This window comes from Agarivorans sp. 1_MG-2023 (genome assembly GCF_030548385.1).
In the GTDB taxonomy this organism is placed as follows: Bacteria; Pseudomonadota; Gammaproteobacteria; order Enterobacterales; family Celerinatantimonadaceae; genus Agarivorans.
In genome coordinates this window covers 1-57,671 of record NZ_JAUOSJ010000012.1, presented here as the reverse complement: position 1 = coordinate 57,671, position 57,671 = coordinate 1, and the positions used below count along the sequence as shown (strand labels likewise).

The following is a 57,671-nucleotide window of genomic DNA, read 5'->3' as shown; positions in this document are numbered from 1 at the left end:
TCTGAAATTGTGGAAGAGCTGGTTAAGACCTTAAGGGATCTGGAGAATTTTTCATATATTGAGTTAGATTATCGTAGCCAGATAGAAATCTGATGAATGCTAGCAAGCGATTCAATCCGGACAAAAGCAGTTAGTTTCTACTTATTCGCAGCTGATTTTGGCTAACAATTTTGTGTCTGTAGTTTAATTGTTTTACAGGGAGAGAGCGTTAATGAGTATTGAAGTTAACTTGGTCAACTCATTTACTGTTAATGGAAAAGGCGGAAATCCTGCTGGTGTTGTTCTTAATTCGGAACAGCTATCGAATGCTCAAAAACTAAACATTGCGCAAGCTGTTGGGTATTCTGAAACGGCTTTTGTTTCTAGCGATGATGAAGCGGATTACGAAGTCTCTTTCTTTACTACCGCTGGGGAAGTTGATTTTTGCGGCCACGCTACACTCGCTGCGTTTTTTACCATGTACCAAAACGGTATTCTTGCTGCAGGCTGTTATGTTCAGCGTACAAAAGCAGGATTGTTGTCTGTGACTATAGAACCAGATGGTAAGGTCGTTATGGAGCAGCAACTACCTAAAAAAATTGATAGTTTTACATACCAAGAAATCTCAAATGTTATAGGTATAGAAAGAGACATACTAGCAAGCACTAAGTTACCTATTGAGGTTATTTCAACAGGACTCGCTGATGTGATTATTCCTGTACCTAAAGGATGTTTAGATTCAATAGAACCTGATGATGCGCTTATCGCTGATTTTTGCGAACAGAATAAGCTGGTAGGCTTTCATGTTTTTGAGCTTTGTAAGTTGGAAAGTAAACTTACAGCAAGCTGTCGTAACTTTGCCCCATTGTTTGGTATCCCTGAAGAGTCTGCTACAGGCAGCGCTAGTGGCGCCTTAGCGTGCTATCTTTCAGAGCATTTAGCGCTGGGTAGTGATTATATTTTTGAACAAGGCAGGGCGATGGGAAGTGCGTCTATTATTACCGCATCTATTCAATCTGAACATTCAAGAGTAATTGATGTAAAGGTGGGTGGTTTTGCAACTAGCATTGGTACGCTAGTCATCTCCTTGTAACAGGCACTTAAAGAAGGATTGTGCCCATCCCCAATTTAGTCGCACGATTTCTTATCCTCAACCAGCAAAATCTTTTTAAGCTATCCAAACCCTTTCAGTTATGTCCTTAAGTATCTTTGCTGAGTGCATACGATTGCCCTTGGGTTTGAGCTCCAAAGCTTGGGCACTCAATAAAGCGGTCAAATTGTATTGCCTACCGAGCTAAACTAAATGCTAATCTTATTGGCCATGTAGTGTATTAGCCCGCATTAAACAAAGGATTGTTAAACGCATAATGAAAACCTTACCCATTTTGTACTCTCTGCAAAACTGCCCTTACGCAATGCGTGCGCGCTTGGCAATACTACTTGCTCAGCAAACAATACATTTACGCCCCATAGTGATGAAAAACAAACCCGCAGAGATGCTGGCGGTATCACCGAAAGCCACCGTACCAGTGCTAGTGATTGAGCCTTTAGTCGATGGGAAGCTGAGCGCTAAGCAGCATTCTAGCGAAGCACAAATTGTTGATGAGAGCTTAGACATTATGTTGTGGGCGTTGCAACGTAATGACCCCGAAGACTTACTGCGCGCATCTAATCCTGATGCGCTTGCTGAAATGCTTAATGTTATCGAACAAAATGATAAGCAGTTTAAGCCCGATCTCGAGCGCTACAAAGACGCTAAACGTTACCACCACGGTGATTTAGAAGCATGTAGATTAAAGTGCGAGCCCTTTGTTCAGGCGCTAGAGCGGCGCTTAAACCAGCATGCCTTTTTGATGGGGGATAAAGCCAGCTTATTGGATTACGCCTTATTACCTTTTGTTCGCCAGTTCTCAAAGGTGAATCGTCAGCTTTATTTGCAGGGACCATATACTCATTTGCAAGCTTGGTTAAATGCCCATTTGCAAAGCCGTTTGTTCTCAAAGGCAATGTTCAAATTTCCACTGTGGCTAGACACGCAGGAAGATATTTTATTCGGTGACTAGCTCGCTTTTCTACAAAAAATTGAGCAAAACGAAAAAGGACACCCATACTTCTTTTGTGGTTTGCCTAGCAAATACAAATTCATGTTGAAAATTTGCTATTGATCACGCGTTTTTGACCAAAAGTAAAGTACTAGGTTTTACACCTCGCGGTATTAATAATACAATAGTATTAATTATTTTTATTGAATCCCTCTCCACTTTTTATTGAATAAGAGAGCTAGTATGAGCAAGCAAAAATCCCTTGATGCCATTAGAAAAATGAAGTTAGAAAATGATACTTCAGCTGGCAACCTGGTAGATCTACTTCCTATCGAAGTACAAAAACGCGATTTTGATTTATCGTTTTTAGATAACTTGAGTGAAGCGCGACCGCGCCTTCTTGTTCAAGGTAAAGACCTTACTGAATTTCAAGCCAAGGTGAAAGCTGACCCATCATTTTGTATGTACGATGATTTCATCAGAAACTCGACCGTTAAGTTCTATGAAACAGCACCATTTGACGAGCCTCAAGCCTATCCTGAAGAAACAGTAGGTAAAGCCTCTCTTTGGCGACCTTACTGGCGCCAAATGTACGTTGACTGCCAAATGGCGCTTAATGCCACACGTAACCTCGCTATTGCGGGTATCGTAAGTGAAGACGAAGAGCTTATTGCTAAAGCCAAGGCTTGGACATTAAAGCTGGCCACCTACGATCCAGAAGGTGTTACGTCACGCGGTTACAACGATGAAGCTGCATTCCGTGTTGTGGCAGCCATGGCGTGGGGTTACGACTGGTTAAATGGCCACTTTACTGACCAAGAGCGTGAAACCGTAAAAGATGCCTTGATTGTTCGCTTAGACGAAATCATGCACCACCTTAAGGTAACGGTTGACCTGCTGAACAACCCACTAAACAGCCACGGTGTGCGTTCAATCTCTTCTGCGATTATTCCTACCTGTATCGCGCTTTATCACGATCACCCCAAAGCCGGTGAGTACATTGCCTATGCTCTAGAGTACTACGCAGTGCATTACCCACCATGGGGCGGTGTAGATGGTGGTTGGGCAGAGGGTCCAGATTACTGGAATACTCAAACAGCCTTCCTAGGCGAAGCATTTGATCTATTAAAAGCCTACTGTGGCGTAGACATGTTTAACAAAACATTTTACGAAAACACTGGCGATTTCCCACTGTACTGTATGCCTGTTCACTCTAAGCGAGCGAGCTTTTGTGACCAATCATCAATTGGTGATTACCCAGGCCTTAAACTGGCTTACAACATTAAGCATTACGCGGGTGTTAACCAAAAGCCAGAGTACGTGTGGTACTACAACCAACTTAAAAGCCGCGATACCGAAGCACATACTAAATTCTACAACTTTGGATGGTGGGACTTTGGTTATGACGATCTTCGCTTCAATATCCTTTGGGATGCACCAGAAGAAAAAGCGCCGTCTAACGACCCGCTACTTAAAGTATTCCCAATCACTGGTTGGGCAGCATTCCACAATAAAATGTGCGAGCGCGATGAGCACATTCATATGGTATTTAAGTGCTCTCCGTTTGGCTCTATCAGCCACTCACATGGCGACCAAAACGCGTTTACATTACATGCCTTTGGCGAAACGCTTGCTTCGGTAACCGGTTATTACGGTGGTTTTGGGGTCGACATGCACACTAAGTGGCGTCGTCATACCTTCTCTAAAAACTTGCCGCTGTTTGGTGGTAAAGGCCAATATGGTGAGAACAAGAACACCAAGTTTGAAGGGCACCAAGACCGATACTGTATCGAAGCGGGTGGTAACATCACAGATTACGATACAGAATCTGATGTGAAATTTGTTGAAGGCGACGCGACCGCTTCTTACAAGTTTTTTACGCCTGAAATTGAGTCTTACAAACGTAAGGTTTGGTTTGTTAAGGGCAAAGTGTTTGTCATGCAAGACAAAGCTACGCTAACCGAAGAGAAAGATCTTACGTGGTTAATGCATACTACTTATGCAACAGAGACCGCCGACAAATCTTTTGCTATTCAAGGTGAAAAAGCTAACTTAAACGTTCAATTCATTAATGAAAGTGCAGATAAGATTTTATCGGTGAAAAACGTTGAAGGTTTCGGTGAAGTAGACCCATACGAATTTAAAGATCTTGAAGTTCACCGCCATGTAGAAGTTGAGTTTAAAGCCGCGAAAGAACACAACATTCTTACGCTGTTAGTGCCTAACAAAAACAGCGACGAGAGCGTAAACGTTTCTCACAAGTTGGTGGGTAATACCTTAGAACTAAGCGTAGATGGTGAAGTAGTTACTATTGAATTGTAATTGCTTAATGAGTTTGCATTAAAAACTCAGCCACGAAGCGTTATCAAAAGCCATCCTTATTGAGGGTGGCTTTTTCGTTGTTGATGGGAGCCAATGTAATCAAATAGCTTACCTAAAGGTATTAAGTAAGTCCTACAAATAAGTGTTTTAACCAGCGGATATCTTCTGGTCCCAATTTAGCTGCATCGTGTACTTTCGGGTTATCAACAACTTCATGGTAAACATGGTAAACAGCCCTTTCTGTTAAGTTTCTCCAACTCTCGTTATCTAACTCAGGAATGCTACCTATTGATAAGTTGGGGTCAGTTAATGGGTCATGCTGGTCTTGATTTGTTCGAAGGGTCAACTCAAGTTCTTGTAATATAGGGTTTGTCACTTTAAGAGTGCTTGATTCCGAAAACTGCTTTAACACCGCTTTCTCAGCATTTTTGGCTTCTTTTTCAACTTGGTTGCGTGACAATCGTTCACCCAAAGGCCGAAGTGTATGTTTAGCTAACAAGCCTGAAATACTTGGCAATACTGCTTTAGCTGCAATGCCCACGCCAACTAAAGGGTTAAATATCGCAGCTACCCCTCCCACAATTATCATTCCATAAGTGAGTTTTGAGTCAAGCTGGTCAATATCGTTTGCTAGGGATTCGAGAGGATTCAATTTATCGGCATTGTTTTCGTAACACAAATCTTTAGCTGAGCTTAAAAGGTGCTCTCGCAGTGTTGCTTCATAATGCTCATTAGTAAAATGAAATATTCTTCGTTTAGGTAAGTCATTTATTTCGGGGACAGAGTTAGGCAAAGAGCGCATTGTATGAAGAGTGAACCCTGCTTCACATAAATGAAAAGGAATAACAAAATAATGTTTTTCATCATATTTTTGTTTAGCGGCTTCGGTTCGTTCTAGTGAAACAATTACCGGAAGGCCATTGACGACATCCCTGACTATCTTTATTCCAGAGTCAAATTCTTCTCGGATTTTATCTGTGGCTGTACTTAGTGCACTTTTACTTTTATCGAATATCTTATTCATAGAGTAGTGTTATCAACTAACGTATCGGATTGATTTGTTAGTTTTCCCTTTCAAATTCTTACCTGCCAACCAATGCGGCAATAAGGTTAAGTAGATTTCCTTATCAGTCATATAGGCGCTACCGACATAAGCCCTATATTCATGGCGAATACTCTAGCAGTTAACGCTTTAAACTTCAGCAAGCCAAAATACTAAATATGAATTTAGAGTGTTTATAATTTATTCAGCAACTTAGGTTTAGCGTACCGTTTCTATTGTGTTATGAGCCTAATACAGAGAGAGTTGATTTAAGTCATTTAATACAAAGTGTTATATGCATTTCTTTTGTTCTCAAGCTGTATGATGAAAAAAAGGGATAGTTAAGCGTAGTTGCTGAAATGATACGAAATCAGGGATGTAGGGTGGTGTTATGAGTGGATACATCTATCCATTTCTCACCATCTTGATTTGGTCGGGAAGTTATATTGTAAGCAAGCTGGCTGTAGGCAATATTGAGCCGGCTACTTTGGCTTTTTACCGCTGTTTTGTGGCACTTGTAGTGATGACGCCATTGGTGCTTCCTGCTGCGGTTCGTCAATGGCAGGCGATAAAAAGTAATCTTAGCTATTTGTTGATATTGGCCGCTACGGGAATGGTACTTAGCCAAACCATGACCTATTTCTCTGCTTACCATACCAGTGCCGCCAAAATGTCTTTGATAAACTCGATGATCCCCATTGTTAGCATCGTTTTTAGCGCTATCTTGTTACGAACGTCTGTTAGGGCTTATCAGTCGCTAGGCATTGCTATATCGCTTATCGGCGTTGGTTTTATTGTATCAAGCGGGGAGATACTGCAAGTTCTTAGCACGCCGCTCAACCGTGGTGACTTAATGATGGGCGTAGGCACGCTGTCTTATGGCTTTTATACCGTATTATTAAAAAAGTGGCCAGTTACGCTATCGGGTGCAGTGCTTATTTATGTTCAGTTGTTTCTCGGCTCCTTAATGTTGTTGCCGAATATGTTGGTGATGAGCGAGAGCGTTGTTCCATCACAACAGGCTATTCCGCTAATATTGTACGCATCATGTGCGCTCTCTATGGTGCCCCTTGGCTTTGGAAGCGCTCAATTGACCGAGTAGGGGTGATGAAAACCTCGCTGTCTATGAACTTAATGCCAGTGCTTGTATTTATGATTAGTTACTTGTTTTTGGATGAACGCTTTGAGCTTTACCATTTATGGGGAACACTGCTGATTTTATCGGGTTTGTTGATTGTTCAGTTCAGAAGCTTGATTAAGATGTATAGAGGCAAAAAAGGCTAAAGTAGCGTTCAAAGTTCTTTGGTAATTATCTATTTAGCTGAAACAAAAAAGCTCAAGCATTGGCTTGAGCTTTCTTAGTTTTTATCGGCAAACAAACTAGCCGTTAGCTACTTTTAACTGCTGTTCTTGGCTGGCCAAGTACTCTTCGTAAGTACCTTGGAAGTCCACCACCTGTTGGTCTTTAATTTCAACAATGCGGGTTGCTAGGGACGAAACAAACTCGCGGTCGTGGCTGACAAAAATAAGCGTGCCGTCGTACAGTTCTAACGCACTGTTTAGGGCTTCAATTGCTTCCATGTCTAAGTGGTTGGTCGGTTCGTCCATTACCAGCACGTTGCGGTTTTGCAGCATTAATTTGCCAAACAACAAGCGATTTTTTTCACCACCAGAACATACTTTGGCTTTTTTGTTAAAGTCGTCGGCAGTAAACAATAAACGGCCTAGTAAACCACGTACCATTAGGTCGTCGTGTTTGGCATTACGCCATTGCGACATCCAATCAAACAAAGTGAGGTCGTTATCAAAGTCACTGGTGCTGTCTTGCGGGCAGTAACCTACTTCAGCGTTTTCAGACCACTTAACAGTGCCGCTATTAGCCGGTAGTTGCTCAATTAAACAGCGTAAAAAGGTAGTTTTACCTGCGCCATTCTCACCAATTACCGCTAGCTTTGCACCCGCTTCTAAAATGATGTTGCCATTGCTAAATAGCTCGCCGTCTTTAAAGCCATGACCTAGATTCTCTGTTACTAGCGCTTGGCGGTGTAGTTTTTTCTCTTGGCTTAAGCTAATTGATGGGCTGCGGCGGCTAGAGGATTTTACTTCATCAAGTGTGATCTTTTCCATGCGTTTAGCGCGAGAAGTAGCTTGTTTCGCTTTAGAAGCGTTTGCCGAGAAACGGTTAACAAAGGCTTGTAGCTCGTCTATTTCAGCACTCTTTTTAGCATTTTCGGTATGTAGCTGTTCTCTAATTAGCGAAGACGCTTCAATGAACTTTTCGTAGTTACCTGGGTAAACACGCAGCTCACCGTAATCAATGTCGGCCATGTGAGTACATACTGAGTTTAAAAAGTGACGATCGTGCGAAATGATAATCATGGTGCATTTACGCTGGTTAAGCACCGTGCCTAGCCATTCAATGGTATGAATGTCCAAGTTGTTGGTGGGCTCGTCGAGTAGCAGAATGTCTGGGTTGGCAAACAAGGCTTGAGCTAACAATACGCGTAGTTTCCAGCCGGGAGCCACTTGAGCCATTAAACCGTAATGAAACTCTTCGGCAATACCGGCTTCTAGCAAAATTTCGCCAGCGCGGCTTTCGGCGCTGTAGCCGTCCATTTCGGCGAACTCTGTTTCAAGGTTGGCTACTTTCATGCCGTCTTCTTCAGACATCTCTGACAGCGAGTAAATGCGGTCACGCTCTTGTTTTACTTTCCACAGTGCTGCATCACCCATAATTACCGTATCAACCACGGTGTATTCTTCAAAGGCGAATTGGTCTTGGCTTAGGGTACCTACTGTTTCTCCAGGCGTGATAGATACGTTGCCAGAGCTTGGCACTAATTCACCACTTAGAATCTTCATAAAGGTTGATTTACCGCAACCGTTAGCGCCAATTAAGCCATAACGATTACCGTTACCAAACTTAGCTGAGATGTTTTCGAACAAAGGCGTAGCGCCAAACTGCATGGTGATGTTTGCGGTAGAAATCAAAAGGTAATCCCGATTAGGTAAATAAGGCTGTTAAGCAAGCACGCAAAGGTAAGCGTATAAGGGGGCGCACTATAAAGAAAAGTGTGACCAATGTCGAGTTAAGTTGTATGAAGTTTAAGCAGTACTTACCAGCGGCGGCCTATTTGAATGGGTCCTTCATTTGGCTTTAAGCTACTAGCATTAGAAAGTGTGCGTAGACTTATAAGGTTGTGTCAATTGGCAAGCGAAAGAGCGGCTGGGGAGGGGGAGAGGCGACTTTCGCATCGCCTAGTCCTTAGCCACTATTTCACTTGGTACCTCAATAGCACGCTGTTATCGAGTACAACGTTTGTTGACCAAATAAAGCTAGCTCCAGCACCACTAAATTTCTCAATAAAGTTCATATAAGCTTTTTTGTTGTTCACGCCTATCTCATCTTCTGTGTATAGGCTTGCCTTGGGCCAAGATTGAGCGTCAAAGTCTTTATTCATCCAGTCTTGGGGAATTTGCCAATGAACTGCAAAGGCATCTTTTCCGTCATCGGTGCCTTGAGTGCTGCAGCTTTCTGACAAACGTCTACCATCTATTTCCTGTAGGCAAGTGAGATCATATATCGGTGAGGTATAGAATGTTTGCGCTTGCCAATCGTCATTGGTGACCGTTCCGTCGCTAAAGCTGGCAATAAAGCCTCCGTCGCCAGGGTGAAAAGCCTTACCGCGATTATCCTCTGAACCCAGCCCAAGGTTTTCTTCCCAATCAATGACTTTTACCGCAATGCTATAGGGCTTGCTGGCTTTAAATCTCACGATACTTGAATTGAAAGGAGTAAATGGCACGCTATCAACAGCTATCAGTACACCATTGATATACAGTTCGAAGTAGTTGTCGGCAAAAATATAGCCGGTTATTTCTTCTCCCTCAGGGTCGACAATTACAAGAGGGACAGATGCCTCATCAACATCAGCGATACTTTTATGGGTAATGCCTGCACACTCTTCATATAAATCGACAGCCTTAGGCCCAGAAGCAAAGTTGTTGTTTGCTGGCACCGTCCATACTTGGCCGTTGGAGTCGGTAATTTCTCCTATACCTACAACACGGCTGCGGCCGTTTTTACACTCAAAAATATTCGACTCAAGGGTTTTAGCAAGGCCTTGGGTAATGCTGCCAGAACCGCTGTAGTTGTTAATACCATTGGCTGACGTTACTGGCGACATAGCTAAAAAGGCACTGAACATGATGGCTGAAGAGGTGGTAATGGCTCGAGGTGATGTGATGTTCATTTAATGCCTATATTAATGATACTTGATTCTCATTAGCTTAGTTGCGAAGTGAAAATACACGCAAAAAGAATCGAGGTTATAGAGCCTGCGAGTAGGAAATACTTGGCTTTTAGTCCGGCAGATGAGTCCTTGTCACTTATAGCTACTTGTTAGGCTAGTGGCTAGAGCAGTGGTAAGAATCTCAATTACTTAACCTATCCTATTTATTGGATGCTTTTGATAGACGAGTCAATGATGTCATCCAAATAGTCGACTGACTTTGTCTTCCACTCCCCATTGATTTTCTCCTTAAGCGTTAGCCTGGTGGGAGGCATGTCGAATTGGTTTTGCATAAAGACTGTTGGGTATCCTTTACCACCCAACGTTTCGAATAATAAACTTTCGTCATCTCCGGCTTCAGGGGATATATTTACCTTAATTATACGCTTCAAAGCGGTTTTCCCTCTATATGTTGATAATAACTCCTTTTCTAACTGCCGACAGTAACCGCACCAACCTGCTTGAAAATATAAAAAAATAGGTACATTAATTCGTTCACTAAGCTCTATTGCTTCTATATAACCTGGGTAATTACGATACCATTTAGAGTCATTATAGAGACCTTTAACTTCCTCAGAAAAGTTACTGTTATTAGCCTTAAGCTTTACGATTTCTCCGTTGCATTCTTTATCCGTAAACACAACTTTTCCTTCTACATTACATTTATATATTTGGCTCGCATAACAATCGCCGATTAGACAAATAGTAAGTAGAAATAGTGCGATTTTCATATCGGCTAATCTCCAGTATTGATTTACCCTATATTTGATAAAAGCAAACTAACATTTTTTTGTATCTTTATCAGTCGCTTGGGCTAAATAATAACAAAAAAGTCAATATAAAGGGTGATCACCTACGGAAAGGAGGAATTACAGTCATTGGTAAAAAATCGCAGTACCTTTCCCACTAAAAGGTAGAAATATTTAAAGGAGGAAATCGCTTATCAGAAGAATTTCTGGGAGATTCTGTAATTGTTAAATAGTTAGAACACTAGCAACAAAAAGCGAGCCCGCTTGCGTGGCACTCGCTTTTGTCATCTTGTTGGTAGTCTCGCTTTAATCTCAATTCCCCCTGGTCACTAAAAGTGCTCCGGTGGATAAAGGAGAGAACTGGTTTGGACTTAAACTAGCGCATTCAAATAAACGCCTGTCTGCAGCGCGCTGAAATCAATTCGGAAAACACCACAATAGATTAAATAGCCGAGGGTATTGAGGCCATAAAGCATATCGTTCGCAGTGCAATTACTAAGGTGCTAGCCAATCAATCAGGGGCAATTACTGCCACCAATAACAAAGCCCTCTGGCGAGGGCTTTGCATTGCTTCACATTGGTAACTTTCTATATTGCTGAGTGTTATCAGATTTAATCAGAACTCACGCATTTAAAATGGCCAACAAGCGCATCCAAATCTAATGCCATTGATTTGAGTTGATCACTAGAGGTTTCGATATTCTGTGAGGCCAATAAGCTGCGTTGGCTGCTATCGTTGATATTGACAACATGAGTGTTTATTTCGTTAATCACGATTGATTGTTGTTCAGTCGCTGTTGCAATTTGGGTATTGAGATCAGAGATGTGCTTCACTCTGTCTACTACTTGGCTCAGTTGCGCACTGGTTTGGCTCGCGGCCTCTACGCTTAACTTTGCGTGTTCGCGGCTTCGATGAACAGAGCTAACAGCATCTTTAGCGCCGTTTTGTAAATCAATAATCATTTGATTTATTTCTACTGTAGATTGGTTGGTGCGTTGAGCAAGGTTACGAACCTCGTCAGCAACTACCGCAAACCCACGGCCTTGTTGTCCAGCTCTTGCGGCCTCAATGGCGGCATTTAATGCGAGCAAATTGGTTTGCTCTGATATTCCTTGTATCACCTCTACTACCTTAACAATAGCAATACTCTGCTTCTCTAGGTTGTCGATGCTAGCGTAAACCTGTTCCATTTCTTTAGACATTACGTCAATGGTTTCTGATGATTTATTCACCACTATTTGTGCGCCGGCCATTTTATCGGTGGCTTCATTAGTGGCTTGCGCAGCAACGCTAGCGTTTTGGGCAATATCGGTAATGGTTGAGCTCATTTCATTCATGGCCACCGAGACTTGATTAGCTTCTTTACGCTGTTTATCTAACGCTATCTTTGATTCTTTTGCGTCGTTGTTTACGTTTCCAGAAGCCGCTTTAACTTTGGTGGATGTTAAAGACACATCTTGTACAACCGTTTGCACATTTTTGACGAAGTTATTAAATCCAGAGGCTAAACTGGCGATTTCTCGTATGTTCCCTTCCTCGATTCGAGAGGTTAAATCTCCGTTATCTTCACCTAGCTCTTGAAACGTTTGCGACATCTTTTCTATTGGTTTAATTAAGCTATTGGCGAGAATGGTACAAACAGCAATGAAAGCGCCAATAATAATGATTAAAACGATAATAATGTGCGTTCTAGCTTCATTTAATCCAGCGTAAAGCTCATTCTTGGGCACTTCTGCAACAACGTACCAATCTAAGCTTTGTATATAACTAGATGCAATAATGTATTTGTCGGTATGAATAAATGAGAAGTCTCGTTTTGTAAATAGCGATTGAGTATCATAGCCCTTATAGAAATCGGCTACTTTTTGATTATCGTTAAATGCATATTGCTTATGCACTTTAGTGAAGCCTTCATGGTCAACCAGATAGACAAAGCCTGTTTTCTCAATGGTGTATTCGTTTAAGGTATTAATCATGGTATCAAAGGACTTAGATACTCCAGCAAGTCCTCGGCCATTAGGCTGTTGGTAATTGATGTATACATCGGTTTTTCCATTACTGCCTTTATAGACACTTGAGCCTACAGCCACACCGCTATTTTTTAATCGTTGAAACCAACCATCACGCGGTAAGTTCATTACTCGAAGAAACCCATCTTGGTTCCAAAATTTATCTGTTTTCTTATCTGCAAAAGACGTATTGCTAAATTGATTGTCTTTGGCAATGCCATTTAAATATTGAGTTAACAGTTGTTCGCCTTGTGCGCTTTCGCCCTGCTCAAGCCAACCAATAATCATTGGGTTATGGGAAATAGAGCGAGCGATCATTTCCATCGAAACTATTTCGCTGTCTATAGAGTTTCTTATTTTCTGAACAAGATTAGGTAAGTCTAGTTGTTCCAGGCGGGTTACCATAAGGTTTCTTGATGTTGATTGTCCAACGTAAGCGACAATAGCAGTGGAAGCAATAATGGCTAAAAGCATCGTTGTTATCATACGGTTCTTTATTGATAACGTAAGAAATCCTTTCATTTATATGTCCTTGTATATCTAAAACTTATTTCAATGTGTAGCCGTGATGATTTAAAACAATAGTGTATGAATATTTTTGTTTTTCGATCGTTTTTTAATCTACTCCCGCCTTTTATTATTTTAATGCTATTTTTTATTTAAATAAACGGTTTGATTTTGTCTATGGTGTTTATTTGATCTTAATCTTGTTTGTTTAAATTTATAATTTTTAGGCGGTTGGTGTAAATATGTTATTTAGTTGACTCCTTATCATAATCTAGGGGTTTTAGGTGAATACTTATTCGCCGGGGGATGGTTTGTTTATTTTTATTGTTCTTTGTGTTGTTGTTTGTTTTATATTTTAGCTTCTTAAGTTATTGATTCATTTAAGTTATTTAAATATATTCGCCGGGTGTTTAACTTCAATATTATTGAAGCGGTGATTTAACGAGCACTTGTTAATGATTTGTTTGTGGGAAGTTTATTTTAAGGAATCTTTTTACATCTTATCTTTTTATATTTAAAGGAATGAAAGGGATTTAAATGAAAAGGAATGCAATTGCATTTTCTATTGCAGCTTTATTAGGAATGGGTTTCACCACTTCTGTATCAGCCATTACTTTGTACGAAACGGCTGAGGGCGATTACGTAAAACTGAATGGCCGCATAGAAGTAGGCGGTTGGTTTGGCAAGTCTCACAATGACCTTGGAGAAGAGTGGACTTGGTATCAAGGCTACGCCGATGACACCTTTGCCGATATTAGTTTTGAAGGCAGAACTGGTGATGTGTACGGTGTTCTTGATATCGATTTTGAACGCATGACTTGGACTCAAGACAATGAATTTCAAACCGTTTTGGATAAGGTTTACGTTGGCTGGGAGTTTTTGCCAGAGCACTTTGTAGAATTTGGTAGAAACGATACCGCTTATGATGATGTTGACTCTCACGGTGATTTTTCTGTAGATAGCGCACGTGAAGTAAAAGAGGCTGGCGACCAAGATAATACGATTAAATATCAAGGAAGTTACAACAACGTACAGATGGGTATGTCTTACTCATTAAGAGGCTGGGACGAATACCTAACAGACTCTCGTGAAGGCGCGGTATTTAATGGTTATGTGGGTTACTTTGCTGACAACTGGTCATTACTATTTGGTGGTGAAACAGCAAAAGAATACGGCGAAATATATTCTCTACACGGTACTTATTTCCTCGGTGATTGGGGCTTTGGTGGTTTAGTTTCCGTTGAAGACCGACAAGAGGAGAATGGTTACTTATCTCAAGATAATATTATTGCTGTTTTATCCGCTTCTTACCAAATTACAAGTACTGTAGAAGCCGTTGTAACGTATTCTAATATTAGCTTTGACGAAGAATATAAGTATTACGAAGAAGAGCAGGTTAACGAAGATTGGTTCACCGTAGGTGTGAACTATCATTATCGCCCTAATGTACGTCTTGCAGCGGAAGTAACAAGCGGCGGCGAAGATGGAACATTCAGTTATGCCAAGCTTTATTACAGTTTCTAGTTGCTCACTAATCATGATGTTTTTTGAAATATAAGCTACTAACCACGAGTGCTTAGGCAATGTTTGGTATGTTTTTAAATCATTGCCTGATTTTTCTCCAGTGTATAGTTTATGTCCAAAAATGAAATGACATTACATCAAGGATTTTTTCTACTAGATCAAGAATGTTGTTTATATTAAACCAATATAATTTAACTTATATATTTATTACGCTTTCTTTTTATTTTCCTTATTTATATAAATAGTAAGAATGACTTAGTTAGCTTGTGTGATTTTTGGTTTGCCTGTAATGAATGCAGAAGATATAGACAACTACCCTGTGTTTACTATTGCCGCAGCTTAATAGAGGTGTCGTAAATACCAAACTATTAGCAATGGTAAGCACAGCTTGTAGCAATACTTATATTAAAGGTTACACATATGGATATTTATAAATACTCTGCTGTATCGTTAGCGCTGTTTGCACTAACAGCAAATGCAGAGGTGTTTAGCCCGCAGGCCGCTAATGCAGGGATTGAGTTATCACAAAAAACAACCGAAACAATGTTGTTTACTGCGCAAAGCCTAGCGGCAGAAGAGCCCGCTTTTGACCAAGAAGCCACCATTGCCACCTTGCAAGGAGAGGGGCCTCATTCGCCATTTACCGATCCAGATAACAATAAATTTTACTCAGACGAAGTGTTTAAAGTACAAGGTGTTATTACTTACCTTAAGGCCTCAAATGGGGTGATGACACGAGGTTTTTACATTCAAGATCCTCAAGTTGATGAAAGCAGTTGTGCATCTAGTGGAATATTTGTTTATCAAAATCCTTATGGATTAGATCTGAACGTAGGGGATGAGGTGTATGTTTATGCCAAGGTTCAGGAATACTATGGCTTGTCTCAACTAAGCAGTGTACAAGGTGTTGTAAAGACCGGCGTAACCAGCGTTATTGAGCCTACCCCGTTACTGGTTAAAGATTGTGTTGTTGATGGGGTATCAGAGCAAGATAACTTTGAGATTACGCTAGAGCGTTACGAGAACATGCTGGTGCGCTTTGATGAGCAATCACACATGAAAGTCGCGCGTACGTTTGGTTTTGACTACAGTGATTTTCGCAATAATATGACCGCCTCTCACGGTACTCTCAACTATCATCCTAATCAAAAAAATGTGCCAGGTTCAGACGAAGCAATTGCCGCTGCGCAGGCAAATGAAATGCGTAGGGTGATTATTGAGTCAGAAGATAAAGCGGCAAATGGTGTTTTACCATGGTATCCCAACTTTGGTAAAGATGACGGAACGGGAACTACTGCTGATTACATTCGTGTTGGCGCTACGATAGATGGCATGGAAGGGATTGTTAATTACTCATACGATGAGTATCGCTTGTTTGTAACAAATACCGCCGACGCCAGCTTTTTCAACCATAGCGGAATTGAACGAACGGCGCGTCCTGATGTGAAAGAAGCAGATGTTAAAATTGGTGCTTTTAACGTTTTAAACTTCTTCACGTCTCCTTTTGGTGGCGCTAATAACCCTTTAGAGCAAAATCGAGGAGCAGAGAAATTTGCCGACTTTGAAACTCAGGGAGCCAAGTTAGCAAGCGCCATGTTAGCCATTGACGCCGATATTTTTAGCTTTTTAGAAGTAGAAAATAACGGTTACGACGCCATGTCATCAATCGTTACCATTACTCAGTTACTGAACGCAGAACTGCCACGTGAGAAGCACTATGCGGTTATGCGCCACTCTGACTCAAAAATTGTGGGCAGTGACGCTATTAGTACCAAAATTATCTACCGTCCTTCGGTAGTGAGTCTTGAAAGCGTAAAGATTATTAACATGCCTGAGCAGCATGTTCATCCTCGCTATTGGCCAACAGGTGTTGAAGCTAGCTCTGCATTTCAGCGTGCTTCAATGACGGGTACCTTTACGGTCAATGGCAGTGGTGAGCGGCTAATTTTGTCTACCAATCATTTTAAATCGAAAGGATCAGAATGTTGGGAAGATTACGACCAAGAAACCGGTGAACTAACAGATATAGATGCGCAGGGTAATTGTGAGAACTTCCGCGTTTCTGCTGCTTATCATTTAGGCGAGACTTTAGCGGAGTTAGAGGGTCACAAGATCATTCTTGGTGATTTAAACTCTTATGCCAAAGAAGACGCGATAATGCTGTTAACCAATACTGCGCCTTTTGGTTATCCGCTTAAAGCAGCACGTAATACTTACGTAAATGGCAATGAGTTGCACGGTAATGGAGGCGCAGTGCTGAGTGATCGCTACAACTACGTTGACATTATTGGGCAACTGCATCCTGATGGTTTTAGTTACGCTTATGGCGATACCGTTGGTAATTTAGATTACACCTTAATTTCCCCAAGTCTTGTTCCGCATGTTGTAGATGCAACGGAATGGAATATTAATTCTCGTGAATCCACTTTGTTTGAATACTCAACGGCGTATACCGGGGAGTTTCCAAAATATACAGACCCTTACCGGTCGTCTGACCATGATCCTGCCATTTTAACCTTAGCGTTTTTAGACAAGCATGAGTTAGGGGAGTCTATCGACTTACCTACCACGCCTAAGGACATGCCAAGTGAAAATCATCCTAAGCAGGGAGACACCTTTACCGCTGTTGTGGATTTAACCCAGTTAGGTGAAGCAAGCCTGCAAATAGGGGAAACCATTCAAACGATTATTTCAGATAGAAATCAATATGATGTGTCTACTTACTCACGCAGTCAAACCCGCGTATTGAATAGCAGTGATATTCAGCGAGGGTGGGTTTCTATGCCGTTAATCAACGTTGGGTATGGAGAAAACCTTGTGTCTTACCTTCACAACGACAGCCTAATAAGTGAGCGTTCAATACTGGTGAACGAGCAAGATAAAACGCATGGCGGTAGCGCTGCGGGTTACTTAATGATGATGTTAGCAATGGTGGGCTTTATTCGCCGCCGTCAGGCTTAGGGTTAAAAGGAAAACCGATGAAATTTAAAAATACCTATGCTGCCATGGCGTTATGTTTACTTGCTGTAGGGTGTGCAAAGGAGCATGAATACGACAATACCATGTTGGTGATTGAAGTGATGACCGACAGAGCTGCTGGTGAGTTGTCTTGGGCTTTGTATGATGCCGACGCGAATAAAATTCGCCAAAGCCAGGACTATGACAACGAAACCTATTACGAAGAAGTGATTGCTCTACAACCGAATAGTTATCGTTTTGTGCTAACCGATACCGGTAATGATGGGATTTGTTGTACTCATGGTGCTGGGCGAGTGACGCTAAAGCTTGATGGAGAGGTAATTGCTAACGTCGAGGAGTTTGACGAAAACGGCGAACTGTTTGTTGACGAATACATTTCTCGTTTTGACGTTGCTAACTACACGGGTCACCTTGCCACAAACTTACGGCCTGAGTATCAAGCCGCCGAAGGTTTACGTGGTTACGAACTAAAAACAGCGCTACATCAGATAAGTTCTGCCAACCACACAATTCAAAGCACTAGTTTAATCAATGACTTTATTGCTGAAAATGACTTGGACGTATACTTCGATGATAAGCAAGGTGTGGACATTGTCGATATATTTTCAGAAAACCCTACTGGCCAGGACCCTTATAATTACCTGCCCATTGTTGACGTTTGTGAAAGTGGTTCATATCCCGATGAAGAAGGCGTTTGTTACAGCTATGCCCGCATGTTTCGTACAGAGTTGCTAGGTAGCAGCAATCGTTATCCGATGGATCGTGATATTCACCATATTTTGGGTGTAGACAGCAGTATTGGGTCGTTACACCGTACCGATAGTAATAATGCTAAACCCTTTGGTTTTGTTAGCCCTTACGATAGCCAATGGAAGGGGAAAAATGGTACCGAATATGGTTATGGGCACCCAGAACGAGGTAACCAAAATTACTTCGTGTTTGAGCCTATTAACGAGTTTAAAGGTGATATTGCTCGCGCGTTATTGTATTTGGCTATTCGTTATGAAGATAAGGTGTCTAATTGGATAGATGTATCCAACAGCAACGTATCGGTAAGCCGTATTCTTGATGGAAGTAACGATAAAGTGTTTAAAACTTGGCAGTTACGCACCTTAATGGAGTGGCACCTTAACGATCCTGTTAGTCAAAAAGAACGAGACCGTAACGACGCTGCACAACGTTACCAAGGTAATCGAAACCCTTTAATTGACCACCCCGAGTTGGTAAAACTTATTTGGCAAGTTGAAGGGACTACTGCATGGGAAGCCTTTGAATAAAAGGTACTAGCGCATGAGATGGTAATCACTAGGCTTAGTTAAGGGTAAGCCGCTGTTTAGTCAGCGTCTTACACTGGGTCGTGACTCCCTTTTTACATTTTTTGCATATAGCCTTGTCCTGGGTGTTCACCAACACAGGATAAGGCTTTTTTGATCGTGTTTATCTGCTTGATTGAAGCACTTTGAAAAGCTTAAACCTTGCTTGCTAAAGCAAACTGTCGGCTTTAGTTTTTGCATATAAGTAAGCAGGTAGCGCACAACTTAAGCCAATGGTGAGGTTCAGTACAATGAACAAGTAGGGCTTGGGAGAGTGAGCTTGTTGGTTTTTAAACATGAATAGCCAAAACACTAATGAGCTAATTAGCAAGTCGGCACTGAAGCCCGCTGCGGCGCCATTGGCAAATAAGGCACTAACAAATAGCGTTAAGTTTATTCCGTGTAGATTAAAAAACTCAAAGAAAAACAGGTAAGGAACTACCGCACCCACAATGGCTAACAATAAGTAGAGATGTTTCATATTCTGTCCTTATGTATACTTGGTTGACATAAGCCTAGTGAGAGGAAGTGACTATGTCAACAAGGTTGACAAGAAAGGGCGTAGCAATGGTAGACAGCCGCTCGCTGCAGTTGGTTATGACGGGTGCTAAGGTTCAAGATTTAGCGGGTCTTTACTTGTGTACTGCATTGATGGGCAAAGGTTATCGCTCAATCACGCCAAATACTCTGCACTTCTTAAGTGCCTTAGAGTGCGGTATTAACTACGGTTCTGAGATTGCTCGAAACTTAGGTGTTAGCCGACAAATGGTGGCTAAAACAGTGAAAGATTTATGCTTAAAGGGCTATTTAGAGCAAACCGATGGCGTGGGTAAGCAAAAGCAAATAGTGTTTACTACGCAAGGCGAGTTGTTGATGGCCGACGCTAGGTTACTGTTGGTTGAGCTAGACAATAAACTCACTACAGAAATAGGGAGTGAATGTTTAGCTAAAGTGCTTAAAGGTTTATCGGCTATTCAAGCGGTGTTAGCCAACACCGAGTAAACTTAAGGCTGAGCCAAGTAGTAATGCCATGCATAGTTACTTTGCTCAAACTGATAAATGCAAAACTCTTTTCGCTCTGCTTGGTAGTCTTTTTCTATTTCATCTAATAGCTGCTTATGGCGCTCGGGATCTGAACCATATACCAAGCAAAGGGTGGAAAAGTAACGTTGTAAATCAAAGCTATGCTCGGCGATGTATTCGCTCATTTCGTAATATCTGGGTTTTTCATCCGATTCAAAGGCAAACATATCAGCGGCACTTATCGCAATGTCATCGCCGTGCTCTACATAATTCAACAACATTAACGTTGCCAGGTTATCTGCTGCATCTTCTTCTTTGCCCAATATGGGAATCTGTTGGTCTGCAATGTAAGCGTGGGCGGCCTCGTGCAATAGAGTATGTAATAGCGTATCTAAGGCGGCCTTTTCAGCGGAAACGCCTTGCTGCTCGGCGTAGTCATTGTTGGTGAAAAACTGCAGAGATTCACTAACAAAAGAGTAGGGGATGAAAATGGTGTGTTGCTCGGGATCATACAGTGGCCCATCGCTGCTGCCGTATTGCAGCGTAACAGCATGTTCAAAGGGAAAATGTTGCTCTAACAAACGCTCGAATTGCTGATTAACTTCACTGTGTTTAATAAGCTCATAGCTTGCTTGCTCTTGGGCGGCCGGCTGATCTAAGACTATTGAAACAACCTTATCCGTTATTGGTGCAGGCGTTGCGCTTACACTTTGACTAAATGCTAAGCAAGCTAATACAAATAACAATCTAGAAAACGTCATAATAATTTTTACTCGCAGCGTTATTGTTCCTTAAAGCATACCGCAGTTTGATTAGTGACATGAAGAACATACAGAAGGCTCAAACAAAGTAACCAGAGCCTAATAAAGCCAAGCCCTTGCGTTAGCTAGCCGTGAGCGGGTAGCGTTTTTTCATACGCAACGCGATGTTCACTAATGCAATCAATACTGGCACTTCAATCAGCGGACCAATCACGCCAGCAAAAGCTTGGTCTGAATTAATACCAAATACAGCAATAGATACCGCGATGGCTAATTCGAAGTTATTACCAGTAGCGGTATAAGCAATAGAGGCGTTTTTGTCGTAAGGAATGCCCATTTTTTTGCCCACTATAAAGCTGGCGAAGAACATTAATACGAAGTAGATCGCCAGCGGTATCGCGATGCGTACAACATCCATCGGCAGCTCTACAATCATTTCGCCTTTAAGGCTGAACATCAGCACAATGGTGGCGAGCAAAGCGACTAAGGTAATTGGCGAAATACGAGGAATAAATACCTCGTTATACCACTGCTCACCTTTAGCTTTAACCAAAATTTCGCGACTCAAAAAGCCTGCTAGAAAAGGAATGCCCAAGTAAATCAATACGCTGCTAGCAATCTCTAACATTGAAATATCAACTGTCATGCCTTGATACCCAAACAACGGCGGTAATACGGTAATAAACAACCACGCCATAAAGCTGTAGGTAACAATTTGGAACAGGCTATTTAATGCCACTAAGGCTGCGCCGTATTCTTTATTACCGCCACCAATATCATTCCATACCAATACCATGGCGATACAACGGGCAAGGCCAATAAGAATAATGCCCACCATGTATCCTGGGTGGTCGCCTAAAAAGATCAGCGCCAAACTAAACATTAAAATAGGCCCAACAATCCAATTCATAATGAGCGAGAGTTTTATGGCTTGTTTGTCTTTAGCCACCTTGCCTAGCAAGCGGTAATTCACTTTCGCTAACGGTGGATACATCATCAAAATGAGGCCAATGGCTAAAGGAATATTGGTGCTGCCTACCGACATGGCTTCATTCAGTTCTACAACCTGTGGAAAGGCCACGCCAATTGTTACACCTACTGCCATGGCGACAAAAATCCATAGGGTGAGGTAGCGGTCTAAAAAGCTAAGGGTAGATTGGTCGGTGTCTGTATTCATGGTTAAACCTGTTGTGAGTTAAGTGGTTTACTCGCGCTTTCGTTATTCGTCGAATAGCGATTAATTTATTTGTAATAAAGAGCAAATTGGTCGAACTGATCTGCTTTTAACCGGTGAGAGTATTCAGTAATTCTTTATATGCTGTCAGTGTGCTGTGATTTACTCGATAGCACATTTTAGGCGGCATTGGCTCTGCGCTAACAAACTCAGCTTGCTTAAGAATGCGTAAATGCTCCGACACGGTAGATTGCGCCAAACCTAGCTGTGAGACTAAATCACTATTCAGGCAGCCACCTAATTTATCCAAGTTAATTAGAATAGATAATATTCTTACTCGCGCTGGATGTGCTAAAGCTTTTGACCAAGCAGCAAATTGCTGTTCTTGAGCTAATTGTTGTTCGCTTGTAGAAAACGCTTGGTTATTGGTTTTGTTACATGCTGTTGTCATAAATCACTCGGTGATGGCTTACATATAGTTAATCGTCGATTTGCGATTAATGTTACGCCTTTCATTTTTTTTCTCAAGGTTTTTTATTAAGCAATTTAAAGAGCAAGCTAAGCACATAGCGCTAAGGCTAACAGAGGTTAAATAATTGGCCGATGATTAATCGGCCAATTATGAGTCTGTTATGCGGGTACCGCGTAGGTGCTAATACTCATATTTACTGCTTCTTCTCGCAGGGGAATAAGGGCTTGGTAGTTGTCACTTTTATACCAATTTTGCAGGGCGTCCATAGTGGGGAACTTAATCACACCTACTGCATCATGTTCGGCTGTTCCTGCAAGCGCTTCTGAAAATTTACCTTTAATCACCAACTCTCCTTGAAACTCAGAAAGTGTGGAAGCCGCCTCTTGCCCGTAGCGGGCAAATTTTTGAGGATCTTTAATTTGGCTTGTTGCAATAAAAAACGCAGTCATAGTTCGGTAATCCTTTTGTTTAGCTATCACACCACGCAGTGATGAATTGCGTAGACATGTAAATTGTACATGTGTGTACACTATATTCATGATGTTTTATTTTGTCCACATGTGTACATAAATAATAACTATTTGTTGCTTGGAAGCGTTGATTAGCAAAGAAAGAGGGCGCAAAGAGAAATCCAATTAACGCCACGAGACAAATGCTCAGTACTATCTTGTTTAGTTTTAACTAGTGAATAAATTTGCATGAGTTTGCTTTGTTGGTCTTAACGTTTGTTTTAAGTTTTAGATTTCTTCACAGGATAAAAACAGGTGTTAATTTATAACCTATTGTTAATTATGGCTATATTTTGCTTTCTTGTGAATTATTATTGTTTTTGTCATATATTTCTCACATATGGCTCTTATGCTTTTGTTCTTTAATTTATGTCTTCAAGTGGTTTTTAATACTTGAGTAAGTGTATGAAACATACAAAGGATTGATTGTGTTAAATAAAAAACTCCTGGCTGTAGTTGTTGCTTCGTCAACGGCTTTATATGGCTGTAATTCTGATAACGATACCCAAGTTGCAGAAGTAACAGTGAACCTACGAATTATTGAAACCAGCGATTTACATACCAATATTATGGATTTCAATTACTACAATAATCAGCAAGATCCAACGATTGGTTTAGCACGAGCGGCTAGTTTAATTGCTGCTGCTCGCGACGAAGTAACGAACGCAGTGTTAGTTGATAACGGTGATTTGCTGCAAGGTAGCCCAATGGGAGATTACATTGCTAGTGTAGGCTTGAGTGATACCCACCCAGCCTATAAAGCCATGAATACCCTTGATTATGAAGTAGGGAATATTGGTAATCATGAGTTTAACTATGGGCTCGATTTTCTTGAAACCGCTATTGCTGGCGCAAACTTCCCTTACATTAGTGCAAACGTAATTTGTGCCAATAAAGAAGGGTGTTGGGGCACCGTTCAGTTTAACGAAAACATGTTCAAGCCCTACCTGATTAAAGAAACCTCGGTAGTTGATACTCAGGGCAATAGCCAAACGCTTAATATTGGATATATCGGCTTTGTTCCGCCGCAAATTTTGCAATGGGATAAAGCGCATTTAACCGGTGAAGTGGAAGTATTGGGCATTACCCAATCGGCTAAAAAGTTTGTACCAGAAATGAAAGCAGCCGGTGCCGACCTAATTGTTGCTATTCCGCACTCGGGCATTGGTTCTAGTGAAAACCCAGGGGACCCTTGGGCAGAAAATGCTACGTTTGCGTTAACCAGTGTAGCGGGTATCGACGCGATAATGTTTGGGCATAGTCATTCGGTATTTCCAGCAGCGCGGTATAGTGATTTACCCAATACCGATGTTGAGAAAGGTTTGCTTAATGGTATCCCTGCAGTAATGCCAGGCCGCTGGGGCGACAATATTGGTATTGTTGATTTACAACTAACCAAAAAAGGTAACGACTGGATAGTTGACCACTCTGCTGCGCAAACCGAAGCAAGGCCCGTTTACGACAATACTAACAAGGTAGAACTGGTGAGTGGCGAGCAGAGTATTCGTGATGCCGTCGCGTTAGAGCACCAAGGTACCGTTGAATTTGTTAGCCAGCCTATCGGTGTTGCGGCATCAGATATGTTTAGTTTTTTAACCTTGGTACAAGACGACCCATCTGTTCAAATTGTCTCGTTAGCGCAAATTGCCGGTGTAAAAGCAAAATTGCCTGACAACTTGAGCAGCTTACCCATTTTATCTGCCTCTGCGCCGTTTAAAGCTGGGGGGCGTTACCAAGAAGGTGACGCTAGCCAGTTTGTCATGGTGCCTGCGGGGCCGCTGTCTTACAGCAATGCCGCAGATTTATATTTGTATCCCAATACCATGGTGATACTTAAAGCCACAGGTGCCGAGTTAAAAGATTGGTTAGAATGTAGTGCTAATCAATTTAATCAAATTGATCCAAGTATTAGCACTCCACAAAATCTGATTAATCGCGAAGGACACCCAACGTATAACTTTGATGTTATCGACGGTTTGAATTACAAAATTGATGTCACTCAACCGTCTAAGTTTGATCGTAATTGTGAAGTGGTAAACGCTACCGCTAACCGTATTGTTGAGCTTAGTTATACCGACGAGATGGACAATGTTATTAGCGGAGAAGACTTGGCGGCGAAAGAGTTTTTAGTGGCATCGAATAACTATAGAGCTTTTGGCGGTGCTTTTGCTGGAACGGGCACCGACCACGTCGTTCTGGAGTTGCCTGATACTAACCGTGAAGCATTGGCTGCTTACATTAGCGAACAATCTCAACCAGATGGTTCTGGCGGTTATGCCAGCGAAGTTGACCCTACAGCAGATTACAACTGGGACTTCAAAACCATTGCTGCAACAGCCGCATTAGATGTGCGTTTTGAAACTCAAGACAGTGAATTGGCAGATATCTTTATTGCTAACAATCAGCAACGCACCATGGAAAAACTGACTGGTGTAGACGCCGTTGCGGGATTTGCAATTTACCGCATCGATTTAACTAGCGAACCTGCGCGCCCTTAAACTAAGCCAGTTTTAGCAAGGCTAGCCCATGTTATTTGCCAAGTAACATGGGCTTTTTTATTTTTATCCCATTTTAACCAAATCACTAATAAACAAAGCATGCTCTGCAAATATCAACAATTGTTATTGAGCGCTTAGCGAGCCGGTAACTCTTATGTTAATTTGTACATAAGTGAACAGTAATTAAGTAAAGTGCGCAGAGGCAAAAATGGGTAGATCAATAAAATTTGATAGGGCTGTTGCCGTAGAAGCATGCATGAACGAATTTTGGTTAAACGGTTATGAGGCCTGCTCAGTAAAAGCCTTATCTGAAAAGCTCGGCATTACCCGCTCAAGTTTTTACAATGCCTTTGGCTCTCGCCAAGATTTGTTCCTAGAAACCTTAGATTTATATGCGACCAAAACGCCTGACCAAGTATTAAACCATGCTGAATCTGCTCACTCTGTTCTAAGATTATTAAACGATTTTTTTGCCGATGTTTGCCGCTTTAGAGCCAGCGACCCGAAAGCTCGCGGTTGTTTGGTGATCAACTCAGTTTCTGAGCTAGCGGCGGTTGATGAGGAATTGGGTGAGAATCTACAAAGTATGGTGTTAGAAAACGTTTCACGTTTTGAGCGTTTACTCGATCTAGCTGTCGCTAAGGGCGAGTTACAGCATATTAATGTTCATGAGAAAGCGCTAGCCTTGCAAAGCCTGCTGATGGGGGTAAGCGTGTTATCAAAAGTGCTTACTAGCGAACAAGAACTATTAGCCATTGTTAGGCAAACGCTGACTGGCTTGTTTCCCTCCAATTAACCACCGCAAACACTATTTAACAGCACACACTCCATTTTACACTACCCAGGATCAACTCATCATGGCCAATCTATTCGCTAAACTTCCTACAGATGTAAGCCAAGAGCACTTTAACGATTTGCTAAAAAGTGAACATGTTCGAGTTGAGCGAATAGTATCTTATGGGCAAAGCTCCCCTGAACAAGGTTGGTATGACCAAGATGAAAATGAGTGGGTAATAGTACTAGAAGGCTCGGCCACCTTAGCTTTTGAAGGCGGTAAAAGCCTTGAATTGGACAAAGGCGACTATCTGAATATTCCCGCACACCAAAGACACAAAGTACTTACCACAGCTGCCAAGGGCGCAACCATTTGGTTAGCTATTTTCTACCGTTAAACCGCTGACAAAAAAGCCGCCGCAAGCGCTTAAAAATACGACCTAGCGCAATAATAGGGCTGCATTTTTGGCTTATGTTTAAGCAATAAGGTGCAGTTAACTGTGGGAGAATAACCATGTTTACCGTAACTAGAGTGGCAGATAACCGTTTAGACATTGAATTTGGTGGCAAGCTTGATAGCGAACAAATGAAGGCGGCCTTGGACGAGTTAAGCAGTAAAGCTGTAGATATTGAAAATGGCTTAATGCTTTATCGTATTGAAGACTTTGCTCTGCCGACCTTAAGTGCAATTGCCGTTGAGTTATCCCGTATCCCAGAATTGTTTAAGTTGATCCGCCGGTTTGAACGTGCTGCAGTGTTGTGCGACAAGCAATGGATACAAACCATTAGTGAGTTGGAAGGTAAGCTCATTCCTGGCTTGAGCATTAAAGCCTTTGATATGAACCAAGTGGACCAAGCTGAATGGTGGCTGGCTAACCCTTAAACCTCGCAGGGTTCTTACAAATCTTTGCTATTCAAGTTTTACCTTTGCTGCTAGGGTTTAGCTATCTCGCCCAGCAGCTAATAAGGTTTATTCATGCAAGGTCAATCTGTTTATTTGTCTCGCTTTATTCAAGCATGCTATGTAGCCGCCAGCTTGTTGGTACCGTCGGTTTTTGCTAATGATGTCACCATTGTCGCCGCAGAATTTACCAAAGACGGCCAACGCACTTGGAAAGTAGATGTCTCTTTGCTGCATGAAGATAGCGGTTGGGATCATTATGCCAATATGTGGCGAGTGGTAGATGCTAAAGGCACGGTATTAGGTGAGCGTGAATTACTTCACCCCCATTTTAACGAGCAGCCTTTTACTCGCAGCCTGAGCAATGTACCTCATCCAGAAGTGGGCTCTATCGTTTACATTGAAGCTCGCGATAAAGTTCATGGTTGGTCACCGCAACGCTTCGAAGTAGATTTAAGCCAAGCTCAACAAGGGCATTTGCTTATAGAAATGCCCAAGTAAGCGTTGGTAGGGGAGTTATGCTTGTAGAGCTAAGTGGCTTATTAACGCTTCTAGTTCGTCAAAACTCTTTAACGACTGCATAGATATTTGCTTGTTGCCATTCACCACAATAGTCGGCGTTGATCTTATTCTATAGTCACTCGCGAGTTGGTTGTAAGTGTTAACTTTTGCTTTTACTTCGTTGGCTTGGCAGCTACTCATAAAGTCGTTCATGTTTACCCCACAATCCGCTACCACTTGTTCTAGTTCTTGTACGGTTTTTGGTGCACCTGCTGCGCTAAAGTGGATCTTCTTCATCAGTGCTTGGCTAAATTGATGTTTTACGCCTAAATGCTCGGTGGCCGCCATTGCTAATTGAATCTCGCTAGCCATTGGGCCACCAACCGCTAGCGGAACATCTACCATGGCAATGTTTAGCTTCTGAGCAATGTTAGCAATGGGCTCGTGCACCATGGCACAAGGCGCGCAATAGTGAGTATAAAACAAAGTAATGCTGGGTTTTTCGCTAGCTGGCTGTTTTAACGTGGTGTAATGACGATTTTCAGTAAAATCGGCAGCGGCTGTTTTGCTCAGAACCGCAGAGCCACTTACAAGGAATAGCGAGGCGATAAAAAAAGACGATAGTTGTTTAAGCATAGAAGGTGTTCCTAGAGTAAACCCAAGATAGATTCAGTAAGGCTTGGGCAAGTTGATAGTTAAATATCTGTTTCGAACAGGGAGACGAATGAATTAGGTTTGAATGTTATTCGTTATTTTATTAAGAGCGGCCGACCACACTAAGTAGTTCTTTGAAAACAACTCTATTGTACCTCTCTTGGGACAACCTATCTCTGCAGGCGTGTGGGTATTTACGTCGTTAATCTGACGGTAATCAAAGTAATCCCCAAAACGGGCTTTGGCTTTTCGAATACATTGAGCTTGTGTAAAGCCTGCGTAATGGGGGCGGCCGTGACCACTGCCAGATTGGCGAGCGGGGTTAAATGCTTGTTGCCCTAAAGCAGTCTCTAGTTTGATGAAGTTTTAGTTTATGATAAATAGACATTTAACGGTTTTTACTGACTTTTAACGTATTTATTGCCGCGTTTTCCTACTTATTTTGTTTAATTATAAAAATAAACATTGCCACAATTTGTTCGCTGTTTGTGTGTTAGGCTGATGCCGGAAAGGAAGCAAGCAGAACAACATGGATATTCAAAAAATACTAAATGTGGGGGCCGAAGGGCACTCATTTGCAGCCGTTAGTCGTATACGTCTCACCAATATCATCACCCTAATTACCACCATTATTTCTGGTGTATATTCGTTAAACTATTGGTTACTGTTAGACAATACACAGGTAGCTTTAATCAATTTTGGTTTCACCTTAGCCTATCTCGCGACTATCGCTTTTATGGCTAAAGGTTATGTATCGGGGGCTAAGACCTGGTTTTTTTCTGTGCTGATGGTACATCTGCTTATCTGCACCAACGTGTATGTAACCAATGCTAGTGGCTTTCACCTTTACTACTTTTTAGTGCCAACCGGTGCATTTTTGCTGTTTGAATTGCGCCAGCGACGAGAAATGCTAGCGCTGAGTGCTGCCTCCGTAGGCTTATTTCTATATTGCGAAAATACGGCCAATTTAACACCGCTAATTGAATTAGATGCTGCCACCAATCATTTGCTTTATCAGTCAGTTGTATTGGTGAACATGATTGAAGTGGTGTTTGTTTTAACCATTTTCGCTCGGCAAATCGAAGCCAATGAACAGCAACTCACACTACAAGCCTCTACCGATTCTCTCACTGGCTTGGCCAACCGCCACTGTTTTTTTGCTCAAGGCAATGCCATGTTGCAGCAGTCGCATAAACTTCATCAGCCTTTTAGTTTGGTATTGCTAGATTTTGACTATTTTAAAAGTATTAACGATCGCTATGGGCACATAGTGGGGGACTTGTGCTTGGTTGAAATAAGCAAAGAGGTAAAAGCGATTTGCCGCGAACAAGATTTGTTTGCACGGATTGGCGGCGAAGAGTTTGTGATTGCTATGCCAAACACTGGGCTCGAACAAGCGCAGCAAGCCGCCGAGCGGATGCGAGAACGCGTATCAAAGCACATTATTCCCATTGTTGGCGAGAAATCCTTTAGCTGCACAGCCAGTTTTGGCGTGGCTAGCAGCCTACGTAACCAAGCGCTAAAAGAAACCCTTCAACAAGCTGATAAAGCGCTGTATTTAGCCAAAGAGCATGGGCGTAACTGTGTGCAGCTATATACTGCATAGTGAAGCGGCTTGCCTCTATATTTTACCGTTTAAAATACTCCCTAAAGTGTTTGTTGGGCGAGGGCGTAAGGTGTCTATTTTTACTTAGGGAGTTATTGTGAAAGAAATTACAGGGATTAATCATCTAGGGTTGAGAATTCAGGATCTTGAGCAATCAAGAGCATTTTACGAAAAGCTTGGCTTCGTATTTTTAATCGGCCCGGTAGGGCCAGAGCCTGTTGCTATTATGGAGCATCCATCAGGGGTTAACATTAACTTTATCCTCAATGCCAACTCAGGCGTTTTGCACAATGTACTGATGGATGTGCCAGAAAAACACCCTGGTTATACCCATGTCGCCTTAACCGTTTCTGATATCGAATCGGTAGAGGCATCTTTGAAGAGTGAAAACATTCAAATCAGTGAGGGGCCAATTACTCTGGATAGTGGCGCGGTGATGCTATTTGTACGAGACCCAGATAAAAACGTTATAGAGTTTCATCAAAACCCACGCGCATAGCCCAAGCTAAGATCTCATGAGGTGGCAGTTTTCGGCTGAAAACTAGTGTGGGGGCAAACGATAGATTGCACCTAAAAGCCTCAGCCTTACTGTTGAGCGTTTTCCCTATATTGACTACAATGACGCACTTTTATTTACCTTGAGCCCAAGCCATGAGCAATAACGAATCACAACCTACTTTACCTGATCGCCTGTCAGGCAACCCTCGCAGCCCGCACCATGTAGCGGAAGTGTTTGAGCACGACATCGGTATTAAACTGAACGGTAAAGAGCATTTTAATGTTGAGGAATACTGCATTAGCGAAGGTTGGGTAAAAATTCCGTCTCCTAAGGCATTAGACCGTCGTGGTCAGCCGTTAATGGTGACGCTAAAAGGCACTGTTGAAGCCTTTTATCTTTAGTCGAACGGCTAAATTTTTATAATTATTGCTAAGGCTAAGCGGTATTCACTTGCTTAGCCTTAGCTTTCTATCAACTCAGTCGTCAGCCCTTTAAGCGTTAAGCATACTTAGTACTATCGTTGGCATCGCCATCTACTCACCAAACTTTCTACCAGTTTTTGCCAAACTAAATGGGCATTTCCTCTTAACGTATTAAACAAACTCCGTGTTAATCTTGTGAGCTAGGCCACATGGCGCACAAAGCTAACGGAGTAGTAGCAATGTTAGGCATTAATGATTTCTGGTTATTTGTGGTGTCGGGAATACTGCTTAATCTCATTCCAGGTCCCGATTCTCTATACGTTGTTGCACGCAGTGCTAGCCAAGGCTTTAAAGCCGGCTCGGTAGCGGCTTTTGGTATTGGTGCAGGAACATTTGTACATATTAGTGCTGCCGCATTTGGGCTTTCTGCCATTCTTGCGAGTTCTGCTGCGGCCTTTACCGTTCTAAAAGTAGTGGGTTGTATTTATCTTTTGTACATGGGGCTTTCAATGGCTTTACGTAAAGAGCAAAGCCAGCCTAAAGCCGAACAACTCAGTAGTACGGGTTACGCAAAAATATTTCGCCAAGGCTTTCTTACCAATAGTTTAAACCCAAAGGTGGCGTTGTTTTTCTTGGCCTTTGTTCCCCAATTTATCGATGCAGCTGAGCCTAATAAAGCCTTAGCTTTTATTGTGTTGGGCTTGGTGTTTAACCTTAATGCGATGATTTGGGGGCATATATTGGCGTGGCTGAGTGCGTCTATTTCTCATCGAGTGCAAACCAGCCAAGGGGCTAAGCGCTGGCTAAACCGCGCGTTAGGTGGAGTGTTTGCTGGTTTTGGTCTTCGTTTGGCATTTTCTGAGCTCAGTTAAGCCCGCTTGTTTGATGAATTAAAGGATTATGATGCAACGTTCTAAAAAGCAATTGCTGTTGATGATGGCATTTTTAATGCCGTTTAGCTTCTCGATTTGGATGGTATTGCTAAATAACTTTGCCATTGAAGTGGCGCAATTCACTGGGCGCGAAATCGGTATTTTGCAAAGCCTTCGCGAAATCCCGGGCTTTTTGGCTTTTACTGCCATTTTTGTATTGCTAGTGCTTAAAGAGCAAACCTTTGCCTTAATCAGTTTATTGGTGCTGGCTATTGGTATTACGCTTACCGGCTTTTTCCCCAGTGTATATGGCTTGTATTTTACTACCGTTTTAATGTCGGTGGGTTTTCACTATTTTGAAACAGTGAATCAATCGCTTACTTTGCAATGGATACCTAAAGCAGAAACCCCCGCTTTTATGGGGAAAGCGCTTGCTGTTAAAGGTGCTGCGGCGGTATTAGCTTATAGTTTGTTATGGGTATTGCTGGAATACAGTGAGTTTGAGTATGTGTCGCTGTACGCCTTGTTTGGCGGCATTACCATATTAGCGGTACTGTTTATTGCCTTGCGTTTTCCGCATTACACCGCCGAGCACGAGCAACATAAAAGGCTGATTTTACGCCAGCGTTATTGGTTGTTTTATACCTTGGTGTTTTTAAGCGGCGCGCGCAGGCAAATCTTTGTGGTGTTTGCTGGCTTTTTGATGGTCGAAAAGTTTGGATACTCAGTATCAGAGATTGCCTTACTCTACCTTGCTAACCAAGTTCTGAACATTATCTTTGCCGGTAAAATTGGCCAGCTGATTGGTCATATTGGTGAGCGCCGAGCATTAATGATTGAATACACTGGCTTGGTGTTCGTTTTTGGCGGTTATGCTTTGGTAGAAACAGCAGAGTGGGCGGCAGGATTGTATATTATCGACCATCTATTTTTTGCAATGGCGATTGCGATTAAGAGCTACTTTCAAAAAATTGCCGATCCGGCAGATATCGCCAGTTCAGCGGGTGTGAGTTTTACCATTAACCATATAGCAGCAGTAATACTACCTGCACTATTAGGTTTTGTTTGGTTATATTCGCCGTCGTTAGTATTTTGGTTTGGCGCTGCTATTGCTGTAGCTTCACTGGCGTTCTCATTCTTGGTTCCGCGTCATCCAGAGCAACATCGAGAAACAACCTGGGCGCTTAAAACCCAGTAATTTACACCATAATGGCGATGATGCTGCCTACCGTTCCAATGGCTTTAAGCACTTGGCCTGCGGTATAAGCACCATCTTCGTTTTCTTCTACTTCATTAGGCTTGTCCATGCCTAGTGCACCATAAGCAAAAGATTTTACGCTGCTGTCTTCTTCTGCTTTATCTGTTTTTAACGGTTCTGGCATAGTGGGCTGTGCTTGCTTGGGTTCAACCGGTTTATCCATAACGGGCGCTTGTTTAGCTTTTGCCTGAGCCATGTATGCATTACTTGCTGCTGAGTTGATTGACGATATCGACACTGCTGTTCTCCGATTAAATCCCTTTAACTCTTTCTATATCGGCGGTATTGAGTAAGAGTTGAGCAACAGTTTTGTTAAACCCAAACTATTTTAATAATTTAGGTTTTAATCAATTAAATCAAAAGCTTGAAACATAAAAATAAAGCCATTGTGAATTACCTGATAATTATTGATCGTCACCATAAAAAAACGTAAATCTGATTGCTGAAAATGTTTACCCTCGCTAAGTTGCTATCAGCGCTACGGAAAGTGATGTTGGTTATGGGGTACAGCATGTTTAAAAATTTTCAGGTTTTTTCATTTATTGGTCGTTTACGCAAAATGTCCATTCCTAGGCAGGTAGTAACGGTAGTTGGGGTGATCGCGAGTACCTTTGTTACCGCCATTTTAATTGCCATTATTGGCTTAAATACCATTCAAAATCGTAATCAGGAATTGGCTAGTCATTCGTTAGTTGCTTTGCAAAACGCCTCTGATGCCGAAGCTGCTTATTTGCAAATGAATCACTTAGTGCTGGCCATTCTCACGTCAAAAGACCAGTCCCAGCTTGATGTTCTTTATGCCGATTGGCAACTGTTGCGCGATAGCACTGAGCAATTACTGGCGCAAGCGGTCACTCGTTCACAAGTGCAACAGCAAACTAACGCCGCCACTGGTTTTGAGTCTTCTCGACAAATGATAGAGCACTTGGATAAGGAATTGTCTCTGGTTTACCAAGCGCTTTCTCAAAGCTATACCGAAGAGGCTGAGTTAAAGAAAATATTTAGCCAGTTTGTTTTGCAGTCTACCGAGTTATACAACGACATGGGCTATCAAGTAGAGCCTTACGCCTTAGAAGATCAATATATTCGCGACATTTATCGAAGCTATATGTCTTCATCTCAGCGGGTGCAATTAAAGAGCTTTGAGTTGGTATCTGTAGACAGTCCTGCGGCCATTGCTAAATTATTGGAAACGATTCGTGCCAGCACTAAGCGCTTAACGAATAGTTTTGACGACCTTGGCTTTGAAGTGGAATCTATTACTAAGCATGCAGACATCACAAGTAACTGGGCGTTTTTTATCAAGCATGTAAATGAGCCACAAGGTTTGTTATCTAGGGTGCTTAAAAACCAGCAAAGCATTGAACAAGTTGGGCTAAAGCGTACCCAGCTAGAAGCTGATATCAAGGCTCAAATAGTTGAACTAAAACATTTGGTTACTAGTATTGACCAGCAAAGCACACAAATGGTAAATGATGCTGAGCAGCTCGTAACAAAGGTAAGCGTTAGCGCCAGCATTGCCGGTATTATTGCTTTGTTGGTTGCAGTTGGTTCGTGTATTTCAATCAATCGCTTGATTAAGCGGCCGATTGACGACTTAGCAACGGTAACCCGTGCGATGGCGAACGGCGACTTTACTTTGCATATGCAAAAGGGATGGAGTGGGGAGTTTGCTAAAGTGGCTGGCTGGGTGAATGAGGTAGCAGAAAATACCAATCACTCATTGAGTGAAATCGTTCAAGTGACTAGCGAGCTAGAAACCATGGCCACCAGTAACGCCAGTATTACCGGTGACATTAAAGGCAAAAACGACAATCAAAATACCAGTTTAGGCAGTGTGAGTTCGGCGATTGAGCAAATGGCTAATGCCAGCCAAGAAATCGCCGGCATTGCGAGTGACTCTTTCCAGCAAACAGAGACCGCCGATAAACGATTGAAAAGTGGTACCGCGGTTATGCAGCAAAATCAGCAAACTATTCAAGCCTTGGATCAGCACATCAATAGCACTCATGGGGCAATGGAAAGCTTACTGAAAGATATTGGCGACGTTAAAACAGTACTAGAAGTGATTCAATCAATCGCAGACGCTACCAACTTACTGGCGCTAAATGCAGCTATCGAAGCGGCTCGTGCTGGGGAATATGGGCGCGGATTTTCAGTGGTCGCTGATGAGGTGAGAATGTTATCTAAGCGAAGTGGCGAGCAAACCGAGCAAATAGCTAAAGTCATGGCGCGTTTAGAAGAACAAGCGAGTACCTCTATGCAGTTAATGGGTGAAAGCCGCAGCAAAATGGGCGATACACTTAACTTAAACAGTGAGTTGTCAGAGGCGATTACGGCGGTGAGTAAAGATATTCAAAAGCTTCGCGATATGTCGCATAGCATTAATACTGCCACCGAGCAGCAGCGAGAAGGTGCTGCCAGTATCACACAAGAAATGGGTTTGCTGGCTCAGCAAGCTAAAGAAAACAGCCTAACGTTAGATACCCTTGCCGCGGAAGGACAGCGCTTAAACGCGCTGTCTAACCAGCAAGAAAGTAATGTAGGCAAGTTTAAGTTAGTGAGCTAAAAGTGTTCACTATAATCTTGCTCGTTTAGGTTCATCACATCCCATTGGCATAGGCTCAGCATCGATTGCAGCGCAGCTTGAGCCAGTGGGCTTTGGCTGTGCAAAGCGCTATGTTTAGTATGTTGCGCCATGGTGGCTGGCGAAGCTACTGTGATAACGCTGCGCTTTTGTGTAGCTTTGGGAGCTGCGCTGTTTAAGTGGCTTACCTGGCAGCGGTATTGGTTTAGCTGCTGGTTGTTGGCATGTATGTTTACACTGGTCATGAGTTGGTTCCTCTATTACTGGTTGTTGATACCCTTATAGTTTGCGCGTTAATCGCGGAATTAAAAACAGATGGTGTTTCTTAAGTTTGTTCCTTATTTTTCTTTTTATGCTTCTTTTGAATCGGTAAATCGTGAAAATTTGAAACTATTGCGTAAAATGGGGAAGGGTCATGAAAATATAGGTGAGGGTTTTGCAACAACTTAAATTATTTAGGTACTACTTAAAACTCATTCAATTTGGTACTGAGCAGCCAGTAAAATTGGCCTTGGCCGATATTGCAACGGCGGTGAGCACTAGCCCACGGCATGCACGCACCTTGTTAAAGCAAATGGCCGACGCAGGCTGGCTAAGCTGGCAGCCCAGTGTTGGTCGCAATCAGCGCTCTAGCTTGCAGTTGCTGTTTACAGAAACCGATCTAAGGCAAAGCCTAGCGAAACAGCAAATTGCTTTGGGTGACTACGGCGCTGCGCTTGGATTGTTAAACCATGATCAGCAATGGTTTGGCCGTTTGCTTATTGCTACCTCTGGCGCTAGTCATCGCGATGGTACGCTTAATCTACAGTTAACCTATTCCCGCCAGTTCTCTCCTATTTTGCCGCATTTTTTACAGCGAAATAGCGAACGCTTTTTGCTTCGGCAGCTCTATGCCAACTTAGTAAGCTGTAACGCTGAAGGAGTAATTAGTAGTGATTTAGCCCACCATTGGCGAGTGGATAACGGAGCTACTCGCTACTGTTTTTATCTTCGCCCGCAGTTGCAATTTCATGATGGGAGCTCGATTAATGCCAGTGCAATTGTGAATTTGTTTTCAGCTTTAATGGATGATCAACAATACGCCCAAGAACTGAAGCATGTTGCTACCATTCGGGCACTAAACCCTTTAACCATCGAGTTCAATTTGTCGCGCAGTGACAAAGGTTTTGCCGGCTTATTGGCTGACCCTAAATATTCAATTCAGCCAGCGCATCAATTAGCCAAAACCCACACCAATGATAAAGAACCTATAGGCTCTGGTCCGTTTGAGTTGGTTAGCCATAACTCTCAGCGCTTACATTTGCGGGCTAACCAAACTTATCATGGCTACCGTGCCTTACCTGATGAGGTAAGTATTTGGTTTGTTGAGCGAAGTACCAGCATTAAAGAAGGTCAATATGCCTTTGCTAACAACGATAGTGGCGAGCAACAACATGTACAGCAACGCTTAGAATTTGGTTGCCAATACTTGCTGTTTAATCAACAAAATGGATCACTTAACTATGCCCAACGGCGTTGGTTAGCGGGTTATTTACAGCCAGAAAAAATTCTGGATGTTGCACAGAAAAGCTTACAAAGCTTAGCGCTAGAGCCGGCGTTAAGCTTGCTAGATATTTGGCCCGATTGTTTTAGCTTAGATGCCGAAGAAGTAGAGCTGCCTGCTCAGTTAAGCATTGGCTTCTACCAGCACGATGATTTGCAATTATATGCCGAGACGATTGCTCAGCTGTTATCACAATTAGGTGTAAGCACCGAGTTAAGTGCTTACTCTTATGCTGAGTTGAATCAAGCTGCTCACCACGGAACACTAATACAAGATATCGTGATTACCAGTTATAACCTCGATGACAATCGCCCAGCCTCGGCTTTTCGTTGGCTATTTAACGACCCACTCATAAAGCATTGCGTAGGCCAGCAACATTGGCAGTGGATGCAAGGACAACTCGAACAAGTGCGAGCAAACCATCATCTACAAGACTATTTCTCTGAGATGGCAGCAGTAGCTAACACCATGGTGAGTGAGTATTGGTGTTTACCTTTGTTCCATCATTGGCAGTCGCTACGTTTTCAGAATGTATTACAAGATGTGGCAATGACGGATTGGGGCTGGCCACAGATAAAAGACGTATGGACGCCACATGAGCAGCCATTAGAGAGCCAAAGTTTAGATATTCGTTGTTAGTTTAAGGAGTACTTTTCGGTTAAGAACAAGGTCAACGTTTTGTTGTGTTGCTTGATAACAATCGAGCATGGCATCGCACTTGTTGGTTTAACCTTATCACCAAGTGCCTTAAAGATAAGGGGGGGGCCGCCAGTCAGCATTCAATATCATGTTTCACTAAGTGGCGGTATAGCCCAAAGCCACCGCTTCTTAAACTACTTAGAGATGGGTAGCCAAACCTTTGTATTTTTTATAAGTTTATTGATAGAACGGATATGGGGGGATGGTGCCATGGAAAATAGGCTCATCACTCGAATTATCAACACAATAAGCGACATCAGTCGTCTCTTTGTGAACATCTAGTCCAATGAAAATGTGTTAGATGTAACCATGTCGTTTTCCTGTTCTGTTATGCCTTTGCCTCTAATAGAGTGGCTCTAGTTTAACTAAGTCTCGATAAACGCAGAAGGTCGATACTTTCACTGGGGATCGTTATGGCTATAAGCTTCCAAAAGGAATCAAGTTGAACAACTATTTTGAAAGCCCTTTTGTGGGTAAATCGTTGAAAGAACAAGTCACGAACCCAAATATCATTGTCGGTGAACACAGTTACTATTCTGGTTATTATCATAATCATAGTTTCGATGATTGTGCTCGTTACTTGCTACCAGATAGAACTGATATTGATAAGTTAATTATCGGAAGCTACTGCTCGATTGGCTCTGGTGCTGTATTTATGATGGCAGGAAATCAAGGGCATCAAAATAACTGGGTCAGCACATTTCCATTTTTCTACCAAGATAATGAAAATTTTTCGAATGCTAAAGATGGTTTTGAGCGTTCGGGTGACACGGTTATTGGTAACGATGTATGGATTGGGACTGAAGCCATGATTATGAGTGGCGTATCTGTGGGAGATGGTGCGGTTATCGCCAGTCGTGCAGTTGTTACGAAAGATGTGGCACCATATTCAATAGTTGGTTCAAATCCTGCGAAACTTATACGTTACAGGTTTACAGAAACTGAGATATCTCTGCTTTTAGAGATGAAATGGTGGGAGTGGAGCGACGATCAAATTCAAAATGCGATGGGCTTAATGTGTTCGTCAGATATCGAAAAGCTTTATGATTATTGGCAAACGTTAGTACTCTGATAATAAGGGACTGTGGTTTAACGCTATCAAGCTTTTTCCCCGATTGCTTTTGCTCACCTAAAACTCAATTATTAAGCTAACGTACTCAGATATAAAGTTAGTGATGTATATTTTGTAAGGGCTAACATGATAAATGTGTATTTGTGTTAATCCCAATAAATCAGCATGCGCACTATAGAGATGCTATTACAAGGTTGTCCGATACATCGGACTGAATTTCTAGGCAAAAATGAAAACTACTCAAAAACAAGATGACCAAATCGCAGGAATGACTTTTTCAAAGATCTACCCACTTTACGCGGCAAAGGTAGAAAAGAAAGGGCGTACGACTGAAGAGCTTAATCAGGCGATTCGTTGGCTTACTGGCTATAGTGAAGCTGAGCTAAAAGCCCATATCGAAGGTTCTGCTACATTTGGTGAGTTCTTTTCTGGTGCCATGGTTAACCCTAACTCCAGCTTAATTACCGGAAAGATCTGTGGTTATAAAGTTGAAGAAATAGAAAACCCTATAACGCAACAAGCTCGGTATCTTGACAAGCTAGTCGATGAACTTGCTAAGGGGCATACAATGGAAAAAATATTGCGTGGCTCTTAATGGAACCAAGTAACAAAGTGTTGAATCAGCCGCTTCGCATCATAATGTTAATGATTTCGTTTGTACTGGCAATAGCGCTTGGGAGTTAATGGCTTTACTCGAAAAAAACGCAGCCTAGATTTAATGGGTTTTAATTTTCCCCTTCGCTTTTCCCCCTAGGCTAGTTTTGCCATTGCAAAATGCAACGGGCCTTTTCCCTCTACATGTTTTTCTCCTAAGCTGCTGATAATTAAGAGCTAAAATTGTTGGTACGGAATTCGCTATTCAAAGCTTGAATCAAGTGGAGAATACAATGGGCGAATTACTACCAAGAATATATTTAATTATTGATGCCCTATGGCGTCGACGTTACTTAATTGCTCTACCTATTCTATTGATGCCGATTGCTGGGGCTGTTGTGTCACTAATGTCGGACAAACAATATGCATCGCATACCAGTATGTTGGTGCAGGAAACTGCCAGCCTTAATCCATTTTTAGAAGATTTAGCCGTATCGGCCAATGTAGAAGGCAGAATGGAAGCGCTGACCACCTTGTTGCATAGTCGCCACGTATTGAGCGAAGTGGCTATTGAGCAAGGCTTGATGTTTGAAACCGACAGCCCGCAACGTAAAGAACAAGTGATTGCGCGTTTATCGTCGGCCTTAACGGTTCGCCAGGTGGGCAAGGATTTGATTCGAATTGATTATAAATCAACCACTCCGCAGGGCATGAGTCAGTTATTAGAAACGGTGTCTAAACATTTTATTGAGCAGCTTTTAGCCCCTGAGCGCTCGTCTATTCAAGAGTCCGAACGTTTTCTTCGCGAGCACTTAAGTACCAGTAGCATAGAGCTTGAAGAAGCAGAGCAAGCGTTAGCGAATTATCGCACGTTACATTCTGATGGTTTGCCCGAGCAACATGCTGCAAATACAGAGCGGCTATCGCGAGTGCGCCAGCGCTTAATTGAACGCGAGGCCGAATTGGCGGGCGCCAAGCAAAGCTTAGGCAGCATTGACCAACAGTTATCTCGCACTAATCCTGTGTTAACCCGCTTAGAAGAACAAATTGTGCTTAATCGCGCTGAGCTGGCCACCCTAATGTCTCGCTACACCGAGGGGCACTCTAAAGTTCTGGCGATTAAACGGGTACTGCGCCATTTGGAGCAAGAGCGAGAAGAAGTGCTCGCATTGCCGGAATCTGCAGTAAGTAAAACCGATAGTTCTGCCTTATTACAGCAGCAAATCTCAATTACTGAATCCAACGGTGAAATGCTAATTGTGCAAGTAGAGGCCTTAATGATTGCTCGCCAGCGAGTAGACGCCTTAGCAGCAGAGGTATCGCAATTAAAAAGTTTGGCAAATTCTATACAGCAACAAATTGGCTCGGTGGGTGAGCAAGAGAAACAACTCCGCATTCTAAATCGCAATTTGCGAGTGAAACGCAGCCTGTATGAAAACATGTTAACCCGCTACGAAATGGCGCAAGTCACCGGTGCGTTAGGTGTGTTTGAGCAAGCAGACCGAATCAAAATTATTGACCGCGCTTATACCCCTAGTGGCCCGTCTACCTTGCCATTATGGATGTTTGTTGTTGCTGGTTTTGTGGGTGGCATTGCTATTGGTATCAGCTTAGCGGTGATTGCTGAGTTAACTGATTCAAGTTTACGCACCATTAAAGATATTGAAGCTATAGCTGGAGTGTCGGTGTTAAGCCGTATTCCTCCGCTTAATGAATCGCATTAAAGAGGATTACCTAATGAGTATTTGGATCCAAGTCGTACAGCACTTACAGCCCGGTGGTATAGAAACCATGGCTTTAGATTTACAACGCATGGAAGAGACGCATGAGCAGGGGGTAATTATCTCACTGGAAGGCAACAAAGAAGAGGCTCTGGCGGCATGGCCGCGCCTTCGCCCCTTTGCTGACCGCTTGATGTTTTTAGACAAAAAGCCGGGTTTTCGACTTTCAACCTTGTGGAAGTTAGTTAACTTATTTCGCCGCTGGGCAGTGCCTGTGGTGCATACCCACCATATTGGCCCGCTTATTTATGGTGGCATAGCCGCGCGTTTAGCTGGCGTGAAAGTAGTGATTCATACCGAGCATGATGCATGGCATTTACGCCAGCAACGCCGCCGCTTGGTACAAGCTGCCGCACTCAGGTTTGTTAAACCTATGCTGGTCGCCGACGCCAATTTAGTGGCTGGGGAGTTAAAGGCTGCCTTAGGCTTTGATGATGAAAAAGTGCAGGTGATTAAAAATGGTGTAGATACCCGCAACTTTGCACCAGGTAGCAAAGTAGTGGCTCGCCGTGAGCTGGGTTTGCCAGAGCATTTTCGTTTAATTGGTTGTGCAGGCCGCTTGGAACTGGAAAAAGGCCAAGCAGTATTGATCGAGTCGTTATCGTTTTTACCCGAAGATGTGCATTTAGCATTTGCAGGTGATGGCAGCCAACGTAAGCAATTAGAACAACTGGTTGAATCTTTGCACTTACAAGAACGGGTGCACTTTTTAGGTTCGATTGAGTCAATGCCACGTTTTTACCAAAGCTTAGATTTGTTTTGCTTACCTTCATATTTCGAAGGTTTGTCGTTGGTGATTTTAGAAGCGCAGTCTTGTGAGGTCCCCGCTGTTGTGACCAATGTTGGCGCATCTACTGAAGCCTTATGTCCTCGCACCGGCACATTAGTTGAGCCAGGTTCAGCGTTTGCTATGGCTCAAGCTTTAGAGAAAAAATTGGAAAAGCCAGCTACTGGTAATCCGCGCCAGTTTGTTAAGCAGTCTGGTGATTTACGCACCACCGCGCGTAACTACGCCGCACTTCGTCATCGTTACTTATAAGGGCATAATTATGAATATTCTCATTTACTTAACCCTCATCGCGATGTTTTTGGTGGTCTATCATCATGCACTTTATCCTTTGTTGCTTAAGCTTCTCAGTAAAGGGCATAAACAGCCAGCGCAGGCGGTACCTGTTTCGGTGGTGCGCAAATATCACCATTGCGAAGACGATGCTCAGTTACCACTTATTGAGTTGTTGATTCCGGCTTACAACGAGCAAGATTACATTGCCGCTAAGTTAATTAACCTAGCCACGCTGGATTACCCAGACGACCGTTTAACGATTAAGATTATTTGCGATGGCTGCACAGATGATACGGCTGCAGAAGCGCGAGCGTGTTTGGAAGAACTCACTTTTTGCAGTTTTGAAATAGAAGTCTGTGAGCAGTTACAAAATCAAGGCAAGGTGGCGGTATTAAATCAGCACATCAGTCAAAGCAAAGCCGACATCGTGGCCTTGTCGGATGTATCAGCCCTTATCTCGGTAGATGCCATGCTGATTGCGGCAAGCCAATTCAAGCAAAACGATGTTGGTGTGGTATGTGGTTATTATCATTTGCTTAGCCCTGGTTCGGTGGGTGAGCAGGCATATTGGAACTATCAGCGCGAAGTGAAACGTTGTGAAGCTGAAATGGGTGCGCCACTAGGCGCGCACGGGGCTTTTTACTTAATTCGCAAATCGCTATTTAGACGTATGCCCGAAGACACCATTAACGATGATTTTGTTATTCCTATGGATATTGTAGCGCAAGGCTACCGCGCCATATACGAGCCTAATATCCGCGCCTTAGAGCTTGAGCATGCGGCCGATAGCCAAGATCGCAGTCGCAGAAAGCGCATTGGTGCCGGTAACTTGCAGCAATTAATTCGCTTGCGTCATATGTTGTTACCGCGTTTTAAAGGTGTGGCTTTTACCTTCTTCTCGGGCAAGGCTTTACGCGTAACCATTCCTTTGTTTATGTTAACTAGCTTCTTTGGTGCAATGATATTAAGCACTCAATCTACCTTGTTCGTGGTACTCTTTACCTTGCAACTGTTAGGTTACAGCCTTGCCATGTTGCCAAGAATATTGCCTAAGCTGACGTTGCCTGGAGCCATCGGTAGCCTTAACTATTTAGTCGAAGGCCATTTTTCTAGCATGTTGGGTTGTGTGGACTATGTGGCTAAAAAGCTTAAGAAAAAGCGTTTAACGTGTTTTGTTAGCCCATGGGTTAGTGCAGGCAAACGGTTTATCGACATAGTGGGCGCCAGTGTATTACTGGTTGTGTTTAGTCCCTTATTTCCGCTAATGGCCTTAGCGATAAAGCTAGATTCAAAGGGGCCTGTGTTTTACCAGCAAACCCGAGTAGGGCTAATCACTAAAGACTATGTGCAGCTATTTGATATTTATAAATTTAGAAGTATGCGCAGTGATGCCGAGCAATTGAGTGGAGCGGTGTGGGCCACCAAGCAAGATAAGCGAATTACTCGCGTAGGTAAGTTTCTCCGTAAAACACGCATCGACGAATTGCCGCAGTTGATCAATGTACTCAAAGGTGAAATGTCTTTGGTTGGGCCGCGCCCAGAGCGCCCTGTGTTTTATCAAAGCTTGGAGCAAGCCATTCCCTTTTATAGCGAACGCACGGTAGGCATTAAGCCTGGAATAACCGGTCTAGCACAAGTGAACTTAGCTTATGACTCAAGCATTGAAGACGTAAAACAAAAGCTAGCTTATGACCATTGTTATGCCTTAAGCCTAAGCGAATGTGGTAGTTGGTTAATACAAGATATGGGAGTGTTAATAAAAACAGTATGGGTGGTAGTGGCTGGTAAAGGGCAGTGATAAGGCTTTTTGTTCAACAAACCGATGCCGGCTGACCGTAACTCTGCTTAACGGGCTGAAAATGCCCGCGAACCAGATGCTGAATGTGTGTTGTAGTTGAAATATGTTTGTGAGGCGTTAAAAGAAGGTATTTACTCTGCAGTCATAGAGTTTCATTTTGTTGAAGTGTTTAACATTAAGTGTCACTCAAAAGTAGTATTGTTAAATATATAATATTACAAATGGTGAAAATGGATGAATCGCTTAGGCTTTAAATCAAGCTTACTGTCGGCTATGACTTTTATGCTTGTTTTATCTTTATTAGTAACAGGTTACCTTTCTTATACCCTGCTAAAAGATCAGATTACCAATAGTTTGTTAAGGGATATTCATCATACTATTGAACAGAAAACTACAGAAATTAATACCTCGTTTCAGCGCACAACCGGCGCGGTTAATCAGCTCGCTAAGTTATACCAAGAGAAAAACATAACTAGTAACCACGTTGCTATGACCGAATATACCGCTCGCTTAGGTGGTGTGTATAAGGTGATTATTGGCTTTGACGATGGTTCCTCGTTTGTATCTAAAGCTTCTGAGTCTTTTCCTGAGGGAGTGGGGCGTTTAGATAAATACGATCCTCGTACTCGCCCGTGGTATAAAGCTGCTAAAAAGACCGCTACTTTATCACTCAGCGATGTATTTTTTACGCGCAGCGATGGCGTGCCAATGGTTGGCGTGATGCACCCAATTAAGCAAGGGGTGATTATGGCTGATTTACGTTTTGACCATCTGCAAAAGCAGTTGAGTTCTTTAAGTGAAATTGCTGGTGCAACAGGCTTAGTAGTGGATAAAAGTGGCTTAGTATTAGCCTCAACTAACGAATGGGTGAAGCAAAAGGATAATATTGCTGATCTGGATGTGTTTAAGCAGGTTTATCGGGGCTTGATAGGACAAGATAAAGCGATTCAGTATGCCGATGTTAATCAGCAATCAACGTTGTTTGTCAGCCAACGAGTGAGCTTACTAGGCGATAACGAATGGTATGTGTTGATTGCGGTAGATGAGTCAACAGCGTTTGCCCCCTTACAAGCAACCACCTATAAAGTGGCAACCATCATTACTGTTGCAACCTTAGTGTCGGTTATTATTCTATTGTTTGTATTGAATCAGCTTTACCAGCCGATTATTAAGCTTCGAGACTTAGTGACCGAACTAGGCCAAGGTAGTGGTGATTTAACCCAGCGTTTAGAAGTGAAAACCGACGATGACATTGGCATTATTGCCCAAGGTATCAACGGCTTTATCGCACAGCTGCAAACTATGCTATTAGAAATAAATAGTGCTCGCTCTAAGCTTTCTGACGGTATTGAAACGCTGGATAAATACAGCCAAAGCAGCAGTGAGATTCTTAATCAGCATACCAACGAAACTACCCAAATTGTGGCCGCTATTGAAGAGTTATCTAATACTGCTGAGCTAGTAGAAGGTAATACTTCAGCCGCAGCCAAATATGCCAATGAGGCCAATCAAAGCGGTGAAGATTCGGTGCAAACCATTAAAACCACTCAACAAAAAATAGAAGCCCTAGCCAGTGAGATTCATGAAACCTCTAGCAACGTAGAGAATATGAATAATGAAACGGCGAGTATTCAAAATATTGTTGAAGTGATTGGCAGTATTGCCGAGCAAACCAACTTGTTAGCGCTTAATGCATCGATTGAAGCCGCGCGAGCAGGAGATCAAGGACGAGGTTTTGCAGTGGTGGCTGATGAAGTTAGAGCACTCGCCAGTCGTACTCAAACCAGTACCAGCGAGATCGGCTTGGCCTTAACCAAACTTAAACAAGAAGCTAGCTTAGTGGTGTCGTCTATTGGCAGTACCGAACATACCTGCTCAGATACGGTAGAAGAAGCCGATAAAACCTCGGTGAGTTTGCAAAAGCTGGGTGATTTTATTCACCAAATTAACGAATTGAATAGCCAGGTATCTACCTCGGCCAGCGAGCAAAATATTGTTATTCAAGAAATTAATAAAAGCATGCATCAAATCCACGGCATGGTAGAAAACCTAAACAACGAAGGGAAAAGCCAGCGTAGCGAAACCCAGCGTATTGCTGCTATCAATAATGAATTGGGTGACATGATTAACCAGTTTAAACTCTAAACAACACCGCTTCGTTTACCAAGCCTGAGCCCAAAACGCTCGGGCTTTTTTATGGCCTAAATTGCTATTGCCCACTAATTAAGCATTGGCTGTTAAAGCCTAAACTAGCCAAATTGCAATTTGCGAAAGCACTGTTAACCCCATCTAAATTTACTGTATTACTTTGAGGTTTTTCATGTAATTCATTGTTTATAAACACTAATTTGTAAGTGGCACAGAACTCGCTTTAACAGTCTTGAGAATCAGGAATTGTGGAGCGAATTATGAATATGCAACTAACTACTTCAGACCAAGGCGACGTAACAGCATCTATCAATGGTGCCTTTGATGCTAAGTCTTGTGCTCAGCACAAAAATCAGTTTGAAAACATTTGTCACCAAGCAGCCAGCAAGCTGGTTATTGTGAATTTGGCACATGTCGATTTTTTAGATGCTTCTGGTATTGGCGCGTTGGTATTTATGTTCAAACGCATTAATGCAGCGGGTGGTCGTCTTATTATTGTAGGCGCTCAACAGCAGCCGCGAGATTTACTCGTGATGCTTCGTGTTAACCACATCATCACCATGTTAGACACGCTTCCTAGTCAACCAAACAGTGTTGACACCTTACCTTCTATCGCCGCTTAAGCAGGACTCAAGGAGCCTATCATGCGTAGCATTATTATCCCCGTATTGTTAACAATGACCTCAGCTTGTACCAGTTGGCCAGAACAAGGACGCGGTGGTTTTGCTGAGCATCAACACGCTATATTGGCTTGGATGGACGGCGACACAGGCACTACCGACCTTCGCGAATTAGGCCCAGAACACGGTTTACATTTTGAAGCAGTATTAGTTAAGCATCAGCTAGATTTGTTGGTGTTAGAAGGTGCCGAATTATGTTTCCCTGCTTCAGTTACTCAGGCTCGTTTGCAGCAGCAACGCATTGTTCGTGAATTAGAGGGTGGCTTAACCTTTGATGCTGCCAACGATATCGAAATTCAACAACACTTTGTGAACATGCTTGAGCAGCGGCTAGATCGAGTAACCGAAAGCGGTGCTTGCCAAACCGACCGCTTAGGCCACATTCAATCTTCACAATTAATGGTAAGCATTAGCGACGCGCTAAATAGCAATAATCAGTTTGCTTTTGATTCAAGCGAGCTGACTCCAGCCTACAAAGACCAACTCACTAATCTCACGCCAATTATTGCTGCGAGCAAAGTAGCGTTAATTATTACCGGCCATAGTGACAGCAAAGGTGATGAGGCTTACAAGCAGCGTTTATCTTTAGCTCGCGCCCAAGCGGTGGCTGATTACATGGCTGAGATGGGCATGAACGAACAACAGATTAAGCTAGCAGCAGTGGCTGATTCACAACCTTATTCTGAAGGCGAAAGCGACGCGATTCGCCACTCTAACCGTCGAGTTACCATTAGCGTTATCGACGCCAACAATCACTTTTTCGCTCAACGTGGTCAATAAGGAGCACGCTCATGAATACTTCAAAAGTATGTAAAGGCATTGTGGCGGCATGGATGATTCTAGGTTTTGTTATGAGCATTGTGTTTAGCGCCAATGCATTAGCGGCTAGTCCTCAAGTACAGGCGGGTGACGTTGTACGCATTATTCTTCCTGGTGAAGCCTCGCTCGATAAAAGCTTTGAGGTAGACCGAAATGGCCGATTAATTCTGCCAGAAGTGGGTCCAATCATGGTATCGGGCTTTACCGAGCAGCAAATGCAAGAAAAGATTAAGCGTGAGTTATCTAAAGCTTATCGTGATTTAGCCGGTTTACGTGTGTTACTCGAAGAGCGTCGTATCCGCATTAGTGTATTAGGTTTTGTTGGCCAGCCAGGCGAAGTAGTGTTAGCCGAAGGTGCTGGCATTCAAATGGCGATTCAAGCCGCTGGTGGTTTACGTTCTGGCGCACAGTTAGACCGCATGCAACTGCGCCGCGACAGCTTTGAGCAAGCCAAAATATTTAACTACAAGCGTTACTTAGATTCTGGCGATTTGAGTGTATTGCCAGAGCTGGAGTCTTTAGATGTATTGTTTGTTCCTGCATCGCCAAAAATTGGCAATGTCGCGGTGGATTTTGACCCTAAAACGCTTAACGACAAAGGCGACGCTGCAGAAGACCGTACCGCAGTTAAAGTATTTGGTGAGGTATATAACCCAGGCAGTTTTTCTTATAAAGAATCAGCCTCGTTAGTGGATATGTTAATGCGTGCTGGTGGGGTGACTCGTTATGCCAGTGTGGAGCAAATTCGCGTCATCATTAATGGTGAGCCAAAGCTGTTTAACTTAAAGCGCTACTTAGATACTGGTGACAGCAACATGTTGCCACAGTTAAGTGCCGGCACTACCGTGTTTGTGCCCAAGCAAGAAGAAGAGATTAAAGCCGGTGCAAATACGGTGTATGTAATGGGTGAAGTATTTAAGCCTGGTGCATACGAGGGTAATAAATCAGCTGGATTTTTAGATGTATTAGCTAACTCTGGTGGCCCAACGCGCTTTGCTGAAACTCGCCAAATTAGAGTGATTCGCAGCAACGGAACGGTTGAACGTTTTGACTTGCAATCGTTCACCGAAGGGCGCACAGCCCAGCTGCCAAAAATCACACCTGGTGATGCGATATTTATTCCTGAGAAAACCGACTTAAACGAAAAGTCGTGGACCAAGGTATCACCAAACCGTGCAGTAAAAGTAATGGGTGAAGTAAACCGCCCAGGCCGCTTTGAGTGGGCCAACGAGATGAACTTAATGGATTTATTAGCGCATGCTGGCGGGCCTAAACCTAATGCCGATATGGCTAAAATCACGGTGTTGTTTAGCGATGCTAACGGCAATACACGCTCGGTTAACTTTGATTTAAATGCTTACCTAGCGGGTAAGATTAGCAATAAACGTTTACCTCAAATTGTGGCGGGTACCACCATTATGGTGCCGCAGTTGCCAGATGACCCAAGTGACAACAAATCACAATGGGTACGCCAAGCTAGCGAAGATTCAATCTACGTATTTGGTCAAGTGGTTGCCCCTGGTCGCTACCGTTTTGACCCTAGCATGCACTTTCTGGATATTCTTGCAGCGGCCGATGGCCCGTCGGAAAAAGCTGACATTAGCAATGTGCGAATTAGTCACCGCAACGGTAAACACTCGCAAGTATCAAAGCTAGATTTAGCGATGTACTTCGAAACGGGTGATGAGTCTTTGCTACCAAACGTAGTACCGGGTGACTCTATCTACATTCCTGAAAAAGACCGTAACTGGTTGTCTGAAAAGAAAGAGCGCACCGTGCGGGTATTGGGTTCGGTAAACAAACCTGGTCGCTACCGCTTTAACGATGATATGACCTTGTTGGACTTATTAGCCGAAGCGGGTGGTGTAGATAACGATGGTTTCCCTGAAAAAATCACCGTAGTAAATCTGTCTTGCTGTAAAGACCAAGCGCGTACTTTCAACCTATTAGAGTTCTCTAAAACCGGTGACTTTGGCATGTTGCCAGTGATTAGAGCCGGCGACACTGTGTACATTCCATCACGCGAAGAAAGCGGTTGGCACAAAGCTCGCCAGGGCATGGAAGACGTATTTCGTATTGTAACCATTAGCGCATTGTTGGGGTTCCTATGATTAATTTACCGTCAACTTATCAAGAGCTTGAGCGCATTTATCAGCGCTTACCGATTCAACAAAACACCTGCATTGGGGTGAGCTCAAGTCAACCAGAGGAAGGGGTTTCTACCTTGGTAGATGCCATTGCAAGGCGCGCAGCCGGAGCAGGGCGTAGCGTATTAGTGGTTGATTTTAACTTGCACCATCCCCGTCACTTTGAGCAACCCGTATTTGATTTAGGCTGGGACAGAGGCAAGGTACAAGGAATGATTAAAGACCCGCAATCGGGCATTGATTATTTGCCAGTACCCTTAGACAAAGTATCGCTGTTGTCGTTAAAAGAACCGGGTGTGATTGAGCAATGGACAGAGCAGTGGAAACAAAGTTACCAATTGGTGCTGATTGATACTTCAGCAGTTAACCAAAACAACTGTGGCAACGTTTCGGCACAACGCGCTCTTGCGGGTTGCGATGCCAGCATTATGACCATGATGGCAGGGGTGACTTCTCGCCCGGCGTTTGAAGCGGCCATTGCAGACCTACGAACCGAAGACATCCGTTTACTCGGAGTTGTGATGAACGATCGCTTTAATCCCAGCCTGCAATCTGAGTTAGTGAGAGAAACCTCACGAATTACCATTTTGTTTCCTCGTTTCCAGCGTGTGCTGCAAAGAATTCTTGTTAACTCTCAACTACTTTCGATAAGGGTATGATATGTTTTTTATATTACAAACCAACAATGGAGCATCAGCCACATTGAGTAAGCAGAAACCAGATATAGCGTTTCTCGAGATTAAGAGTAAACAGTACAAAGAAAAGCGAAAAATGCAGATTAAAGTCACCGTGTTGTTGGTGGCTATTTTGCTGGTGATCTTGGCGATTATTAGCAGCAGTGCTGAAGCAAAAAGCTATACCTTTGGCATAGTGCCACAGCAATCGGCTACCCGTTTAGCGCTGCAGTGGAGCCCTGTGTTAGATGCGGTTAGCGACACCAGTGGTTATCAAGTGGAGTTTAAAACGGCCCCCAGTATTCCTGAGTTTGAGAAGCGTTTAGCCAACGGTGAATATGACTTTGCCTACATGAATCCTTTTCATTACCAAGTGTTTTCTGCTTCGCCAGGATATAAAGCTTTTGCTAAAACTAAAGACAAAAAGCTAAATGGTATTATAGTGGTAAGGACTGATAGTGATATCAATATCACCGATGTTCAACAATTGAATGGTAAAACCTTAGCCTTTCCGGCTCCACGGGCTTTTGCGGCGAGTGTAGTCACTCGAGGATACTTAGAGCAACAGGGGGTTGCGTTTGTACCCAAGTATGTTGGTTCGCATGACTCGGTATATCGCGCGGTAGCGGCAGGCTTGTATCCAGCTGGTGGCGGAATTCCGCGCACTTTTGCTAATGGTGACGCAGACGTTACTGACCAACTGAAAGTATTGTGGGAGTCGCCAGACTATACACCTCATGCCATTGCTGCCCACCCAGAGGTGCCAGCAGAGGTGGTTAACAAAATTCAGCAAGCTTTGGTTGAAATGGAGAATAAACCTGAGCAGCAAGCCTTATTGGGTGGCCTTAAAATGAAAGGTTTTGTGGTGGCCAAAGACAAAGATTGGGACGATGTGCGCCAGCTCAGTATAGGTGATACACATCATTAACTAGCCTTAATGACAAGCATGGAAAGGCGCGATGAATCTAAGCTTTAAAGCGAAAACCGTTCTCGGCGTGGCCCTAATAGAAGCCGTATTATTAGGGGTATTGGTTTATAGCAGCATTGGATGGCTGTACGATTCAAATGAGTTACAAGTGGAACAGCATGGCAGAATGATGTCGTCGCTGTTTGCGTCTACCACTAAAAATGCCATTATCACCACCGACTTAGCCACACTTGATAGCCTAACTGAAGAATTTTCCTCGCAAAAAGATGTCGCCTATGTGGTGATTACAGACCAGAACAAACGTTTATTGTCTAAAGGCGGGATCGACCCACATCAGCATCCCTCGGTAGATCCCAACCTTGGTGACCATGAACACAAGATATTTGTTAATGAAAGTGATGTTGTTATTGGTAACAAACTCTATGGTCATATTCAAATTGGCATTTATGATCACGGCCTACACGGCTTAATTTCTGAGGCGAGTTCTTTTGGCGTAAGCATTGCGCTGTTAGAAATTAGCTTAGTGGCTTTGTTTTCGTTTTTGCTTGGCACTTACCTTACCCGCCAACTCGGTGGCCTGCGCGATGCTGCTAAAACCATTACTCAAATTGGACCGGGCATTCAGCTTGATGTGAAGGGCAAAGATGAGATTTCAGAAGTCTCGCGAGCCTTTAACAAAATGTCTGCCGCGTTGGAGCAATCACATTTAGAGTTTAAACAGGCCATAGAGGTTCAAGAAAAATTAGCCTTAGAGCTAGAGCAAAATCAGTCGATTTTAAAAGCAACAATTAGCTCGGCCATGGACGCGGTAATTACCACCGATCGCCATGGTTATGTGCTGGAGTTTAGCCAAAGTGCCGAGCGTATTTTTGGCTTTACTCACGATGAAGTGGTGGGCAAAGAACTGGCGAGCTTTATTGTGCCCGAGGCCTTTCGGGATGCTCACCGCAATGGCATGAAACACTTTAGAGAAACCGGCGAAGCCCCGGTGCTTAATCAACGTTTAGAATTACCTGCATTGCATAAAGATGGCCGAGAGTTTCTCTCAGAGCTCACCATTAGCTCGGTTGAAGTGGGCGATGACACAATATTTACCGCGTTTATGCGAGATATCTCCGATAGAAAACGCACCGAGCAAGAGTTGCAGTTAGCCGCCGAAGCTTTTGACGCCAACGAAGCCATTTTTATCACTAATCAACACGCAGAAATTGTTCGAGTAAACCACGCTTTTAGCCGAATCACTGGCTATTCAGAAGAAGAAGCCATTGGCCAAACACCGTCTATTTTAAGTTCCGGTGAGCATGATCAAGCCTTTTTCAACAACATGTGGTTGCATCTCAAACAGCAGGGTGAGTGGTCGGGTGAAATCGTAAATCTTCGTAAAAATGGTGAGCGATTGCCTGAGTGGTTAAGCATTTCTTCGGTTCAAGACAGCGAAGGCGAGGTGACGCATTACGTTGCGCATTTCACCGATTTAAGCGAGCAGAAAGCCGTTGAGCAATCCTTAGAGCGTGCCAGGCAAGACGCTGAAGCGGCCAGTTTAGCCAAGAGCCGTTTCCTTGCCAGTATGAGCCATGAAATTCGTACCCCGCTAAATGCCATTATTAATATGAACCAAATCCTTAAAGACACAGACTTAAGCTTAGAGCAGCAAGGCTTTGTTGATACCGGCAACGAAGCAGGCCATACCTTAATGGCCTTGGTAAACAACGTATTGGATTTTTCTAAAATTGAAGCCGGCCAATTAGAGTTTAACAATGAATGGTTTTCTGCCGCGGAGACCTTAAAAAGTATTGTTAGGCTATTTAATACCACCGCTCAGCAAAAAGCCTTGAAATTTGAATTGCAGATAGACGATGACATTTTCCCCGAGTACTTTGGTGAGCCGCTGCGCTTTAGGCAAATTGTATTTAATTTAATGGGCAACGCGATTAAATTTACTTCTGAGGGTGGGGTAACGCTGGCCCTAAAACCTATCCAGCCTTATGGCATGGAGCTAAAAGTAAAAGATACTGGCATAGGCATTGAGAAAGAAGATAAAGAACGTTTGTTTGAAGAGTTTTTCCAAGTAGAAAGCGGTGTCACTAAACGATACTCCGGCACCGGCTTAGGCTTGGCGATTACCCGTCAGTTAGTGGAGAAAATGGGGGGCGAAGTTGAAGTGGAGAGTGAAGTTGGCCGTGGCACAACCTTTACTGTTCGTTTGCCATTTAGAGGGCGACATGCGCCTACCATTCAACTAGACGATGCGCTGGAGCAGAAAGAGCCTAATCCCGAATTAGCCAAACATGCGCGCATTTTATTGGTGGAAGATAGCGCCATGAATCGCGCTGTGGTGACTCAAGTGCTTAAAGACTTTATTAAAGAATTGAGCAGCGCTGAAAACGGCCAAATAGCCGTAGAAATGTGTCAGCATAATCATTACGACATTATCTTAATGGACATGGCCATGCCGGTGATGGATGGCTTAGCCGCCACTCGTAAAATACGAGAAGCTGAAGGGCTTAATCAGCAAACGCCAATATTAGCCATGACCGCCAATGCCTTTGCCGAAGACAAACAAGCGTGTTTTGCAGCAGGTATGAATGATTTTATCACTAAGCCTATCGATATCCCCTTGCTTAGAGCTAAACTAGTGCAATGGTATAAGGAAAAAACACCAACACTAACCGTTGTTGAAGCTCCTTTAGTTAGTCATACGCTTGATCAAGTTGACGTGAATACTGAAGTAGCAAACGATGAACCCGAACAAGATCTTAGCTTACTGCTTAACCGACAAGTGCTTGAACAGTTGGTAAAAGACGCGGGTTTAGATGCTCTGCCAGTAATGCTTTCGTTGCTTTACCAAGAAACAGAGGCTCAATTGGCCACCATTACACTGGCACATCAGCAGCAAGAGTTTGATGATGTGGCCTTAGCAGCCCACACCATGAAGGGGAATGTGGCAACATTTGGTGGCGAACGTTTACGTAAGTTAGCGTTGGCTATTGAGGTAGCAGGTAAAGCTTCCGACATATCAGCGTTAGATGAACATGTGCCAAGGTTGGCGAACACCGTAGAACAAACGCTTACTGCAATTAAGCAGTTTGAAAAAACAGTTATTGCCTAGGGAGATGCTATGGGAACTGAGCTTAAAGCCTCGGTATTGTTAGTAGAAGATAGCGAAACATTGGCTGCCACTTATCAAGCGTATCTTAGTAAAGAAAACCTTAAACTTGAGCGCGTAGCTACCGGCAGCGCAGCAATAGACTTCTTATCAAAACAATCGCCTCAGGTCATGCTACTTGATTTAAACCTACCCGATATGGGCGGTATGCAAGTGTTAGAGTGGATGGTTGAGCGCAGCTTACCGACCTCGGTGATTATTATTACCGCCTATGGTTCTGTGGATGTAGCGGTAGATTCAATGCGTTTAGGGGTGGTAGATTTTATAGAAAAACCCTTTGATGCTAGCCGCCTAAAAGTGACCGTGAACAATGCCGTTAACCTGCACAAACTAAAATCGTTAGTGGAAGACTACCAAGCCGATGCGGGCCGCGACAGCTTCCATGGCTTTATTGGTGGCAGCTTAAGCATGCAAAATGTGTATCGCATGATTGAAGCAGTAGCGCCCAGCAAAGCCACAGTGTTTATTACCGGAGAGAGTGGAACAGGTAAAGAAGTGTGTGCGGAGGCAATCCACAAACAAGGCGGCAGAGCCGACAAACCTTTTATTGCAATAAATTGTGGCGCTATTCCAAAAGACTTAATGGAAAGTGAAATTTTTGGCCATGTAAAAGGCGCCTTTACCGGAGCATCATCCATGCGTTCTGGCGCGGCTTCGCAAGCCCATGGAGGAACGCTGTTCCTTGATGAAATTGGCGAAATGGACATGGACTTACAAACAAAGCTACTGCGCTTTGTGCAAACGGGGCGATTTCAAAAAGTAGGTGGTAGCCAAGAAGAGCAAGTAGATGTGCGTTTTTTGTGTGCCACTAACCGAGACCCATGGGAAGAAGTGCAAGCAGGGCGTTTTAGAGAAGACTTATATTACCGTTTGTACGTTGTGCCTATTCATTTACCTCCACTGCGCGAACGTGGTTTAGATGTACCAGGCATTGCCCAGAAGTTTTTGCGCCGTTATGCCAAAGAAGAAGGTAAACAATTCCGCCGTTTTTCTAGCCTAACCGCTACAGTAATGAGTAACTACGATTGGCCAGGTAATGTTCGCCAATTGCAAAATGTGATCCGCAACATTTGCGTGTTGCATGACGGTAAAGAGGTGTTAGCTAGCCAGCTTCCACCACCTATCAATACGCTGGTGCCAGAAGGCGCGATTGGTAAAGATGGTCGCCATCAGGAAGAAGTAGAAGCGGCTGAAGCTAGCGCAAATGCAGTGGGTGGCAGCCAGTATCAAATTCAACCCTTGTGGATCACCGAAAAAGAAGCCATTGAACATGCGATTGATCACTGCGATGGCAATATTCCAAAAGCCGCTGAGCTATTAGATGTAAGTCCTTCAACCATTTACCGCAAAAAACAATCATGGGAAGAAGCTGAGGCTATTTAGCTTATTTAGTGATTGCTGGTGATAAAAGCCCTGTTCGCAGGGCTTAGCGTTGGTAAACAATAACGTTTGAGCATTCACAGTAAGCTTGAATATTATTGCTTTAAAGAAACTGTTGGGTGTTTGTGGTTTGTCTCATTCCTGCCATTTTACGTGTTTATAGCGCTAAGCTTCTTATTTCCTCTTAAGGTAATTTGACTGCCTTATCCTAGTCCGCGTAACTTTTAGAAGGGTTATTAATAGTTTTGTAGACTGGATATGACGACAATCGTAGAGAAAATAATCAATCGTGAAATTGAAGCCGCTATTGTATTTGAATCAGAGGACGTAATTGCTTTTGCTGACCATGACCCAATCAATATTGGTCACATTCTGATTTGTCCGAAGAAACCCTATGAATCGTTCATAGACCTGCCACCGTCGGTGAACGCAGAGATTCAGTATGTAGCGAAAGATTTATACTCGCGGATAATAACTAAATTTAATCCAGACGGTATCTCCTTTATTCAAAATAATGGAAGTTGTAACGAACTTAGCCATTACCACTTACATATCTTCCCGCGATTCAATAATGACAAATTTGGCTGGGAAACTAGTGGAATAGGAATGCAAACAGTCGAGGACCTGAAAGCTACTTTCGCTGATTTATAGTGAATCAATTCTGGTTTATTACTGCCCCCAAACATGTCGAGCCTTCTTACGAACATCTCTCTCATGAATGAGTGTTCCCGATTAAAACTAAGCGTTTTGTTTCTGATTTGCGAACCAAGTTTAATCGCCAGCTAGAATGCATAATCGCTTTGAAGCGCTTTAAATAAATCATCTACTTTGCAGCTTGAACTAAGCACTCTAAAGGGCTTTTGACGCCCGTGGTATGACGACCGATGACATGTGTGTAAATTTCAGTTGTTGTTACATCTTGATGGCCAAGTAATTCTTGTATTGTTCTTAAATCAGTCCCTTGTTCTAAAAGGTGGGTGGCAAAGCTATGCCTAAAGGTATGACAACTTGCAGGCTTATTTATTCTAGCATTACGCACGGCTTTGGTGACAGCTTTCTGGAGCACACTATGGTGAATATGATGACGCTTGAGTTCACCTGTTCTAGCATCGATACACAGACGAGTAGAAGGAAACAAAAACTGCCAAGAAAACGATCGTTGAGAATGTGGATACTTACGGGCTAACGCGTAAGGCATTGTTGCTCCTGCATAATGTAGACTCATATCGTGGGTAAAAACACTTTTGCTTAGGAGAATGTTATCGCGAAGCGTTGGGATCAAGTTAGGGGGTAATAGAGTCACGCGGTCTTTATTACCTTTGCCTTGCCGTACGGTAATTGTATTTTGATCAAAATCTAAGTCTTTAATCCGTAATCTCAAACATTCACTGAGTCGTAATCCCGATCCGTAAAGCAGTGAAGCCATGATCTGATAGTCCGCCGGTAAATTCGCAATCACCTGGCTCACTTCTCCTCGAGTAAAAACCACGGGAATGTTGACTCTTTTTTTCGCGCGTTTAGCCTGAATTCCAATCATTTCGATACGCAGTACTTTGTTATAGAGAAACATTAAGGCATTAAACGCGATGTTTTGAGTCGCTGGAGCAACTTGTCTATCGACCGCTAGGTGAGTGAGAAATCGCTCAATGTCAGCAGCACCGAGTTTTTCTGGGTGTTGTTTGTGATTAAAATACAAAAAACGCTTTATCCAATGCCAATAGGTTTGCTCGGTACGAATACTGTAATGGTGCTGATAAATCGTATTTCTAAATCGCTGCTGGAGCCGCAGTGGTGTGTTTGACATGTTGCGCACTTTTTAGCTGTATATCTATGGCTCTTCACCGTTCTTGGTGGAAAGTCATATCAAGCCCTCCAAAGTGAAATAAAATGGCTCGCTTAAAGCGTTCTT

At 43.0% G+C, this 57,671-nt stretch carries 50 protein-coding genes (1 of these 50 running past the window's edge); 36 read left to right on the top strand and 14 right to left on the bottom strand.

The annotated features are described in order from the left end of the window. The 4 genes from Q4592_RS16605 to Q4592_RS16590 form a co-directional block, all read left to right on the top strand. A protein-coding gene (locus Q4592_RS16605; protein ID WP_303515218.1) for a hypothetical protein crosses the window boundary here: on the top strand, positions 1-93 show its final stretch. 276 nt of this gene lie to the left of the window's left edge; the window shows 93 of its 369 coding nt (coding positions 277-369); its start codon lies off the left edge, out of view; its stop codon occupies positions 91-93. 118 nt (positions 94-211) lie between these two features. Further along, positions 212-1,072 carry a PhzF family phenazine biosynthesis protein gene (locus Q4592_RS16600; RefSeq protein ID WP_303515216.1) on the top strand — a complete coding sequence of 287 codons (861 nt, stop codon included), beginning with the start codon at positions 212-214 and terminating at the stop codon, positions 1,070-1,072. Between the two features lie 274 nt (positions 1,073-1,346). Further along, positions 1,347-2,042 (top strand): glutathione S-transferase, encoded by a 696-nt coding sequence (locus Q4592_RS16595; RefSeq protein ID WP_303515213.1) that lies wholly within the window; start codon positions 1,347-1,349, stop codon positions 2,040-2,042. A gap of 222 nt (positions 2,043-2,264) precedes the next feature. Then, on the top strand, positions 2,265-4,343 hold the full coding sequence (locus Q4592_RS16590; RefSeq protein ID WP_303515210.1) for a DUF4962 domain-containing protein: 2,079 nt from the start codon (positions 2,265-2,267) through the stop codon (positions 4,341-4,343). Positions 4,344-4,464: 121 nt separating this feature from the next. Here the strand turns inward: Q4592_RS16590 and Q4592_RS16585 are convergent, their stop codons facing one another. After that, entirely contained in the window at positions 4,465-5,367 is a 903-nt protein-coding gene (locus Q4592_RS16585) for a hypothetical protein (protein WP_303515208.1), read from the bottom strand. Positions 5,368-5,776: 409 nt separating this feature from the next. On the opposite strand from Q4592_RS16585, the gene Q4592_RS16580 reads away from it, so the two are divergent. Both Q4592_RS16580 and Q4592_RS16575 read left to right on the top strand, forming a co-directional pair. After that, positions 5,777-6,487, top strand: coding sequence for a DMT family transporter (locus Q4592_RS16580; protein WP_303515205.1), 711 nt, complete (start codon positions 5,777-5,779; stop codon positions 6,485-6,487). Positions 6,488-6,492: 5 nt separating this feature from the next. Continuing rightward, entirely contained in the window at positions 6,493-6,669 is a 177-nt protein-coding gene (locus tag Q4592_RS16575; protein ID WP_303515202.1) for an EamA family transporter, read from the top strand. A 96-nt stretch (positions 6,670-6,765) separates the two neighbouring features. On the opposite strand, the gene Q4592_RS16570 is transcribed toward Q4592_RS16575, so the two are convergent. The 4 genes from Q4592_RS16570 to Q4592_RS16555 all read right to left on the bottom strand — a co-directional run bounded on the left by Q4592_RS16570 (position 6,766) and on the right by Q4592_RS16555 (position 12,958). Beyond that, positions 6,766-8,376, bottom strand: a complete 1,611-nt coding sequence (locus tag Q4592_RS16570; RefSeq protein ID WP_303515199.1) for an ABC-F family ATPase — start codon at positions 8,374-8,376, stop codon at positions 6,766-6,768. A gap of 281 nt (positions 8,377-8,657) precedes the next feature. Next, positions 8,658-9,638 (bottom strand): hypothetical protein, encoded by a 981-nt coding sequence (locus Q4592_RS16565; protein ID WP_303515196.1) that lies wholly within the window; start codon positions 9,636-9,638, stop codon positions 8,658-8,660. Between the two features lie 203 nt (positions 9,639-9,841). Continuing rightward, positions 9,842-10,318, bottom strand: a complete 477-nt coding sequence (locus Q4592_RS16560; RefSeq protein ID WP_303515193.1) for a thioredoxin family protein — start codon at positions 10,316-10,318, stop codon at positions 9,842-9,844. Between the two features lie 720 nt (positions 10,319-11,038). Further along, positions 11,039-12,958: a methyl-accepting chemotaxis protein gene (locus Q4592_RS16555; protein ID WP_303515190.1), complete on the bottom strand. Its 1,920-nt coding sequence runs from the start codon at positions 12,956-12,958 to the stop codon at positions 11,039-11,041. A 522-nt stretch (positions 12,959-13,480) separates the two neighbouring features. On the opposite strand from Q4592_RS16555, the gene Q4592_RS16550 reads away from it, so the two are divergent. The 3 genes from Q4592_RS16550 to Q4592_RS16540 all read left to right on the top strand — a co-directional run bounded on the left by Q4592_RS16550 (position 13,481) and on the right by Q4592_RS16540 (position 18,723). Beyond that, positions 13,481-14,467: a hypothetical protein gene (locus tag Q4592_RS16550; protein WP_303515188.1), complete on the top strand. Its 987-nt coding sequence runs from the start codon at positions 13,481-13,483 to the stop codon at positions 14,465-14,467. A 420-nt stretch (positions 14,468-14,887) separates the two neighbouring features. After that, the gene (locus Q4592_RS16545) at positions 14,888-17,428 is read left to right on the top strand and encodes an ExeM/NucH family extracellular endonuclease (protein WP_303515187.1); all 2,541 of its coding nucleotides are present in this window, start codon (positions 14,888-14,890) and stop codon (positions 17,426-17,428) included. Between the two features lie 17 nt (positions 17,429-17,445). Beyond that, positions 17,446-18,723, top strand: coding sequence for an endonuclease (locus Q4592_RS16540; RefSeq protein ID WP_303515185.1), 1,278 nt, complete (start codon positions 17,446-17,448; stop codon positions 18,721-18,723). A gap of 205 nt (positions 18,724-18,928) precedes the next feature. Here the strand turns inward: Q4592_RS16540 and Q4592_RS16535 are convergent, their stop codons facing one another. Then, positions 18,929-19,240, bottom strand: a complete 312-nt coding sequence (locus Q4592_RS16535; RefSeq protein WP_303515182.1) for a DUF2834 domain-containing protein — start codon at positions 19,238-19,240, stop codon at positions 18,929-18,931. A gap of 53 nt (positions 19,241-19,293) precedes the next feature. Between Q4592_RS16535 and Q4592_RS16530 the strand changes: the two genes are divergently transcribed. Next, positions 19,294-19,761, top strand: coding sequence for a MarR family winged helix-turn-helix transcriptional regulator (locus tag Q4592_RS16530; RefSeq protein ID WP_303515180.1), 468 nt, complete (start codon positions 19,294-19,296; stop codon positions 19,759-19,761). A gap of 2 nt (positions 19,762-19,763) precedes the next feature. On the opposite strand, the gene Q4592_RS16525 is transcribed toward Q4592_RS16530, so the two are convergent. From Q4592_RS16525 to Q4592_RS16510, 4 genes are all read right to left on the bottom strand, one after another. Next, the gene (locus tag Q4592_RS16525) at positions 19,764-20,543 is read right to left on the bottom strand and encodes a DUF4344 domain-containing metallopeptidase (protein ID WP_303515177.1); all 780 of its coding nucleotides are present in this window, start codon (positions 20,541-20,543) and stop codon (positions 19,764-19,766) included. 121 nt (positions 20,544-20,664) lie between these two features. After that, on the bottom strand, positions 20,665-21,720 hold the full coding sequence (gene arsB, locus Q4592_RS16520) for an ACR3 family arsenite efflux transporter (protein WP_303515174.1): 1,056 nt from the start codon (positions 21,718-21,720) through the stop codon (positions 20,665-20,667). Positions 21,721-21,826: 106 nt separating this feature from the next. Further along, positions 21,827-22,168, bottom strand: a complete 342-nt coding sequence (locus tag Q4592_RS16515) for a helix-turn-helix transcriptional regulator (protein ID WP_303515171.1) — start codon at positions 22,166-22,168, stop codon at positions 21,827-21,829. A 179-nt stretch (positions 22,169-22,347) separates the two neighbouring features. Next, positions 22,348-22,638, bottom strand: coding sequence for a DUF1330 domain-containing protein (locus Q4592_RS16510; protein WP_303515169.1), 291 nt, complete (start codon positions 22,636-22,638; stop codon positions 22,348-22,350). A 488-nt stretch (positions 22,639-23,126) separates the two neighbouring features. Here Q4592_RS16510 and Q4592_RS16505 point away from each other — a divergent pair, with 488 nt between their 5' ends. From Q4592_RS16505 to Q4592_RS16485, 5 genes are all read left to right on the top strand, one after another. Further along, positions 23,127-25,196, top strand: a complete 2,070-nt coding sequence (locus Q4592_RS16505) for a bifunctional 2',3'-cyclic-nucleotide 2'-phosphodiesterase/3'-nucleotidase (RefSeq protein ID WP_303515166.1) — start codon at positions 23,127-23,129, stop codon at positions 25,194-25,196. Positions 25,197-25,404: 208 nt separating this feature from the next. Further along, positions 25,405-25,992 (top strand): TetR/AcrR family transcriptional regulator, encoded by a 588-nt coding sequence (locus Q4592_RS16500; protein WP_303515163.1) that lies wholly within the window; start codon positions 25,405-25,407, stop codon positions 25,990-25,992. A 61-nt stretch (positions 25,993-26,053) separates the two neighbouring features. Beyond that, positions 26,054-26,368, top strand: a complete 315-nt coding sequence (locus Q4592_RS16495; protein WP_303515161.1) for a cupin domain-containing protein — start codon at positions 26,054-26,056, stop codon at positions 26,366-26,368. A 116-nt stretch (positions 26,369-26,484) separates the two neighbouring features. Further along, positions 26,485-26,853 (top strand): STAS/SEC14 domain-containing protein, encoded by a 369-nt coding sequence (locus Q4592_RS16490; RefSeq protein WP_303515158.1) that lies wholly within the window; start codon positions 26,485-26,487, stop codon positions 26,851-26,853. A gap of 93 nt (positions 26,854-26,946) precedes the next feature. Next, a complete protein-coding gene (locus Q4592_RS16485; RefSeq protein ID WP_303515155.1) occupies positions 26,947-27,372 on the top strand; it encodes a hypothetical protein in 426 nt (141 codons plus the stop codon). A 15-nt stretch (positions 27,373-27,387) separates the two neighbouring features. Here Q4592_RS16485 and Q4592_RS16480 read toward each other — a convergent pair whose 3' ends face one another. Continuing rightward, positions 27,388-28,008, bottom strand: coding sequence for a DsbA family protein (locus Q4592_RS16480; protein WP_303515152.1), 621 nt, complete (start codon positions 28,006-28,008; stop codon positions 27,388-27,390). Between the two features lie 547 nt (positions 28,009-28,555). On the opposite strand from Q4592_RS16480, the gene Q4592_RS16475 reads away from it, so the two are divergent. The 5 genes from Q4592_RS16475 (at position 28,556) to Q4592_RS16455 (ending at position 32,623) form a co-directional block, all read left to right on the top strand. After that, positions 28,556-29,632 (top strand): GGDEF domain-containing protein, encoded by a 1,077-nt coding sequence (locus tag Q4592_RS16475; protein ID WP_303515149.1) that lies wholly within the window; start codon positions 28,556-28,558, stop codon positions 29,630-29,632. A 97-nt stretch (positions 29,633-29,729) separates the two neighbouring features. After that, positions 29,730-30,131 (top strand): VOC family protein, encoded by a 402-nt coding sequence (locus Q4592_RS16470; RefSeq protein WP_303515146.1) that lies wholly within the window; start codon positions 29,730-29,732, stop codon positions 30,129-30,131. A 152-nt stretch (positions 30,132-30,283) separates the two neighbouring features. After that, the gene (locus tag Q4592_RS16465) at positions 30,284-30,532 is read left to right on the top strand and encodes a DUF3297 family protein (protein ID WP_137675097.1); all 249 of its coding nucleotides are present in this window, start codon (positions 30,284-30,286) and stop codon (positions 30,530-30,532) included. 260 nt (positions 30,533-30,792) lie between these two features. After that, positions 30,793-31,425, top strand: a complete 633-nt coding sequence (locus Q4592_RS16460) for a LysE family translocator (RefSeq protein WP_303515139.1) — start codon at positions 30,793-30,795, stop codon at positions 31,423-31,425. A gap of 31 nt (positions 31,426-31,456) precedes the next feature. Beyond that, positions 31,457-32,623 carry an MFS transporter gene (locus tag Q4592_RS16455; protein ID WP_137675134.1) on the top strand — a complete coding sequence of 389 codons (1,167 nt, stop codon included), beginning with the start codon at positions 31,457-31,459 and terminating at the stop codon, positions 32,621-32,623. A gap of 1 nt (position 32,624) precedes the next feature. Here Q4592_RS16455 and Q4592_RS16450 read toward each other — a convergent pair whose 3' ends face one another. Further along, positions 32,625-32,921, bottom strand: a complete 297-nt coding sequence (locus tag Q4592_RS16450) for a hypothetical protein (protein WP_303515137.1) — start codon at positions 32,919-32,921, stop codon at positions 32,625-32,627. Positions 32,922-33,194: 273 nt separating this feature from the next. Here Q4592_RS16450 and Q4592_RS16445 point away from each other — a divergent pair, with 273 nt between their 5' ends. Then, positions 33,195-35,252: a methyl-accepting chemotaxis protein gene (locus tag Q4592_RS16445; protein ID WP_303515136.1), complete on the top strand. Its 2,058-nt coding sequence runs from the start codon at positions 33,195-33,197 to the stop codon at positions 35,250-35,252. On the opposite strand, the gene Q4592_RS16440 is transcribed toward Q4592_RS16445, so the two are convergent. After that, entirely contained in the window at positions 35,249-35,515 is a 267-nt protein-coding gene (locus Q4592_RS16440) for a hypothetical protein (protein ID WP_303515134.1), read from the bottom strand. The two genes, Q4592_RS16445 and Q4592_RS16440, sit on opposite strands and share 4 nt — an antisense overlap. A gap of 191 nt (positions 35,516-35,706) precedes the next feature. On the opposite strand from Q4592_RS16440, the gene Q4592_RS16435 reads away from it, so the two are divergent. The 15 genes from Q4592_RS16435 to Q4592_RS16365 all read left to right on the top strand — a co-directional run bounded on the left by Q4592_RS16435 (position 35,707) and on the right by Q4592_RS16365 (position 56,413). Further along, the gene (locus tag Q4592_RS16435; RefSeq protein ID WP_303515132.1) at positions 35,707-37,452 is read left to right on the top strand and encodes an SgrR family transcriptional regulator; all 1,746 of its coding nucleotides are present in this window, start codon (positions 35,707-35,709) and stop codon (positions 37,450-37,452) included. Positions 37,453-37,954: 502 nt separating this feature from the next. Then, positions 37,955-38,584 carry a type B chloramphenicol O-acetyltransferase gene (gene catB, locus Q4592_RS16430; RefSeq protein ID WP_303515131.1) on the top strand — a complete coding sequence of 210 codons (630 nt, stop codon included), beginning with the start codon at positions 37,955-37,957 and terminating at the stop codon, positions 38,582-38,584. A 229-nt stretch (positions 38,585-38,813) separates the two neighbouring features. Then, complete coding sequence (locus tag Q4592_RS16425) at positions 38,814-39,179, top strand: DUF2200 domain-containing protein (protein ID WP_303515129.1); 366 nt, start codon at positions 38,814-38,816, stop codon at positions 39,177-39,179. 292 nt (positions 39,180-39,471) lie between these two features. Beyond that, positions 39,472-40,902, top strand: a complete 1,431-nt coding sequence (locus Q4592_RS16420) for a Wzz/FepE/Etk N-terminal domain-containing protein (protein WP_303515126.1) — start codon at positions 39,472-39,474, stop codon at positions 40,900-40,902. Positions 40,903-40,915: 13 nt separating this feature from the next. After that, entirely contained in the window at positions 40,916-41,998 is a 1,083-nt protein-coding gene (locus tag Q4592_RS16415) for a glycosyltransferase (RefSeq protein ID WP_303515123.1), read from the top strand. 10 nt (positions 41,999-42,008) lie between these two features. Further along, positions 42,009-43,820 (top strand): sugar transferase, encoded by a 1,812-nt coding sequence (locus Q4592_RS16410; protein ID WP_303515122.1) that lies wholly within the window; start codon positions 42,009-42,011, stop codon positions 43,818-43,820. A 234-nt stretch (positions 43,821-44,054) separates the two neighbouring features. After that, positions 44,055-45,965 carry a methyl-accepting chemotaxis protein gene (locus tag Q4592_RS16405; RefSeq protein ID WP_303515120.1) on the top strand — a complete coding sequence of 637 codons (1,911 nt, stop codon included), beginning with the start codon at positions 44,055-44,057 and terminating at the stop codon, positions 45,963-45,965. 263 nt (positions 45,966-46,228) lie between these two features. Next, on the top strand, positions 46,229-46,591 hold the full coding sequence (locus Q4592_RS16400) for an STAS domain-containing protein (RefSeq protein WP_137675088.1): 363 nt from the start codon (positions 46,229-46,231) through the stop codon (positions 46,589-46,591). Positions 46,592-46,612: 21 nt separating this feature from the next. Continuing rightward, a complete protein-coding gene (locus tag Q4592_RS16395) occupies positions 46,613-47,428 on the top strand; it encodes an OmpA family protein (RefSeq protein ID WP_303515116.1) in 816 nt (271 codons plus the stop codon). A gap of 11 nt (positions 47,429-47,439) precedes the next feature. Next, entirely contained in the window at positions 47,440-49,578 is a 2,139-nt protein-coding gene (locus tag Q4592_RS16390) for an SLBB domain-containing protein (RefSeq protein WP_137675086.1), read from the top strand. Next, positions 49,575-50,273 (top strand): hypothetical protein, encoded by a 699-nt coding sequence (locus tag Q4592_RS16385; RefSeq protein WP_303515114.1) that lies wholly within the window; start codon positions 49,575-49,577, stop codon positions 50,271-50,273. The genes Q4592_RS16390 and Q4592_RS16385 overlap by 4 nt, the downstream gene beginning before the upstream one ends. Position 50,274: 1 nt before the next feature. Next, on the top strand, positions 50,275-51,216 hold the full coding sequence (locus Q4592_RS16380) for a phosphate/phosphite/phosphonate ABC transporter substrate-binding protein (RefSeq protein WP_303515112.1): 942 nt from the start codon (positions 50,275-50,277) through the stop codon (positions 51,214-51,216). Positions 51,217-51,247: 31 nt separating this feature from the next. Next, positions 51,248-54,325, top strand: coding sequence for a PAS domain S-box protein (locus tag Q4592_RS16375; protein ID WP_303515109.1), 3,078 nt, complete (start codon positions 51,248-51,250; stop codon positions 54,323-54,325). A 9-nt stretch (positions 54,326-54,334) separates the two neighbouring features. Next, positions 54,335-55,765 (top strand): sigma-54 dependent transcriptional regulator, encoded by a 1,431-nt coding sequence (locus tag Q4592_RS16370; protein WP_303515106.1) that lies wholly within the window; start codon positions 54,335-54,337, stop codon positions 55,763-55,765. Positions 55,766-56,020: 255 nt separating this feature from the next. Further along, positions 56,021-56,413: an HIT family protein gene (locus tag Q4592_RS16365; RefSeq protein WP_303515104.1), complete on the top strand. Its 393-nt coding sequence runs from the start codon at positions 56,021-56,023 to the stop codon at positions 56,411-56,413. A 172-nt stretch (positions 56,414-56,585) separates the two neighbouring features. Here the strand turns inward: Q4592_RS16365 and Q4592_RS16360 are convergent, their stop codons facing one another. Next, on the bottom strand, positions 56,586-57,566 hold the full coding sequence (locus Q4592_RS16360; RefSeq protein WP_303515102.1) for an integron integrase: 981 nt from the start codon (positions 57,564-57,566) through the stop codon (positions 56,586-56,588). Positions 57,567-57,671: the final 105 nt, after the last annotated feature.

What these genes read in the sequence shown, in the direction of transcription:
- Q4592_RS16600 (WP_303515216.1), top strand. Translation starts at nt 212, where the DNA reads ATGAGTATTGAAGTTAACTTGGTCAACTCATTTACTGTTAATGGAAAA.
- Q4592_RS16595 (WP_303515213.1), top strand. Translation starts at nt 1,347, where the DNA reads ATGAAAACCTTACCCATTTTGTACTCTCTGCAAAACTGCCCTTACGCA.
- Q4592_RS16590 (WP_303515210.1), top strand. Translation starts at nt 2,265, where the DNA reads ATGAGCAAGCAAAAATCCCTTGATGCCATTAGAAAAATGAAGTTAGAA.
- Q4592_RS16585 (WP_303515208.1), bottom strand. Translation starts at nt 5,367, where the DNA reads ATGAATAAGATATTCGATAAAAGTAAAAGTGCACTAAGTACAGCCACA.
- Q4592_RS16580 (WP_303515205.1), top strand. Translation starts at nt 5,777, where the DNA reads ATGAGTGGATACATCTATCCATTTCTCACCATCTTGATTTGGTCGGGA.
- Q4592_RS16575 (WP_303515202.1), top strand. Translation starts at nt 6,493, where the DNA reads ATGAAAACCTCGCTGTCTATGAACTTAATGCCAGTGCTTGTATTTATG.
- Q4592_RS16565 (WP_303515196.1), bottom strand. Translation starts at nt 9,638, where the DNA reads ATGAACATCACATCACCTCGAGCCATTACCACCTCTTCAGCCATCATG.
- Q4592_RS16555 (WP_303515190.1), bottom strand. Translation starts at nt 12,958, where the DNA reads ATGAAAGGATTTCTTACGTTATCAATAAAGAACCGTATGATAACAACG.
- Q4592_RS16550 (WP_303515188.1), top strand. Translation starts at nt 13,481, where the DNA reads ATGAAAAGGAATGCAATTGCATTTTCTATTGCAGCTTTATTAGGAATG.
- Q4592_RS16545 (WP_303515187.1), top strand. Translation starts at nt 14,888, where the DNA reads ATGGATATTTATAAATACTCTGCTGTATCGTTAGCGCTGTTTGCACTA.
- Q4592_RS16540 (WP_303515185.1), top strand. Translation starts at nt 17,446, where the DNA reads ATGAAATTTAAAAATACCTATGCTGCCATGGCGTTATGTTTACTTGCT.
- Q4592_RS16535 (WP_303515182.1), bottom strand. Translation starts at nt 19,240, where the DNA reads ATGAAACATCTCTACTTATTGTTAGCCATTGTGGGTGCGGTAGTTCCT.
- Q4592_RS16530 (WP_303515180.1), top strand. Translation starts at nt 19,294, where the DNA reads ATGTCAACAAGGTTGACAAGAAAGGGCGTAGCAATGGTAGACAGCCGC.
- Q4592_RS16525 (WP_303515177.1), bottom strand. Translation starts at nt 20,543, where the DNA reads ATGACGTTTTCTAGATTGTTATTTGTATTAGCTTGCTTAGCATTTAGT.
- arsB (WP_303515174.1), bottom strand. Translation starts at nt 21,720, where the DNA reads ATGAATACAGACACCGACCAATCTACCCTTAGCTTTTTAGACCGCTAC.
- Q4592_RS16515 (WP_303515171.1), bottom strand. Translation starts at nt 22,168, where the DNA reads ATGACAACAGCATGTAACAAAACCAATAACCAAGCGTTTTCTACAAGC.
- Q4592_RS16510 (WP_303515169.1), bottom strand. Translation starts at nt 22,638, where the DNA reads ATGACTGCGTTTTTTATTGCAACAAGCCAAATTAAAGATCCTCAAAAA.
- Q4592_RS16500 (WP_303515163.1), top strand. Translation starts at nt 25,405, where the DNA reads ATGGGTAGATCAATAAAATTTGATAGGGCTGTTGCCGTAGAAGCATGC.
- Q4592_RS16495 (WP_303515161.1), top strand. Translation starts at nt 26,054, where the DNA reads ATGGCCAATCTATTCGCTAAACTTCCTACAGATGTAAGCCAAGAGCAC.
- Q4592_RS16490 (WP_303515158.1), top strand. Translation starts at nt 26,485, where the DNA reads ATGTTTACCGTAACTAGAGTGGCAGATAACCGTTTAGACATTGAATTT.
- Q4592_RS16485 (WP_303515155.1), top strand. Translation starts at nt 26,947, where the DNA reads ATGCAAGGTCAATCTGTTTATTTGTCTCGCTTTATTCAAGCATGCTAT.
- Q4592_RS16480 (WP_303515152.1), bottom strand. Translation starts at nt 28,008, where the DNA reads ATGCTTAAACAACTATCGTCTTTTTTTATCGCCTCGCTATTCCTTGTA.
- Q4592_RS16475 (WP_303515149.1), top strand. Translation starts at nt 28,556, where the DNA reads ATGGATATTCAAAAAATACTAAATGTGGGGGCCGAAGGGCACTCATTT.
- Q4592_RS16465 (WP_137675097.1), top strand. Translation starts at nt 30,284, where the DNA reads ATGAGCAATAACGAATCACAACCTACTTTACCTGATCGCCTGTCAGGC.
- Q4592_RS16460 (WP_303515139.1), top strand. Translation starts at nt 30,793, where the DNA reads ATGTTAGGCATTAATGATTTCTGGTTATTTGTGGTGTCGGGAATACTG.
- Q4592_RS16455 (WP_137675134.1), top strand. Translation starts at nt 31,457, where the DNA reads ATGCAACGTTCTAAAAAGCAATTGCTGTTGATGATGGCATTTTTAATG.
- Q4592_RS16445 (WP_303515136.1), top strand. Translation starts at nt 33,195, where the DNA reads ATGTTTAAAAATTTTCAGGTTTTTTCATTTATTGGTCGTTTACGCAAA.
- Q4592_RS16440 (WP_303515134.1), bottom strand. Translation starts at nt 35,515, where the DNA reads ATGACCAGTGTAAACATACATGCCAACAACCAGCAGCTAAACCAATAC.
- Q4592_RS16425 (WP_303515129.1), top strand. Translation starts at nt 38,814, where the DNA reads ATGAAAACTACTCAAAAACAAGATGACCAAATCGCAGGAATGACTTTT.
- Q4592_RS16420 (WP_303515126.1), top strand. Translation starts at nt 39,472, where the DNA reads ATGGGCGAATTACTACCAAGAATATATTTAATTATTGATGCCCTATGG.
- Q4592_RS16415 (WP_303515123.1), top strand. Translation starts at nt 40,916, where the DNA reads ATGAGTATTTGGATCCAAGTCGTACAGCACTTACAGCCCGGTGGTATA.
- Q4592_RS16410 (WP_303515122.1), top strand. Translation starts at nt 42,009, where the DNA reads ATGAATATTCTCATTTACTTAACCCTCATCGCGATGTTTTTGGTGGTC.
- Q4592_RS16405 (WP_303515120.1), top strand. Translation starts at nt 44,055, where the DNA reads ATGAATCGCTTAGGCTTTAAATCAAGCTTACTGTCGGCTATGACTTTT.
- Q4592_RS16400 (WP_137675088.1), top strand. Translation starts at nt 46,229, where the DNA reads ATGAATATGCAACTAACTACTTCAGACCAAGGCGACGTAACAGCATCT.
- Q4592_RS16395 (WP_303515116.1), top strand. Translation starts at nt 46,613, where the DNA reads ATGCGTAGCATTATTATCCCCGTATTGTTAACAATGACCTCAGCTTGT.
- Q4592_RS16390 (WP_137675086.1), top strand. Translation starts at nt 47,440, where the DNA reads ATGAATACTTCAAAAGTATGTAAAGGCATTGTGGCGGCATGGATGATT.
- Q4592_RS16385 (WP_303515114.1), top strand. Translation starts at nt 49,575, where the DNA reads ATGATTAATTTACCGTCAACTTATCAAGAGCTTGAGCGCATTTATCAG.
- Q4592_RS16380 (WP_303515112.1), top strand. Translation starts at nt 50,275, where the DNA reads ATGTTTTTTATATTACAAACCAACAATGGAGCATCAGCCACATTGAGT.
- Q4592_RS16375 (WP_303515109.1), top strand. Translation starts at nt 51,248, where the DNA reads ATGAATCTAAGCTTTAAAGCGAAAACCGTTCTCGGCGTGGCCCTAATA.
- Q4592_RS16370 (WP_303515106.1), top strand. Translation starts at nt 54,335, where the DNA reads ATGGGAACTGAGCTTAAAGCCTCGGTATTGTTAGTAGAAGATAGCGAA.
- Q4592_RS16365 (WP_303515104.1), top strand. Translation starts at nt 56,021, where the DNA reads ATGACGACAATCGTAGAGAAAATAATCAATCGTGAAATTGAAGCCGCT.
- Q4592_RS16360 (WP_303515102.1), bottom strand. Translation starts at nt 57,566, where the DNA reads ATGTCAAACACACCACTGCGGCTCCAGCAGCGATTTAGAAATACGATT.